This window comes from Shewanella sp. MMG014 (genome assembly GCF_018100775.1).
In the GTDB taxonomy this organism is placed as follows: domain Bacteria; phylum Pseudomonadota; class Gammaproteobacteria; order Enterobacterales; family Shewanellaceae; genus Shewanella; species Shewanella japonica.
In genome coordinates this window covers 57672-115342 of record NZ_JAGJDZ010000001.1, presented here as the reverse complement: position 1 = coordinate 115342, position 57671 = coordinate 57672, and the positions used below count along the sequence as shown (strand labels likewise).

The 57671-nt window shown below is 40.6% G+C and carries 50 protein-coding genes (2 of these 50 cut by a window edge); 31 read left to right on the top strand and 19 right to left on the bottom strand.

Annotation, left to right across the window (positions count from 1 at the left end):
- A protein-coding gene (locus J8L86_RS00460) for a LysR family transcriptional regulator (RefSeq protein WP_055023872.1) crosses the window boundary here: on the bottom strand, window positions 1-846 show its 5' portion. The gene continues 30 nt to the left of window position 1, outside the view; the window shows 846 of its 876 coding nt (coding positions 1-846); the start codon lies at window positions 844-846; its stop codon lies beyond the left edge, outside the window.
- Between the two features lie 174 nt (window positions 847-1020).
- Window positions 1021-2085, bottom strand: a complete 1065-nt coding sequence (locus J8L86_RS00455; protein WP_211028210.1) for a porin — start codon at window positions 2083-2085, stop codon at window positions 1021-1023.
- Window positions 2086-2471: 386 nt separating this feature from the next.
- Here J8L86_RS00455 and J8L86_RS00450 point away from each other — a divergent pair, with 386 nt between their 5' ends.
- Window positions 2472-4247, top strand: a complete 1776-nt coding sequence (locus tag J8L86_RS00450; RefSeq protein ID WP_211028208.1) for a flavocytochrome c — start codon at window positions 2472-2474, stop codon at window positions 4245-4247.
- A 249-nt stretch (window positions 4248-4496) separates the two neighbouring features.
- Window positions 4497-5231 carry a hypothetical protein gene (locus tag J8L86_RS00445; protein ID WP_211028205.1) on the top strand — a complete coding sequence of 245 codons (735 nt, stop codon included), beginning with the start codon at window positions 4497-4499 and terminating at the stop codon, window positions 5229-5231.
- 88 nt (window positions 5232-5319) lie between these two features.
- On the opposite strand, the gene fabV is transcribed toward J8L86_RS00445, so the two are convergent.
- The 7 genes from fabV to pspF all read right to left on the bottom strand — a co-directional run bounded on the left by fabV (window position 5320) and on the right by pspF (window position 13114).
- Complete coding sequence (gene fabV, locus J8L86_RS00440) at window positions 5320-6522, bottom strand: enoyl-ACP reductase FabV (RefSeq protein ID WP_065108371.1); 1203 nt, start codon at window positions 6520-6522, stop codon at window positions 5320-5322.
- A 105-nt stretch (window positions 6523-6627) separates the two neighbouring features.
- On the bottom strand, window positions 6628-7413 hold the full coding sequence (locus J8L86_RS00435) for an ATP-binding cassette domain-containing protein (protein ID WP_065108370.1): 786 nt from the start codon (window positions 7411-7413) through the stop codon (window positions 6628-6630).
- Window positions 7394-8401 carry an oligopeptide/dipeptide ABC transporter ATP-binding protein gene (locus tag J8L86_RS00430; RefSeq protein WP_211028203.1) on the bottom strand — a complete coding sequence of 336 codons (1008 nt, stop codon included), beginning with the start codon at window positions 8399-8401 and terminating at the stop codon, window positions 7394-7396. The genes J8L86_RS00435 and J8L86_RS00430 overlap by 20 nt, the downstream gene beginning before the upstream one ends.
- A 4-nt stretch (window positions 8402-8405) precedes the next feature.
- Window positions 8406-9296 (bottom strand): ABC transporter permease subunit, encoded by an 891-nt coding sequence (locus J8L86_RS00425; protein WP_065108369.1) that lies wholly within the window; start codon window positions 9294-9296, stop codon window positions 8406-8408.
- Entirely contained in the window at window positions 9286-10314 is a 1029-nt protein-coding gene (locus J8L86_RS00420) for an ABC transporter permease (protein ID WP_065108368.1), read from the bottom strand. Before J8L86_RS00420 ends, J8L86_RS00425 begins: the two co-directional genes overlap by 11 nt.
- Complete coding sequence (locus J8L86_RS00415) at window positions 10314-11942, bottom strand: ABC transporter substrate-binding protein (RefSeq protein WP_065108367.1); 1629 nt, start codon at window positions 11940-11942, stop codon at window positions 10314-10316. The genes J8L86_RS00420 and J8L86_RS00415 overlap by 1 nt, the downstream gene beginning before the upstream one ends.
- A 71-nt stretch (window positions 11943-12013) precedes the next feature.
- Window positions 12014-13114 carry a phage shock protein operon transcriptional activator gene (gene pspF, locus J8L86_RS00410; RefSeq protein WP_211028202.1) on the bottom strand — a complete coding sequence of 367 codons (1101 nt, stop codon included), beginning with the start codon at window positions 13112-13114 and terminating at the stop codon, window positions 12014-12016.
- Between the two features lie 178 nt (window positions 13115-13292).
- Between pspF and pspA the strand changes: the two genes are divergently transcribed.
- The 6 genes from pspA (at window position 13293) to J8L86_RS00380 (ending at window position 17850) form a co-directional block, all read left to right on the top strand.
- The gene (gene pspA, locus J8L86_RS00405) at window positions 13293-13988 is read left to right on the top strand and encodes a phage shock protein PspA (protein WP_055023861.1); all 696 of its coding nucleotides are present in this window, start codon (window positions 13293-13295) and stop codon (window positions 13986-13988) included.
- 20 nt (window positions 13989-14008) lie between these two features.
- Entirely contained in the window at window positions 14009-14248 is a 240-nt protein-coding gene (pspB, locus tag J8L86_RS00400) for an envelope stress response membrane protein PspB (protein ID WP_119968372.1), read from the top strand.
- Window positions 14235-14630, top strand: coding sequence for an envelope stress response membrane protein PspC (gene pspC, locus J8L86_RS00395; RefSeq protein ID WP_055023860.1), 396 nt, complete (start codon window positions 14235-14237; stop codon window positions 14628-14630). The genes pspB and pspC overlap by 14 nt, the downstream gene beginning before the upstream one ends.
- A gap of 211 nt (window positions 14631-14841) precedes the next feature.
- The gene (locus tag J8L86_RS00390; RefSeq protein ID WP_211028199.1) at window positions 14842-16284 is read left to right on the top strand and encodes a YcjX family protein; all 1443 of its coding nucleotides are present in this window, start codon (window positions 14842-14844) and stop codon (window positions 16282-16284) included.
- Window positions 16284-17354: a TIGR01620 family protein gene (locus tag J8L86_RS00385; RefSeq protein ID WP_065108364.1), complete on the top strand. Its 1071-nt coding sequence runs from the start codon at window positions 16284-16286 to the stop codon at window positions 17352-17354. Before J8L86_RS00390 ends, J8L86_RS00385 begins: the two co-directional genes overlap by 1 nt.
- 157 nt (window positions 17355-17511) lie before the next feature.
- Entirely contained in the window at window positions 17512-17850 is a 339-nt protein-coding gene (locus tag J8L86_RS00380) for a ComEA family DNA-binding protein (RefSeq protein WP_055023857.1), read from the top strand.
- Window positions 17851-17952: 102 nt separating this feature from the next.
- On the opposite strand, the gene J8L86_RS00375 is transcribed toward J8L86_RS00380, so the two are convergent.
- A complete protein-coding gene (locus tag J8L86_RS00375) occupies window positions 17953-18690 on the bottom strand; it encodes a YciK family oxidoreductase (protein WP_211028198.1) in 738 nt (245 codons plus the stop codon).
- A 259-nt stretch (window positions 18691-18949) separates the two neighbouring features.
- On the opposite strand from J8L86_RS00375, the gene J8L86_RS00370 reads away from it, so the two are divergent.
- The 3 genes from J8L86_RS00370 (at window position 18950) to J8L86_RS00360 (ending at window position 23610) form a co-directional block, all read left to right on the top strand.
- Entirely contained in the window at window positions 18950-21439 is a 2490-nt protein-coding gene (locus J8L86_RS00370; protein WP_211028196.1) for a VolA/Pla-1 family phospholipase, read from the top strand.
- Between the two features lie 120 nt (window positions 21440-21559).
- Window positions 21560-22573 (top strand): protease SohB, encoded by a 1014-nt coding sequence (gene sohB / locus J8L86_RS00365; RefSeq protein ID WP_211028194.1) that lies wholly within the window; start codon window positions 21560-21562, stop codon window positions 22571-22573.
- An 11-nt stretch (window positions 22574-22584) separates the two neighbouring features.
- A complete protein-coding gene (locus J8L86_RS00360) occupies window positions 22585-23610 on the top strand; it encodes an AraC family transcriptional regulator (RefSeq protein WP_211028192.1) in 1026 nt (341 codons plus the stop codon).
- A gap of 7 nt (window positions 23611-23617) precedes the next feature.
- On the opposite strand, the gene J8L86_RS00355 is transcribed toward J8L86_RS00360, so the two are convergent.
- The 4 genes from J8L86_RS00355 to J8L86_RS00340 form a co-directional block, all read right to left on the bottom strand.
- Window positions 23618-24787: an SO2930 family diheme c-type cytochrome gene (locus J8L86_RS00355; protein ID WP_247663117.1), complete on the bottom strand. Its 1170-nt coding sequence runs from the start codon at window positions 24785-24787 to the stop codon at window positions 23618-23620.
- A 195-nt stretch (window positions 24788-24982) separates the two neighbouring features.
- Window positions 24983-27631: a parallel beta-helix domain-containing protein gene (locus J8L86_RS00350; RefSeq protein ID WP_211028189.1), complete on the bottom strand. Its 2649-nt coding sequence runs from the start codon at window positions 27629-27631 to the stop codon at window positions 24983-24985.
- Between the two features lie 283 nt (window positions 27632-27914).
- Complete coding sequence (locus J8L86_RS00345) at window positions 27915-28982, bottom strand: DUF3083 family protein (protein ID WP_065108356.1); 1068 nt, start codon at window positions 28980-28982, stop codon at window positions 27915-27917.
- A gap of 185 nt (window positions 28983-29167) precedes the next feature.
- Window positions 29168-29749 carry an arylesterase gene (locus tag J8L86_RS00340; protein ID WP_065108355.1) on the bottom strand — a complete coding sequence of 194 codons (582 nt, stop codon included), beginning with the start codon at window positions 29747-29749 and terminating at the stop codon, window positions 29168-29170.
- 49 nt (window positions 29750-29798) lie between these two features.
- Between J8L86_RS00340 and J8L86_RS00335 the strand changes: the two genes are divergently transcribed.
- The 3 genes from J8L86_RS00335 to J8L86_RS00325 all read left to right on the top strand — a co-directional run bounded on the left by J8L86_RS00335 (window position 29799) and on the right by J8L86_RS00325 (window position 34041).
- Window positions 29799-30557 (top strand): ABC transporter ATP-binding protein, encoded by a 759-nt coding sequence (locus J8L86_RS00335; protein ID WP_119968364.1) that lies wholly within the window; start codon window positions 29799-29801, stop codon window positions 30555-30557.
- Window positions 30557-33040 carry an FtsX-like permease family protein gene (locus tag J8L86_RS00330; protein WP_211028185.1) on the top strand — a complete coding sequence of 828 codons (2484 nt, stop codon included), beginning with the start codon at window positions 30557-30559 and terminating at the stop codon, window positions 33038-33040. Before J8L86_RS00335 ends, J8L86_RS00330 begins: the two co-directional genes overlap by 1 nt.
- Window positions 33041-33162: 122 nt before the next feature.
- A complete protein-coding gene (locus J8L86_RS00325; protein WP_211028180.1) occupies window positions 33163-34041 on the top strand; it encodes a LysR family transcriptional regulator in 879 nt (292 codons plus the stop codon).
- Window positions 34042-34062: 21 nt separating this feature from the next.
- On the opposite strand, the gene J8L86_RS00320 is transcribed toward J8L86_RS00325, so the two are convergent.
- Window positions 34063-34968, bottom strand: a complete 906-nt coding sequence (locus tag J8L86_RS00320; RefSeq protein WP_211028178.1) for a TIGR01777 family oxidoreductase — start codon at window positions 34966-34968, stop codon at window positions 34063-34065.
- Between the two features lie 422 nt (window positions 34969-35390).
- Here J8L86_RS00320 and J8L86_RS00315 point away from each other — a divergent pair, with 422 nt between their 5' ends.
- From J8L86_RS00315 to J8L86_RS00275, 9 genes are all read left to right on the top strand, one after another.
- Window positions 35391-36494 carry an AI-2E family transporter gene (locus tag J8L86_RS00315; protein ID WP_080915452.1) on the top strand — a complete coding sequence of 368 codons (1104 nt, stop codon included), beginning with the start codon at window positions 35391-35393 and terminating at the stop codon, window positions 36492-36494.
- A 97-nt stretch (window positions 36495-36591) separates the two neighbouring features.
- On the top strand, window positions 36592-37521 hold the full coding sequence (locus J8L86_RS00310) for a class I SAM-dependent methyltransferase (protein ID WP_055023844.1): 930 nt from the start codon (window positions 36592-36594) through the stop codon (window positions 37519-37521).
- A gap of 455 nt (window positions 37522-37976) precedes the next feature.
- Window positions 37977-38135 (top strand): periplasmic nitrate reductase, NapE protein, encoded by a 159-nt coding sequence (locus tag J8L86_RS00305; protein ID WP_055023843.1) that lies wholly within the window; start codon window positions 37977-37979, stop codon window positions 38133-38135.
- A 40-nt stretch (window positions 38136-38175) separates the two neighbouring features.
- Entirely contained in the window at window positions 38176-38436 is a 261-nt protein-coding gene (locus J8L86_RS00300; protein ID WP_055023842.1) for a chaperone NapD, read from the top strand.
- Between the two features lie 2 nt (window positions 38437-38438).
- Window positions 38439-40928 carry a nitrate reductase catalytic subunit NapA gene (gene napA / locus J8L86_RS00295; protein WP_055023932.1) on the top strand — a complete coding sequence of 830 codons (2490 nt, stop codon included), beginning with the start codon at window positions 38439-38441 and terminating at the stop codon, window positions 40926-40928.
- Window positions 40929-40939: 11 nt separating this feature from the next.
- Window positions 40940-41416: a nitrate reductase cytochrome c-type subunit gene (locus J8L86_RS00290; protein ID WP_055023841.1), complete on the top strand. Its 477-nt coding sequence runs from the start codon at window positions 40940-40942 to the stop codon at window positions 41414-41416.
- Window positions 41417-41424: 8 nt separating this feature from the next.
- On the top strand, window positions 41425-42024 hold the full coding sequence (locus J8L86_RS00285) for a cytochrome c3 family protein (protein ID WP_055023840.1): 600 nt from the start codon (window positions 41425-41427) through the stop codon (window positions 42022-42024).
- A 170-nt stretch (window positions 42025-42194) separates the two neighbouring features.
- On the top strand, window positions 42195-44039 hold the full coding sequence (locus tag J8L86_RS00280) for an ABC transporter substrate-binding protein (RefSeq protein WP_211028176.1): 1845 nt from the start codon (window positions 42195-42197) through the stop codon (window positions 44037-44039).
- Window positions 44029-44754, top strand: a complete 726-nt coding sequence (locus J8L86_RS00275; protein WP_065108349.1) for a transporter substrate-binding domain-containing protein — start codon at window positions 44029-44031, stop codon at window positions 44752-44754. The genes J8L86_RS00280 and J8L86_RS00275 overlap by 11 nt, the downstream gene beginning before the upstream one ends.
- A 26-nt stretch (window positions 44755-44780) precedes the next feature.
- Here J8L86_RS00275 and J8L86_RS00270 read toward each other — a convergent pair whose 3' ends face one another.
- Window positions 44781-45182, bottom strand: a complete 402-nt coding sequence (locus J8L86_RS00270) for a hypothetical protein (protein ID WP_211028175.1) — start codon at window positions 45180-45182, stop codon at window positions 44781-44783.
- 439 nt (window positions 45183-45621) lie between these two features.
- On the opposite strand from J8L86_RS00270, the gene J8L86_RS00265 reads away from it, so the two are divergent.
- Window positions 45622-45927 (top strand): hypothetical protein, encoded by a 306-nt coding sequence (locus J8L86_RS00265; protein WP_055023836.1) that lies wholly within the window; start codon window positions 45622-45624, stop codon window positions 45925-45927.
- A gap of 12 nt (window positions 45928-45939) precedes the next feature.
- Here J8L86_RS00265 and J8L86_RS00260 read toward each other — a convergent pair whose 3' ends face one another.
- On the bottom strand, window positions 45940-46962 hold the full coding sequence (locus J8L86_RS00260; protein WP_211028174.1) for a D-alanine--D-alanine ligase: 1023 nt from the start codon (window positions 46960-46962) through the stop codon (window positions 45940-45942).
- Between the two features lie 223 nt (window positions 46963-47185).
- On the bottom strand, window positions 47186-48271 hold the full coding sequence (locus J8L86_RS00255) for an acyltransferase (protein ID WP_119968358.1): 1086 nt from the start codon (window positions 48269-48271) through the stop codon (window positions 47186-47188).
- Between the two features lie 246 nt (window positions 48272-48517).
- On the opposite strand from J8L86_RS00255, the gene J8L86_RS00250 reads away from it, so the two are divergent.
- From J8L86_RS00250 to J8L86_RS00220, 7 genes are all read left to right on the top strand, one after another.
- Window positions 48518-49195: a GntR family transcriptional regulator gene (locus tag J8L86_RS00250; protein WP_055023833.1), complete on the top strand. Its 678-nt coding sequence runs from the start codon at window positions 48518-48520 to the stop codon at window positions 49193-49195.
- Window positions 49196-49259: 64 nt separating this feature from the next.
- Window positions 49260-50138, top strand: a complete 879-nt coding sequence (gene prpB, locus J8L86_RS00245; protein WP_065108345.1) for a methylisocitrate lyase — start codon at window positions 49260-49262, stop codon at window positions 50136-50138.
- Between the two features lie 161 nt (window positions 50139-50299).
- A complete protein-coding gene (gene prpC, locus J8L86_RS00240) occupies window positions 50300-51424 on the top strand; it encodes a 2-methylcitrate synthase (RefSeq protein ID WP_055023831.1) in 1125 nt (374 codons plus the stop codon).
- Between the two features lie 111 nt (window positions 51425-51535).
- The gene (gene acnD / locus J8L86_RS00235) at window positions 51536-54148 is read left to right on the top strand and encodes a Fe/S-dependent 2-methylisocitrate dehydratase AcnD (RefSeq protein WP_211028173.1); all 2613 of its coding nucleotides are present in this window, start codon (window positions 51536-51538) and stop codon (window positions 54146-54148) included.
- A gap of 112 nt (window positions 54149-54260) precedes the next feature.
- Complete coding sequence (gene prpF / locus J8L86_RS00230) at window positions 54261-55478, top strand: 2-methylaconitate cis-trans isomerase PrpF (protein WP_211028172.1); 1218 nt, start codon at window positions 54261-54263, stop codon at window positions 55476-55478.
- A 197-nt stretch (window positions 55479-55675) separates the two neighbouring features.
- Window positions 55676-56278 (top strand): LysE family translocator, encoded by a 603-nt coding sequence (locus J8L86_RS00225; RefSeq protein WP_211028171.1) that lies wholly within the window; start codon window positions 55676-55678, stop codon window positions 56276-56278.
- A 181-nt stretch (window positions 56279-56459) separates the two neighbouring features.
- On the top strand, window positions 56460-57422 hold the full coding sequence (locus tag J8L86_RS00220; protein ID WP_348772636.1) for a DMT family transporter: 963 nt from the start codon (window positions 56460-56462) through the stop codon (window positions 57420-57422).
- A gap of 117 nt (window positions 57423-57539) precedes the next feature.
- Here the strand turns inward: J8L86_RS00220 and recD are convergent, their stop codons facing one another.
- Window positions 57540-57671, bottom strand: partial view of an exodeoxyribonuclease V subunit alpha gene (recD, locus tag J8L86_RS00215; RefSeq protein ID WP_211028170.1) — the 3' portion only. Its footprint extends 1962 nt past the window's final position; 132 of the gene's 2094 nt are visible here — the last part of the coding sequence; the start codon falls outside the window, past its right edge; its stop codon occupies window positions 57540-57542.

Below are 57671 nucleotides of genomic sequence, written 5' to 3'. Positions count from 1 at the left end.
CAATAAAGCAGTAAGGGGCTCTTCGTTGCGGTATGTTGACCAATACTTACGTTGAAAATCCCAATTCGCTAATTGTAATTCAACAATTTCACCACGCTTTATTTCTTCTTTAACAGCCAGATATGGCAAGACGCTGACGCCAATACCTGTACCTATCGCGCGTTTTATCGCTCCCATCGTATTCATTGATAATTCGTGCTGAATGTTGATTCTAGCGCTTTTTAGTAGTTGTGTATTACGTAATCTCGATACTGACATGGTTTCATCCAGAATCCATAATTGTTCTGATAGCAACTCTGCCGTGATATTTTCATTAATAATAGGATTATCACAACTTGTTACTAGGCAAATTTTATCTTTAATCCATTGCTCATACTGAAGGTTATTAAGGCCAGGTTTGGCATCTACAAATCCTAAATCTAGCTCTTTTTCTGAGACCATTTTTTCAATCGTTAAACTGTTATTAATAACCAGTTTTATATCAACCAAAGGATGTAGCTTTTTAAACTGCGGAATTTTACGAGATAAAATATAGTTACCGGCGGTTTTACTACTGCCGACTTTAATTGTGCCACCGACTGCATTACGTTCTGCAAACATTTGTTCTAACTGCGTCCCTTTAGACAGCATCTCATTGGCATAGGGCAAAATGACCTCACCATTATCATTAATAGTCAGTCCGTTACTGCTACGCTCAAATAATCGAGTCCCAAGAGAGCTTTCAAGCTCTTTTAACGCCATGCTCACCGCAGGGACAGACATATGTAGCATTTGTGCTGCTTTTGAGATCTGTCCATTACTATGAATAGCTTTAAAAATGGTTAATTGTTTGAGGGTGATTTTCATCAATTATGCACCGTCTTTAAAATAATATAAGTGATTATAACTGAGTATTTAAAAACCATCCTAAAATCAGACATTAGCATGTCTTTTTTGTAACCTCGCTCAAGTTTTCGTAAAAACTTTTAACTTAAAATGCAGCGCTAAAAAAGGGAGAGGTTCCAGCGCTGCTAAACGTCATTAAAAGTCGTATCTAATACCGACTGTGAAAATATTGTCGTCTTCTAAATCAATAACGGGACCTGTATTTTCAACCCGATATTCACCTTCATATTTAGCGTAATGAGCAAATACCATTGTCGACTTCGCGAAGCGGTAGTCAGCACCAATTACAAACGAACTAATATCGACATCAGTAGCACGGTTATATTCACTTGAAGAGGCCGCACTATTTTTAAAATACTTACCGAAACCAGCTTCATCTTTGCCAATTTCAGCTTTTAGATTAACGCCATTGAGATTATAAATGGCGCTAAGGAAGTAAGAGTTACCTTCTTTATAACTGTAAGCTTGGCTTTGAGTATTTTGGAATAATCCACCTAATTTCACGTTGCCAAATTTAACCTGCGCCACGCCTCGATAAGCGTCTACGCCGCCAATAGTGTTATATGCTGCTGCGAGGTAATAAGCCTGCTTTTTGAGTTTCTTGTCACCTGCGATAAGACTTATTGCATACTGTTGCTCGTTATAATCAGTCCGAGCACCGTTTTCATCATATTCAGCATAATTATCATCCATTAAATAAGTTGCATTAAAAGTAATTAAATCGGCGACTTTTGGTGAGTAATAAGTTATTCCATCAGCTTTACGAACTTGGCCTGCAATCATACGGTTATATGCTGCGTTGGTTAGTGCAAATGCTTCTGCAGTGCCTTTGGAGGTTTTCATGACCGTATCGTTTCGGCCAACTAACACTGTACCTAGATTTGTTTTTAAACCTAAATAGGTATTTCTTGGTTTGAATAAGTCATCATTACCTTCATTTGTTGCTGCGTTAACTTGTAACTCGACGCGATAAAGTAACTCAATATCATTAGCAATTGTTTCACTGCCATGAACGCCTAATCTAGAAAAATTATTTTCAAGCACAGTGCCAGATTTTCCATTCTGCGTTGTTGCACCGTTATCCGATTCTGTCAGTGCCATTTCTAAACGGCCATAAAATTGTGGAGAATCAGCCAGTGCTGCTGATGAGTTTGCAGATAACATTGTTAATAGTGCGAGTGATAATGTCGTTTTTTTCATGTTCAATCCCATGTTATATAAATAAATTTTATATAAGTCTTATTTTTTAAACGTTATGACTTAGTTAATTAGTGAATTAAATTTTTATTATGTGATTCTTGTTAAGTGCCTAATCTGTTTTTTTCTTTGTATAAATAATCAAAAAGATTTTCGGACTTTGGCTTGCTAAATTTGCTGATTAATATCGTAGAGATTTCAAATTTTATTTATTTGAACGTGGGTCACAGCTGTTTATTTTTTGTTGCGGTTTAAGGAGAACTGAACAGGTTTTCATAAAAACTTAACCAAATATTAAATTTGATGAAGATCGAAGTTTTGCTACCTCTTAGTGAGTAATCTTGCTGCAACAAAAAGCGAGATATAAAAAACTCATAAAGGAACGACACATGAAACTTAAATACTTAGCTTCGGCAGTAGCAGTGATGATGCTTACGTCTGGTAGTGCAATTGCAAAAAATGATTTAGCCTCTTTTCATACTGAAATGGGTGATTGTCAAACTTGCCACGTCACTGGAAAAATGAAAGACATTAAGAAATCAATGACGGATAGCCAGACTCATGAAAATGCACAATGTCAGGACTGCCATGGTAGCTATGCTGATTTAGTCAATGACAAGTTAGAGTTTGATCCTCATGCATCTCATCTTGGCGACATTAACTGTACGTCTTGTCACACTGGGCACGCTAAACCTGAACTAACTTGTAATAACTGCCATAACTTTGAAATCGAAATGCCATTTGCCGATGCTAAAGAGAAGAAAAAGTGGGATGGCGATTGGAACCAAGACAAAATCCAAAAAGCCATTGATAAAGGCCCAGTAGAAACGGTTGATGTGATTGTTGTTGGCGGCGGTTCTGCTGGATTTAACGCTGCAATTTCAGCCAAAATGGCAGGCGCGAATGTCGTATTGTTTGAAAAAGCACCTTATACAGGGGGGAACTCAATGTTAGCAGCTGGTGGTATCAATGCTGTCGGTACTCCTCAACAAAAAGCGAAAGGCATCGAAGATTCTGTTGATTGGTATGCAGAAGATGCAATGAAAGGTGGTCGCTATAAAAACGACCCTAAACTGGTACAAATCTTAGCTGAAGAGTCTGCTGGTGCCGTTGCTTGGCTTGAGTCTTTAGGTGCAAATATGGATGACTTAAAACGTTCTGGAGGCGCACGTGTTGAACGTACTCATCGTCCTTCAGGTGGTGCATCTGTTGGCCCACATATTATTGATACTTTACGCGTTGCAGCAAAAGAGCGTGATATTCCTGTACGTGTGAACTCTCGTATAGAAAAAATTGTGTTAAATGACGATAAATCAGTCGCTGGGGTTGTAGTTCATGGCCGTCATTCTGGTTATAACATGGTCGCTGCGGATTCTGTTGTGTTAGCAACGGGTGGTTACGGTATGAACAAACAAATGGTGGCTTACTATCGTCCAACCATGAAAGACATGACCAGCTCAAACAACGTGACCGCAACGGGTGACGGTGTATTACTGGCTAAAGAAATTGGCGCATCGATGACTGACATTGACTGGGTTCAGGCGCATCCTACCATTGGTAAAGATAGCCGTATTCTTATCTCAGAAACCGTGCGTGGTGTGGGCGCTATTATGGTGAATACAGATGGACAACGCTTTATCAGTGAATTAACAACTCGCGACCGTGCATCTGATGCGATTTTGAAACAAAAAGATCAGTATGCTTGGTTGGTATTTGACGAGCAGTTAGTTGAGAAAAAGAAAATGGTGCGTGGTTACGAGCATTTAGGAATGCTAAGTAAAGCAAATACCATTGAAGAACTTGCGAAAATAACAGGTATGAAAGATTTACCTAAAACAGCAGCTGATTACAACAAGTATCAAGCGAGTGGTAAAGACGAGGCTTTTGGTCGTGAAGATATGCCAATTAACTTAACTAAAGCACCGTTTTACGCTGTTAAAGTTGCACCTGGTATCCATCACACTATGGGTGGCGTTGCGGTCGATACTGATGCAAACGTGCTTAACTTGCAAAGCTGGAAAATGGATGGTTTATTTGCTGCTGGTGAGGTGACAGGTGGTTTACACGGCCATAACCGTTTAGGCGGAAACGCTATTGCTGAAACTGTGGTATTTGGACGTAAAGCTGGCGAAAATGCAGCTAAACACGCACTTGAAAAGAAATAGCAATTAACTCGATTCGTCATCCCTAAATCCCCACAAGGCCAAGTCTCATCAGCTTGGCCTTTTTATATAAGAGCGTAAACTTGAGTGTCAGCGGCTAATGACTTCTATTATTGTTTCAGAAAGTGTTTTGTAATTTGTTTGTTTTTAAGTTAACTGCGTTATACAAGTAGGTGTAAATGAGTATAATAATTTTAAGGTAATTGACTACCTTGATAAGATTATAATCGATTAAATGGAATGAAGTACGATATGGATATTAACTATTTAGCAATGCTATTGATGGCTTTGCAACCTTTCATTGTTTATTACACTGTCTATAAACCAAACGAAAAATCAAAGTCTGATAATGAGTTTCATCAATCCTTTATTACCATTCCTCCCAGTTTTTCATTCTTTTATTTTGAGCAATTTGGTTATGCGTTTGCCATATTAACTGTTGTGGCGCTGTTAGGTATCGCACTTAGTCAAATCATACGTAAAACGGCAGGTAACGCTGTAGAAGTAAAAAGTCTGCTTGTTTTTGGTACAGCTTGGTTTTGTAACTTTGGTATCGGATACACAATAATAAGTTTTTTTTCTGGTGCTTCAGATACTTCAAACTCTTCGGAAGTCGCAACGCCTTTATTGTCTCTAGATAGCGTATTTAGCGCACTAGGTGTTTCGCTATGCATGTTTATCGGGGTCATCATTTGGACCTTGAGTCGAGCGTTAGAAGTATATAAAACCAATGAAACTGAATTTTCAGATTTGTTGATCATGCCTTTTGCGGCATTAGGTGGGTTTAGTCCTGTATTCGGTGACTATTTTATTATCAGTTTACTACTCAACTTTTGTTTTATATTTGCTGTGTCTAAAGTGTCGATAGAAGCTCATAACGATCCTTCAATGGGGGGCGTTGGTTTTTTCTATATGTATTTATTTATGATGGGAGCGGGTGGGTGTGTGCTCGTTAAACTAGGGATGTTTATTAGCCAGTTATTTTAAAAAAAAATCAGCCTCATTTGAGGCTGATTTTTTAATTGTCAGCATTAGGTTAAACCCTGCTGGTATTTAACATTCTCTCGACGTTAAATTATAAGCTGATGACATCAAACGTTACGTTAGGGTTTACGTCTGCATCATAATCAATACCGTCTATACCGAAGCCGAACAGTTTCAAGAACTCTTCTTTATATTCGTTATAATCTGTTAATTCAGCTAAATTTTCAGTGGTTACATCAGCCCATAAGTCGCGGCAATGTTTTTGAATCTCTTCGCGTAATTCCCAATCATCAAGACGTAAGCGATTACTGTCATCTGTTGCTGCAGCTTGCCCGTCTTCACGGAATAAGCGTTCGCTAAACATACGATAAATTTGATCCATACAGCCTTCATGCACACCTTCTTCACGCATCTTTTTAAAGACCATGGCAATATAAAGCGGCATGACAGGAATTGCAGAACTTGCTTGAGTCACGACACTTTTAAGTACTGCAACATTAGCAGAACCGCCAGTCGCAGATAACTTTGTATTCAGTGCATGTGCAGCTCTATCTAAATCCATTTTGGCTTTACCCAATGCACCGTGCCAGTATATAGGCCATGTGATTTCAGTGCCGATATAGCTGTAAGCAACTGTTTTACAATTATCGGTTAATACACCAGCTTCGCTAAGTGCATTCATCCATAATTCCCAGTCTTCTCCACCCATTACCGTAACGGTGTCGGCAATTTCTTGCTCAGTAGCTGGCTCTACAGATGTTTCAATAATGGTGTTTTTATTGGTGTCTACAGCCGTTGCTGTATAAGTCTCACCAATTGGTTTAAGGCTTGAACGGATGACTTCGCCAGTATCAGGTAGTTTACGAACTGGTGATGCCAGTGAATAAACGACCATATCAATTTGGCCTAAGTCTTGTTTGATAAGCTCAATGACTTTTTGCTTAGCTTCGTGACTGAACGCATCACAGTTAATGCTTTTTGAATACAGGCCTTCAGCTTTAGCAAATTTATCGAAATAAGCTGAATTATACCAACCAGCTGTACCTGGTTTCGTTTCGGTGCTTGGTTTTTCAAAGAATACACCGATGGTGGCTGCGTCACTACCAAAAGCTGAGGCAATACGTGATGATAAGCCATAACCACTTGAAGAACCGACAACTAATACTTTTTTAGGGCCGTTGGCAATTTTACCTTTGGCTTTGGTTAGTTCAATTTGTTCTTTGACGTTTGCTTCACACCCTAGTGGGTGAGTTGTGGTGCAAATAAAGCCGCGTGTTTTTGGTTTAATAATCATAATTTTTCTTTTTCCTTTAACATTGGCCTTAGGATAAATAGTTAGCCATCGAAATGGCACTTATTTTTAGTAAAAAAGCCAAAATAACTCAGTGGTTGGAGCAGTTTATCGCTTTGCGGTTAACTGAGCTTGCTCAGCAATGAGTCTTCGAGTGTATTCTTCTTGCGGGTTTTCAAATAATTCTGCAGTGGTATTTTTTTCAATCAATACCCCTTTATTGAGCACCATCACCTTGTCGCTAAAGTGTCGGACGACATTGAGGTTGTGAGTCACGAAAATATAAGATAACCCCATCTCTTTTTGTAGCTTTAACAGCAGGTTTAAAATTTGCGAACGCACCGATAAATCGAGTGAGGTTAATGCTTCATCAGCAATAATAATTTTAGGATTAAGCATTAATGCCCTAGCAACTGCAACCCGCTGTTTTTGTCCTTCCGATACCATATGAGGGTAAAAACTGGCGTGCTCTGGCAATAAACCGACTTTTCGTAACGTATCGACGACCTGAGCGATTCGTTCTGCTCTTGGCATTGCCGTATTAAATCTAAGTGGTTCTTCAAGTAGCTCACCAATGGTCAACCTCGGGTTGAGTGATGTATTAGGGTCTTGAAAAATCATTCGAATCAATCTACAACGCTGTTTTAAGTTTTTAGCTTCTAGCGCTTCGCCTTCAAACTCTATGGTTCCGCCAGAACGTGATTCTGCTCCAACTAACATACGAGCCAAGGTGCTCTTACCTGAGCTGACCTCACCAACAATAGCGAGTGTTTGGCCTCGTTCTAATTCAAATGAGACAGGGGACAGCGCATGGTTGTACTGAGCTTTAAAGCGCTTGTAGCCCGTAAAATAGCGCTTACTTAGTTCGGTTACTTTAAGTAATGGCGTTGTCATCTTCTATCTCATTCTTGTATGGAAAGTGGCAGGCATAATAGCGGTCTTTTTCGTGAGTAAGACTCGGCTGTATTACACATTGGCGCTCAGCATCTGGACATCTAGGTCCGAGCCGACAACCGGCAGGTAAGTGCTGCAATGAAGGGGATGAACCTGGCATAGAAGGTAAATATGATTTGTGTTTTAACTTGCCAGTATGTTCAGGCAAGTTTTTGAATAAAGCCTTTGTATATGGATGATAAGGGGAGGTAACTAACTCAGCTACCGGCCCCGTTTCCATAATTTGACCACTATACAAAATACTGATGCGATCGCACCATTTAACTAGCGTTTCTAATTCATGGCTAACCAGTAGAATTGAAACGTTTTGCAATTGGTTAAGCTGGGACAATAAACGGAATATTTGCGCTTGAGTACTAAGCTCCATCGAGTTTGTTGGTTCGTCGGCAATTAACAAACGTGGATGATTTGCGACAGCCATTGCAATCATGACTTTTTGGCATTCACCTTCCGATAGCTCCCAAGGGTAGCTTTTCATAATACTTTTAGGGTGTTTTATCCCCACTTTATGCAGCCACTTTTGCGCCGTTAATCGCGTGTCTTTAGCACGTCGCCAAAAGGGCACCGCTTTATTGGGGGTTAACGACTCGATTAATTGACTGCCAATGGTTTTCACCGGATCTAAACTACCTGATGGGTCTTGAAATATCATCGTCATATCAGAGCCCATTAGGTTGCGGCGCTGTTTTGTCGACATTTCCATGAGGTTTTGCCCATCCCACATCATACGATCTGCAATGATGTTCCAGTTCGGACCAAGTACTCCGAGTACGGCTTTTGCTAACAAGCTTCGGCCAGAGCCAGACTCTCCAACTAAACCATGAATTTCACCAGGGTTAATGGTTAAACTGACCTTCTCAAGGACTTTGACTTTGCCCTGTGGCGTATCAAGCTCAATGGTGAGATTTCTGATATCGAGTAATGGCATAAGCTTAGTTTCTTATCGGCGCTAGTGCCGAGCGTAGTCCGTCACCCACTAAGTTGATGGATAAAACGGTAAACAAAATGGCAAGGCCTGGAATGGTGATTGTCCAAGGTGCAATGAGCAAACTGCTTAACCCTTGAAAAATCATTGAGCCCCATTCAGAGCTTGGGGCTTGTGCACCAAGATTTAAAAAGCCTAAGGCAGCAATATCAAGAATCGCCACCGATATCGCAATGGTGGTTTGTATGATCACCACTTCCCATACATTGGGCATAATGACGTACCAGAAAATTTGCAGTGAACTTGCACCATCCAATCGTGCAGCAGTGACGTATTCTTTTTGCAGTTCTTCATGAACCGCCTGGTGAATAGCTCTTACAAACTGTGGTGTTAATGCGATGCCAACAGCCCAAAAAACATTGTTTAAACCTGGGCCTGTCACTGCCACCACCAAGATTGCAAGTAGGAGTGATGGGATGGACAGTAGTGCATCAAATAGATGGCCAAGGATACTGGATTTTAATCCACGCATCATGCCTGACAAAGAGCCAATAATAAAACCCACGACTAATGCGCAGACAACAACGATAAGCGACATACCAAAAGTCAGTCGAACGCCATGTAAAATTCGACTGAATAAGTCCCTGCCTAAGTCGTCAGTGCCCAGAAAATGAGAAACATGGCCTGTTGGATCCCAAGACGGAGGTAGTAATATCGCATTTGGATTTTGCATCTCAGGCTGAAAAGGAGCCAGCAAAGGGCCAAGGACGACGAGTATCAATAAGAAAATAACAGCCCACAAACCTGCAACAGCAAAGGGGTTACTTGCGAATGAACGCCATAACTCCCTTAAGGGGGAAGTGATCTGTTCCTCTTTATAGAGGTGATTAATTGGCATACATTTCTTTCCTATTAATTGGGTTAATAGAGGTATGCACAAGTTCGATCATAATACTTAAAAAGATAATCAATAACGAAACCGATAAAATCCCAGCTTGTATCACTGTGTAATCACGCTGGTAAATACCATTGATAAGCCAAGAACCTACACCAGGCCATGAGAATATAACTTCAACAACGATACCATAGCTGGCAAATGAACCGAGCATTAACCCAAAGGCTTTCAGAACAGGAATAAGCGCATTGGGAAGGGCGTGCTTGATTAAAATACGGTAAGTATTTAACCCACGAGCCTCAGCTGCGCGGATATACGTTTGAGTCATAACAGTCATCATTGCTTGGCGAGTAATGCGAATGACGACAGTAAAGGGTAAGACTGCTAACGTCACTGCAGGTAATATGATATGTAAAAGTGCATCTTTAAAAGCAGACATACGATAGCTTTCATCTGACAATAAAATATCAATCAACATGATCCGAGTAACGGGTTCTATTTCATATAATAAATTTATCTGCCCGGAAATGGGTAACCACTCAAGCTGCACCCCAAACCATAGAGATAATGTCAAACCTAACCAGAACACAGGAATTGAATAGCCTGTAAGTGTTACGGCTAAAATACTACGTTGAATCGACTTACTTTTACTTAAAGATGCCAATACCCCTAAAGGGACGCCAAAGCAGATCGCAATGACTCCAGCAAACATAGACAGCTCAAATGAGGCGGGCAAAACGGCACTCAATTCGTCTGCGACACTTTGTTGAGAGTTGATAGATATACCGAAATTACCACTTAAGCGCTGACTTAGGTAAGCAATAAATTGACTCAGTTGGTTACCATCGAGATTATAATCTTCAGTGGCCTGAATTTGTTGCTCGGCAGTCGGGGTTTGAATACCTGTTAATGCATAACTTTTGTCTACAGGGAACATACCTGTGGCAAAAAATAGCACTGCCATCATGACTAATGAAGTGGCAAAAAATAGATTAATTCGTCGGAGTAGGTAGCGCCACATTAGCGAGTTTTCTCCTCATTAATTAACTGCACATTGGAGAAAGACATTCCCCCGTATGGGTTGACATTTTTAACCGCAACGTCGGTATTCTTAAGCAGTAGCTTTTGTGCATGAGCAAGATTTACCATAGGAACATTCTTGGTGATTAACGTTTCAGCTTGTCTATAAAGCCGTTTACGCTCTGACATCACACGTGTTTCTTTTGCTTTGGCTAATATATTATCTAGTTCTGCAGAACACCAGCGAGAACGGTTATTGTTCGATTCTAATGCGCTGCAACTTAATAGAGGGGTAAAAAAGTTATCTGGGTCAGTATTATCGGCATTCCAGCCAATCAGTACGGAATCATAATCACTGGAAATTAACTTCTGAGTAAATACACTCCAGTCATAGCTGACAATATTGACTTTAACTCCGATATTGGCAAGGTCTGCTTGAATCAACTCGGCTGTTTTTAGTGCATTAGGATTGTAAATCCGCACCACTGGCATCGCCCAAATATCAAATGTTAAGTCCGTTACTCCTGCTTCATCCAGTAAATATTTGGCTTTTTCTGGGTCAAAATCATTAGCATCTTCAATTTCTGAATAAGCCCAGGATGCTGGTGGTAAAATACCTGTCGCGGCAACAGCTGTGTCATGGTACACCACATTAAGGATATTCTGTTTATCTACAGCATGGGCTAAAGCCTGGCGAACTCTGACATCATCTAAAGGAGGCTTTTGGGTGTTAAATGCCCAAAATGCAACATTAAGCCCCGGTTTTGTACTGACCTCTAGGTGCTTATGTTTGCTTATGACTTTAAGTTCATTGGCTTTAGGCAGGGCTGAGACTTGGCAGTCTTGAGTAATAATTTTGGCTAATCTTGCTTCGCTTTTAGGAGTAATATCAAATACAAGTAAATCTATTTCTGCATTTTTTCCCCAGTAATACTGATTGCGTTTAAAGCGAATGTAATCGTTTTTGACGTATTCAGCTAAATAAAACGGCCCAGTTCCAATGGCAAAATAATCTAGATTTTCAGGTGTGCCAGCCTCGAGTTGTTGCTCAGCATATTCAGCAGATAAAATTACGGCAAAGTCCGTCGCAAGATTAGATAAAAAAGAGGCATCTTTATAGGCAAGGTGAAAGATGACTTCATGGTCATTCACTTTTTCAATGTCAGTCACTAAGGTTGTAAAGTCGATACTTTGGAAAAAAGGATAACCGGTACGACTGACGAGATGGTAGGGATGTTCAATATTGATGATTCGCTCAAAAGAGAAAATGACATCATCCGCATTCATGTTGCGAGACGGGTTAAACAGTTCATTATATTGAAACTGTACGTTTTCACGTAAAGTGAAGTGATAACGTAACCCATCTTCTGATACGCGCCAGTCAGTGGCAAGAGATGGGATGTAATCAGAAGAGTCATTGTTGTATTCAATTAGGCGGTTATATAGCTGATGTGAACTTGCATCAATCGTCGTGCCTGATGTAATTAGTTGCGGGTTAAATGTTTCTGGATTTCCTTCTGAGCAATAAACTATCCCTGACGGAACATTAAGCTCACCACAAGCTGTGACTAAAAAAGATAGTACACAGAGAAATGCTAATGGATTCCAGCGTTCTGTATTTACACGCATTTTTTCATCATTTTATTTAGACTATAAGTGTCTATTTTAGCAGTGTTAATAACTTGGGAGCAAATATCATATTAAGCCTTCTCCAACAGATTATATTTTTTTAATATCCCACGTAGTTGATGATAGCTTAAGCCTAGTAACTCAGCTGTTTTCTTTTGATTAAATTGGCTTTCAGAAAGAGCACTTTTTAATAATTCAACTTCGTAGTTTTCTGTGTGTTCCTTAAAATTAATCGGGAAGGTTACTTTATTGTCTGCAGCATTTTTGTTTGAAGTACTAGGCTCCACATTAGTATCTTGTTCAGATGATGTTGATGCATCATCAATCATATTTGGCTTAGCGACAGGTTCTTGCTGACGTTCTCGTGTTCTAACACGTTTTGTCGGGCGGTAAGGGGAAGCAAATGGATCTAAAATAATATGGTCAATTTCATCCCCTTCTGAGCCACGACGATAAACGCTTCGCTCGACCACGTTTTTAAGCTCGCGAATATTACCTGGCCATCGGTGACTCATTAGTTGTTCAATAGCCACAGGACTAAAACCACCAAAAAAGTCTAAATCTAGTTGTCTTGCCATACTGACAGCAAAATATTCCGCTAACGGCATAATATCTTCTGTACGACAGCGAAGCGGAGGTAAGGTAATGACGTCAAACGCCAGTCTATCGAGTAAATCTGCGCGAAACTCACCATTTTCTGCCAAGGTTGGTAAATCTTCATTTGCAGCACAAATTAAACGAACATTGGTTTGTACCGTTTTACTGCCACCAACACGTTCAAATTCACCATACTCAATTACACGTAATAGCTTTTCTTGAATAAGACCAGAGGTATTAGCAAGCTCATCTAAAAATAACGTACCATCATCCGCACGTTCAAATCGGCCTTCATGTTTTCCTTTAGCCCCAGTAAAAGCACCAGATTCATGGCCAAACAACTCACTCTCTAATAAAGATTCACTTAAAGAAGAACAGTTTAGTTTAATGAACTCTTGATCCCAGCGCGCAGATAGGTAATGTAATCGCTCGGCAATTAACTCTTTACCTGTACCACGTTCACCGATGATTAATACGGGTTTAGAAAGTGGGGCAACTTTAGACACGTGTTCTAAAACTTCTAACAAAGCATTAGATTGTCCGATAAGATTGTCTTGCTCAAATTGTCTAGTCACTGTAATTTTTAGTCTAATACGCTAACAAGTGGTGAAAATCATAATAGTTGGCTAACGCACTAAAATAAAGAAAAAGTTAATTTTTTGGTTATATCATTGAAATATAATGTTTTTGTAAAGTTGGCACAGGTTGTGAATAATAAACTTCGACACTAACAAAATATTTGAGGGAAACATTATGGGAATCTTCTCACGCTTTGCAGATATCATTAATTCAAACATCAGCGCTTTATTAGATAAAGCAGAAGATCCAGAAAAAATGGTACGCCTGATTATTCAGGAAATGGAAGACACGCTGGTAGAGGTTCGTTCAACGTCTGCAAAAGTATTAGCAGAAAAGAAAGAATTACTCCGCCGTATCAGCCGAGTACAAGAACAAGTTATCGACTGGCAAGCAAAAGCAGAACTTGCTTTATCTAAAGATAGAGAAGACCTTGCTAAAGCGGCACTGGTTGAGAAACAAAAAACAGTGACCATGCTAGAAACACTTGAAATGGAGCTTCAAGTAGTTGAAGAGCATATTGCCCGTCTTAAGCAAGAAGTTGAACAACTTCAAGAGAAGCTTAATGATGCAAGAGCGCGTCAAAAAACGATTATTATGCGCAAGCAAACTGCCTCTTCACGCCTAGAAGTGAAAAAGCAGCTTGATTCAAGCAAAATTGACGATGCGATGGCGAAGTTTGAAAACTACGAGCGCCGTGTAGAAGGCTTAGAGTCACAAGTAGAAGCTTATGACCTAGGTAAAAAAGGTAATCTGGCTGATGAATTCGCAGCATTAGAAGCTGAAGACTCTGTTAATGAAGAGCTTGAAGCGTTAAAAGCGAAAGTTAAAGCAAAGTCAGCGCCTAAATCAAAAACTAAATCAGACAAGTAAACTTTTTTCAGAGGTGAGTTATGGATATGGATCTTCTTATTGCCCCAATTATCATTTTTTTAGTAATTGTGGCACCTATCTGGTTGGTTCTTCATTATCGCAGTAAGCGACAAGTGAGCCAGGGGCTCACTGAGGCGGAGTTTACTCAACTAAATGATTTAATTGCCCAAGCAGATAAAATGGGCCAGCGAATCGAAACATTGGAAGCTATTTTAGATACAGAAGCACCAGAATGGAGGGGAAAAGATGAGCAAAGCTAACGGTCGTACTTTATACCGTATTCCCAAAACTGGTAAGGTTTCAGGTGTATGTGCAGGGATTGCCGATTACTTTAACTTTGAAACCTGGTTAGTGCGTGTGTTGGCCATCTCAATATTCTTATTGGGTGGCGGAGGTCCGGTAATCGTCATATACATAGCACTATGGATGATTTTGGACATTAAACCAGAAGATACAACACATGCGAAAAACCACAAGGATATTGGAGTGAAAAAGAAGGTTTGGCAGGCTGGAGAACCCGCTAAACGAGCTTTACATGAAGTGAATAGTCAGTTTTATGCTTTAGAAATAAGACTGCAACGACTAGAACGCCATGTGACTTCTGATAATTTTGATTTAAAAAGAGAAATCAATAACTTGTAGTTTGCTGTGTCAATGTTGTTTTAGTTTAATCTAGTCGTGAGGCGCGTTTAAAAATATTGGTAATTAAGTTCATCATTATTGGCCTCGACTAATCATTCCAATGGGCGGTTTACCGCCCTTGAGTTTTTCTGCTTTTACCTTAATGTTATATTAATTCTTAACCACTTCTTGCAGCTGATGAATGCTATTTCATTGAATTTTGAGAGACAATATGAGCTTTATTGATCGTTCTATCAGTAAAATTTCTAAAAAGACCCAGCAAATTGTTCACCGAAGCACAGATAGGCATGTACGTCTCGCTGTCACGGGATTATCTGGTGCAGGTAAAACAGCGTTTATTACTGGCTTAGTCAATCAGATGTTGCATGCGGGCAGTAATGTTAAAAATAACCCATTACCTTTATGGCAAGTGTCTCGAGAAAATAGGTTGATTGGTATTAAGCGAGCAATGCAGCCTGATCTTGCGATTGCTAGTTTTGATTATCAAGGAGCGATAAATGCGCTCACGCAATCACCAGCCCAGTGGCCTGCATCAACCAGAAATATCTCCGAGCTTAGGTTAGCGATTAAATATCGCTCAAGAAAAGGGTTACTTGCTAAGTTAACCGAAACCGCCACCTTATACGTGGATATTGTTGATTATCCTGGAGAGTGGCTGCTCGATTTACCTATGCTTAAGCAATCGTATTCGCAATGGGTAGAATCACAAATTCAAGTAAAGAGTCGTTTGCAACATTCTGAACATTTTGCAGATTTTGAAGTTGCGCTCAATGCTCTAGCGCTCACCGAGACAGCTGACGAGCATAAATTAAAGCAAATTTCTGATTTATATCAAAAACTATTACTTGATTTGGTTCATCAACATGGTTTTTATCTTGCGCAGCCTGGCCGTATGTTACTGCCAGGTGAGTTTGCTGATACTCCGCTGCTGGCATTTTTCCCATTGATTAATTTAAGCTCGGATCAATTAGCGACACTTGAATCTGCTCCAGAAAACAGCTATTTCCAAGTGTTAAAAAACCGATATCAAGAGTATGTATCCGTTGTTGTAAAGCCATTTTATCGTGATTATTTTGCTAGCTTCGATCGCCAATTAGTGTTGGTGGATTGTTTTAATGGCTTAAACAGTGGTAAAGCTCAATTTAAAGATATGGGCAATGCGCTAAATAGTATTGTTGAAAGCTTTCATTTTGGTCAATCAAGCCTGCTGAAGCGGTTGTTTTCCCCTAAAATTGATAAGTTATTATTTGCTGCGAGTAAAGTGGATAGAGTGACACGTGATCAACAAGGTCATGTGCTTAACTTATTGGGTGACTTATTAAAACACAGCCAACATTTTGCCAATTATGAGGGCTGCGAAGTCGAAACTATGGCGATTAGTGCAATTAAAGCCACACAACATGGCATGGTCACAACAGCAAGTGGCGAGCAAGAAGTGGTTAGGGGATTGGATCAAGACAATAAGCTGCTAACAATATTCCCAGGTGAAGTGCCGCAAACCCTACCAGATGATAATTTTTGGCACCAGCAAGGGTTTAACTTTGTGTCATTTAATCCACCTAAAACTACTCAGTCATCAATCTCAGACCCGCGTTTTGAGCATATTCGTTTAGATCACTTGCTGCAGTTTTTACTTGGGGACAAATTACAATAATGAACCAGTCAAACGAGACGCAATCGAACACACCATTAAAAAAGCAGCAGGTTTTTAGTACTGATTCTGTTGAAGGGCAAACTGATGTTAAGCCAAGTCAATCCTTTGAAGAAGTTGAGTTTATCTGTGAAAGTGCACTGACGGAATTGGCAGAAGATATTGATATCCTTGAGGCTAAGTCATCGCCCAAGCGCTGGTCGTTACTTGCAAAGCTTTCTTTAGTCGGCATGTTAGCTATGGTGATTGTTCAAACAATTTTAGGCTTGAATAATGCGCTTACACAAAGCCCATGGCTATTTGGGTTTTATATGTCTGTTACGGGCGTTATTTGTGCGTGGGCTCTGAGCATTACGCTGTCGGAATGGCGAAAACTGACAGCACTGCGAGGGGTTGCAGATGCTCAAGAAGTCGGTGAGCGTCTGGGTCAAAGTATGCAAAGAGGTGAAGCTAAGGGGTTCATCGACCCCTTGATTCAGCAATACCCTGACTCTAAAGGTAAGCAACAATACCTTGCGATAAATTCTCAGGAACATAATGACGCTGAAATGGTCATGCTGTTTGATGACTTAGTGGTGATTGAGCGTGATGAGCAAGCAAAACAAGTCGTGAGCCGTTTTGCTGCTGAATCTGCACTGTTGCTAGCTGCAAGCCCACTTGCCGTTTTGGATATGGCAATAATATTGTGGCGTAATCAACGAATGATTAATGCAATCGCAGATATTTACGGTATCGAACTTGGCTACTGGAGCAGAATAAAACTTATCAGAAGTATCATCGTCAATATTGTGTATGCGGGTACAACAGAAGTCGTAACGGATTTAGGTACACAGCTACTATCCGTTGAAATGACCGGAAAACTCTCAGCAAGACTTGCACAAGGTTTAGGGGGGGGCTTGTTAACCGCTAGATTGGGCTATCAAGCGATGAACCTATGTCGTCCTCTTAAATTTAAAGAGTCTAACCGACCTAAGCTCGGGCAGATACATCAGCAGCTTCTGGGTGAATTGAAGCGTTTTTCGACTTCGGTTCTCAGCTCTTCGAAAGACAAAGTCGAATCAGAGCCACGTTAACGGTACAAAGATAGGGTTTAGTTGAGTAAAATTTGACCTGTTGTGAATTTTGACTACAGTTTTATGACAGTTATTTAGTTGTTACTTAAGTAGCTGCAGTGTCGATCAAGGAATTAAGGAAGCAGATCGACTTAATATAGGACAAAAGGAGTTCAATATGAAACACTCATTTTTAGTGGGCGTTGTATGCGCCTGCGCACTTTCTGTGATGTACCAATCTCCCTTACATGCAAAGCAAGTGGATAGCACTGCTAAACAGGTTGCCGCTCAACATGACACTGTTAAGCAGACTAGCTCAAAAATGGCTAAGGTTAATATCAATAAAGCCAGCGCGGCTGAATTACAGCAGTTGAAAGGGATTGGCGAATCTAAGGCAAAGGCCATTGTCGATTACCGTGCTAAAAATGGTAAGTTCAGTAATCTTAATCAATTGACTCAAGTAGCGGGTATTGGTGACAAGCTGGTGGAACAAAATGCGAAACAAATCAGTTTTTAACTCGCTTTAAAAAAGCACAAAAGTAAAAGGGAGCGTTTGCTCCCTTTTTTATCGTTAATTTATAACCAATTTAATTTGTTTGTTGTCGCTGAAAGGGCTGACTTATTGAGCGTTAAGCTGCTGACCATTAACATCCTTTGCATCATCGCCCATTAAATATAAATATACTGGCATGATGTCTTGAGCTGTTTTTAAGGTTAATGGATCTTCCCCAGGATAAGCTTTTGCTCTCATTTCTGTGCGAGTTGCACCTGGGTTAATACTATTAACACGAACATTGGTGCCTTCACACTCATGTGCTAAAACTTCCATCATGCCTTCAGTAGCAAATTTTGAAAAAGCATATGGCCCCCAATAAGCTCGCCCTTTACGGCCAACACTACTAGAAGTAAACACCAATGAAGCAGAAGGGGCAGAGCGCATAATTGGCAGTAATGCTTTAGTCATAATCACTTGAGATATAACGTTAACTTTCATCACATCTTCAAGAGACGCTAAGTCAATGTGCTCAAACGGACCTAAAGCGCCCAGTAAGCTGGCATTATGTAGTACGCCATCAAGGTGACCAAATTGTTCAGCGATGGTATCAGCCATATCTTTATAGTTTTGCTCTGTGGCTCCTTTTAAGTCTAAAGGAACGATGGCAGGTTTTGGATAACCAGCTTGTTCTATTTCATCATAAACGGCTTCTAATTTTTTGACTGTTTTACCTAGTAATATGACAGTAGCACCATGTTTTGCAAAATTAATTGCTGCAACACGACCTATCCCAGCACCAGCGCCAGTAACAAGAATTGTTTTATTTTTTAGTAAATCTTTTTTAGCTTGATATTCCAACATGGTTCAATTTTTCCTTCGGCCGCAAAAGCACGTCAAATCTAGATTCGAACAAAAGATAAACGTTCGTTTTAAACAAATGACTGATAAATGTTAACGTGTAGCACTTTCGCATGTAACAAATATGTAGCTAACTCAATAATTTTACGTTAACTTGAGATGAGTTAAGGACAAAAATATGTCCTTATGGTCATGTGTTTACGCTATTGTGACCAATTTTTGGGGAAATTAAAATTATTACAACAAGATTTGGGGAAAAAAGATGAAAAGACTCATATTGGGTGTTGCTATTGCATCTGCTCTTGGGCTCAGCGGCTGTAGTGAAGATAGTACAAATGAAGCAAAAGATTCTGTCGAGCCACTCATTCCATTCTCTCAAATGGTATTTGATCCTGCAGCAGGTGAAGTGCCATTACCAAATGACCTTTTATTTAACGGTACAACAGATGGTACGTTAGCGATTCCTGGTGAAGACGGTATTGACTATGTTGACCCAACTCTTGCCTTAGGTGCATTAGATGGTTGGTCTACAACATCTCCAATTTCAATCACAGTTGATCTTGCGACTGATAATTCAGGTGAGATGTTAACAATCGATGCAGCTTCAGTTTTCCAAGCTGGCGCTGTACGCCTATTTGAAGCAACTGTTGGTGGCGCATTATCAACTGATCCAGAGTGTACAGATGCGTTAACACTTTCAGCATGTAAGATTGGCGCAGAACTTCAGTTTGGCGTTGACTTCATCGCGCAAGCTTCAGGTAACACAATTGCCATTGTGCCGCTTAAAGCCTTAAAACCTAATCAATCATATATTTATGCAACGACGGATCTTATTCAAGATTCTGCAGGTCGTTCTATTGAGCCATCGAGTACTTATACATTACTGAAACTCGATATTGACACTAAGCCGTTAGAAACTGATGAGCAACTTTTACTTCAAGGTTTAGTGAATAGCTACGAGAAAGGGTTAGCTGCTGAACACGGTGTAGATGCTGAAACTGTTTCTTATTCAGGTTTATTCACTACGCAGTCTGTTGCAGATGTTTACGAGACAACTAAATTGTTAATGGCTTCAAGCGATCCATACAAGCCTGCATTTGTTCAGCCTCCAATGCCAATGGATAACGGATTCGGTGGTGTGGTTACTGTGGCGCAAGCGGCAGGTTTAACGGTTGAAGATGGCCTTGCTTATGTCGTTTCTGACATAGCAGAAATTTATACCGCAGTAGTTCGTATGCCTATTTACGGTGATTGTTCTTCTGCTAGTTGTACAATTCCGATTGTTGATGGTGCACCTACAGCGCCAAATGGTCGTTGGCATGCTTATGGTGATAGTCCTGTTTCAGTATTATTAGCACTTGATTCTGGCTCAATGAGTGTTGCTAACTTTAGTTCTCAAGCTGTCGCTCAAGGCGTTGATCCAGCTGCTGCGCTGCAAAATCCTGCGCTTATGGCAGGTAAAATTTGGAAGTTAGACGACGGTACTGATGCCGATCCAACTAAACATTTAACCAAGTTTAACCCTATCCCAGCGATAATGGGCTATGAAGACGTTACAGTTCAGATCACCTTACCAAATGCGGCTAAATTGGCGGCATTTAGTGCACAAGCTGGATTACCTTTTGCTGCACCGACGAATGGTTGGCCAACGGTTATGGCTTTACATGGTCTTGGTGGAACTAAGCAAATGGCATTAGCGTACGCTGGTACTTATGCTGCAGCTGGTGTTGCGACGATTGCGATTGATATGCCACTTCATGGCGATCGCTCATACGATGCAACAGGTAATGGCGTTTATGACATCTCGGCAACGAGCGAGTTGTTTGGTCCTCAGTATGCCAACGGTAACCCATTAGTTTTTGTCAATGTGGCGAGTACGCTTACTGTGCGTGATAACTTCCGTCAAGCAACCCTTGATCATTTAAGTTTACGTCTACTGTTAACAGGTATGTATACAGAAATTGCTCAAGCGGGTGGCCAGCAAGTATTTGATATCAGTAAAATCAGTGCTCAAGGCTTAAGCTTAGGTGGCATTGTAGGTACGACGTTATCAACGTACGCTTCAACTGGTTTAGTTGACCCTACAACGGGTACTGAATTACCTAATGCTTATGGTATTAATGCGGCATCATTAGTGGCACCAGCAGGTGGTCTAGCAGGTTCATTTGCTGGTTCAGCTACTTTTGGACCAGTATTATTTGATACTGTGACAGGTACTGAAGCATTCATGGAGTTAGTTGAAGAAGCTAATGAAGCGGGCTATGAGCCTGGTACACCTGAGTATGAAGCACTAGTTCAAGCCGTTTACTCTGCCTTCATTCCAACATTCGCTTTCGCAGTACAAACGGCGGTTGACTCAGCAGACCCATTAAACCATGCAGCAGCACTTGCTGATACACAATTACCTGTGCACCTTATTGAAGTCGCAGGAGATGGTGCGGGTAACTTACCTGATCAAGTATTACCTAATATGGTTGAAGGTTTCCCATTATCAGGTACTGAGCCGTTAATCTCTGGTTTAGGTCTAGGTTGTGTCAGTTCAACTAATGCAGGTTCTGGTGTTGTTCGTTTCGCTAAAGGTCATCACAGCTCGCTAGTGAGCCCTGATGAAATTGATGGCGTTACCGATGGCATGGCTGCACTAGCAACAGTTGAAATGCAATCTCAAGTTGCTGCTTTTGCCAAGACTGCAGGCTTAGGGGCTGCGACGATTCTAGTTGATAATCCTGATGTGCTTGTACCTTGTAGCTAATTAATGATATTTCATCGTTAATTGATTAAAAACCCAGCACCAGCTGGGTTTTTTATTGTCTACATGGTTTAAGTTCCTGCTAAGATAGCGCTAATAACGTTTTTCTTTATGGAGTGTATTTTGGAGTTTTTATCTGAGTACGGCATGTTTCTCGCTAAAGCCGTCACTATCGTTGTCGCCATCCTTGCAGTTGTCATTGTTGTTTTAGCTAGCAGTATGAAACAAAAAGCAGACAAAGGTGAGCTAAAGTTAACGAACATGACCGATGAGCTTAAACAGCTAGAAAAAGAGTTAAAGGAAGAACTGCTCTCTAAAAAACAATACAAGGCTTACGAAAAGCAATTAAAAGCTGACGAAAAAGCGGCTGAAAAAGATGAAACAACGCCGTCAAAGGTGTTTGTTATCGACTTTAAAGGCAGCATTGATGCTGGGGAAGTTGCTTCTTTACGTGAGGAAGTCACTGCGATTTTAACCATAGCAGAAAAAGATGACCAAGTATTAGTGAATGTCGAAAGTGGCGGTGGCATGGTCCATGGCTATGGGTTGGCATCAAGTCAGCTAGATAGATTAAAACAAGCCAATATTCCACTGACAATTTGTATTGATAAAGTGGCTGCCAGTGGTGGTTACATGATGGCATGTGTTGCAGATAAAGTTTATGCCGCTCCTTTTGCTATCGTTGGTTCTATTGGCGTTGTTGCGCAATTACCAAACTTTAGTCGTTTACTTAAAAAACATGATATCGACTATGAGCAGCATACAGCAGGTGACTTTAAACGCACATTAACTGTGTTTGGTGAGAATACAGATGAGGGTCGTGAGAAGTTTCAAGAAGAGCTTGAAGAAACCCATGTTTTATTCAAAGAGTTTGTGAGCAAATATCGCCCCGAAATGGATATTGCTAAGGTCGCAACTGGTGAGCATTGGTATGGTCAGCAAGCTATTGAGCTAGGATTAATTGATGCTATTTCTACCAGTGATGACGTTATTTTGAGTTTAGTTAAAGAGCATCAAGTTATTAAAATTAAATATCAAATGAAGAAAAAGCTCGCTGATAAAATCGCACATGGAGCGTCATTATCGGTTGATGGTGTTATTAATCGTTTGATGGAACGCGAAAGCACAATTAAATAACAAGGGTATAAATGCAACAAGAGTCAGGATATAAAGCCAATATGATGGTGGGTGACCAATGTTATCCCGCTTTTGAATTGAGAAATTTACTGAACTTTATTGAAACTCACCTCGGTGAGAGTGTTGCTAATGAAATTTACCAGCAACTGGGCTTAGGGCCATCGGAACTCAGCGCTATGCAGTTTGTTTATGTATGGCAAGTTGAGTTTGCGATGGAGCAATTACGCACTTTAAGCCCAGATCATGAAATCGGCGCTAGACTAGGGGCAAGTTACCAAGTTTCAACGCTCGATGTATTACTTCCTTTCTTTGACCAGTTCACTACCTTGGGTGAATGCTTAACGTTTGTCATTAAAAATCCCGATCTTGCTGGCAGTTTTGCCGATACACTTATACGAGTAGAAGACTCAACACTTTGGGTACGCTGGCTTAACACGGGTAAAGTCTCTGCAGATAAATTTTGTTTTCAGTTTCAACATAGCGTATGTGCGTTATTGGGTGCTGCAAGGCAACTCGTTAAAGCGTCAGTAAATATTGACGAAATTCATTTTGCCTCTGCGCCGCATGCCACAGTTTTTTTGAGCCAAATTACTGGGGCCCAAATGACGTTTGATTGTGATTTTTTTGAATGGGGGATCAATCTTGATGTGTTGAAAACGCCGCTTGATTATCAATTTGATCAACTTTCTCAAATAGCGGTACCTGATGGTATTTCTTTCATTGACGAAGTGTTAACTCATATACGAGCTTGTATGCCGACTCCCCCCAAATTAGACCCCTTTGCATCAACCATGCATATGAGTGATCGAAGCCTAAGGCGAAAGCTATCCGCTGCTGGCACGACTTATCAAAAATTAGTCGATCAAGTGAGATGCCAAGCAGCAATTAACCTTATTTTAGCTGATGAACTGCCTATTGAAGATATTGCTGAAACCCTTGGTTATGGCGATGTTAGTCATTTTAGGCAGAGTTTTAAGCATTGGTTAGGTTATCCTCCTGGACATTTTTTAAGGCTTAACCAGTTACACATGGAGTAATCCCGTTTTACTCACAAAGCCCAATGGTCGGCGACATACTATCTATCCAACGTTTGATTAACTCTGTTCCCTCGGTATGAATGATTTCTCGTCCTATTGGTGGCATCCTATCTTTTGGCGCATTTAAGCGCTGGCGATAATGAACAATTGAGCGCTCTCCATTTCCGGGAACAATATCGTAAGCCAAACCATTTGGCCCACCATCCCAGCCAGGAGGTTGCTTACATACACCGTATTCGAATGAAGTATGGTCGACGCTATAATTCAGTCTTAAACCAGAAATACTGGCAAAGCCGCCCTCGTGATGACAATGAGCACAATTGATATCTAAATAACCTTTGGCACGATTTGTTAAAGAGGCGGAACTATCATGCAAAGGGTAAGACTTATCGACTGTGTCGAGTGCCGGCATACTACTGAGTAACTCTTTTTCAACCCATAAGATTAATTGATTTTGTATACCCGTTTGTGTTGCTATTTCTCGGTTGAGTAAGTGGGCTTTAAGACCGATAGGACGAATAATACTGGTGTCCATATGTGTTGTTTGATGACAAATTTTACACTCAACTTTACTGGGGATAGCGTAGTCAAAGCTAATGGACTCACCTTGATTATTGAGGGTATGTGCCACTTTAGCGCCTGCAATAATTAATTCAGCTTTATCATTGGCCTGCCATTGGTAAGCAAGGGCAGTCCAGCCTGTTTCTCGGTGGATTAATAGTCTTGTTTCGATTAACTTTTCGTTATCTTCGCCTGTTGCTTGTGTATCAAAAGGCAAAGCGAATGTTTTAACTAACACGCTGCCTATTGGCAAATCAAAAACCTGCTCTGGCATGTAAGTTAATTGCAGGTTGTCAGGTACGAATAGGAAACGGTATTTACTGGCATAATTGGAGAATAATTCCGTTGATAATTGATATGCTATTCCAGGTTTTGTCGGTGATTGAGTGGGGATACTGGGGTCGGTAAATAAGCCGTAATCACTTAATTGAGGGCAGTCTTTAGCCATTAACGCCGCCCAATTTAGCTCAGTACTGGTTCGCAAACACACATCATTAGAATCATCTGGCTGAGCGGGAGTCGTTGGTGTTGTATCTGGGAGTGATGGGGTTGTTGAGCTGGTATCTGTGTCACTTGAGTTTGAGCCGCCACATGCAATTAATGTGAAAGCGGTCATTATGATTAACAGCTTTATGAATAATTTTTTCTGAATGAATAAAGGACAATGCGGCATCGAGAGTATCCTAGTGTTAGCGGTGGCTTGAATTGGATGTTGCTGGTTCAATGTTGCTGGTTTAATGCAGTGGGTTAATAAATTGCGGATGAAAAGAAGAGGATGAAACTCGCTCATCCTCTATAGATTACTGCTAGTCTAAGAACAAGACGCAGCAGGTAGTCGCTTGATCCATTCGCTAATAAGTGCCACACCTTCATCATGGGACAAGCTACGACCAATTTCTGGCATTCTATCACCTGGGTCATTGGTCTCCATACGGAAGTGCAAGATACTCTCTTCAGGCTTACCTGGCACAACATCATAGCCTAAAATACCACCGCCATAGGCAACAGGAGACTTACACGTGCCGTGCGAGAAACCTGCGTCATCGTCATAACTTCTCCAATACTCTAATTTAAGACCTGTATTAGATGCATTACCTTCGGGGCGATGACAATGCGCACAGTTAATGTCTAAGTAACCTTTGGCTGCTGCCATGAGTTCAGTATCTGACATTGATGCAATATTTAATTCATCGCCATCTTGATATTCTGGAACTTTATCTACATCGGCTAAGTTAGGTACCCCTTGCAATATTCCTGCTGCTTGCCATTTAGATAGTTGGTTCATGACGCCATCACTGTAAGCATAATCACGATTTAAGTGACGAGCTTTTGGACCAATAGGCATGAACACCGCATTACTGTCGGCATCTGGTTTGAATTGGTGGCATTGCTTACATTGATTCATGCTTGGTACAACATAATCAAAGTTTAACATTTCTCCATTATGCGTGACTTGCTTACCTTGGATAGCACCAGCTTTTGCCAACATGGCATCAGATTTATCGGCTTTCCATACATAAGGTAGGGCGCTCCAACCTGTTTCGCGATGGATAAGCAAACGGGTTTCAATCACGTCTTCATTCGCAAAGCCGCGGTTATTGGTGTTTTGCGGTAAGGCAAACGTTTTACTGATGACTGTCCCTACAGGGAAGTCAAAAGACTCATTCTCTGTGTAATCGGCTTTGGTGCCATCAGGTAAATATACAAAGCGATATTTAGTGGCATGGTCAGTAAATAAAGGCGTGTTAAGATCGTACGGTAAACCGTTCGAGTTTGGCGACGCTGTTGGGTTGGTCATATCTGCAAATAAGTTGTAGTCCGATAACTTAGGGCAGTTAGCTTTTAGTAAAGCATCCCAGCTGACGTTATCACCAGATGCAGTACATAGGCTCAGATCCCCATCGCCTTCAAGGCCACCTTCACCTTCGCCAATAGAGCCGCCTCCACCGATTAAGTTTCCGCCATCACAGCCTTCAGTATCATCATCCACACCACAACCAAATATTTCATCGCCGAAAGTCACAGTGTGAACCGGTAGACTGATTTGGGCACAATTCATTAAGTCAGTTTGTGTTTTTTCATATAAGACGTCAGCGATATTCATGTCTGTATTACTATTGGCAAATAACCGTCCTAAACTGACATCACCATTATTTTGGGCACAGACATTATCGCTTCCATCAGGGTTGAATGGCGTTTCTTGTAGCCCTAGGTATGCAGCGGTGCCATTATTTGACAACATTTCACCCAAACCATCATATAAAATACCCGGTAATGCGCCATGGGTTAGTACATAAGCTTTGATAATGTCTTCAATTAAATAACCTTTTGGTTTTTGGCCATAATCTGTGATGACATTGTCATGGATTGAAATATTTCGAGGAGTAGGGCGCCAACCATCATCAATGGCTTGGCCCGGTTGACCGTAATTTCCGACAAAGGTACTGATATCGGGCTCGGCAATGAAAAAGCTTGAAATGGTGAGACCAACAGTGTCGTGGTTAGTGATTTCGTTATTGAAAATTTCGACATCATCGGTGGACAACACAATCACCCCTGTGCCGGGTGGTACGATATGAACACCAGCTGGATTAGAGGATGCATTAGCAAAGTTTAAGGTATTATTATCGTATACTTTGTTGTTAAAAATACGAACACTTGACCCATAGCGGTGGTTATTAATTGGTAGATCAAATACTAAAATACCGCCTGTGTTGCCCATAGCTTCATTGTCATAAACATCAGCATATTTTGAGTTTTCAATTTCAATACCGGCAACGTTTTCTTTTGCTATGTTTCGACGGACAACGATGTACTGTGATTGCCCGACATAAATACCGGCATCGGCACTACCTCGTACATAAGTGTCTTCGATTAAAATGTTTTCACACTCAACAGGGTAAAGGCCATAAGCACCATTTCCCTCATCTAACTCACCTTCCCATACTGTTGCAAGGCGACGTAAAATTATGCCGTTGGTATTTTTGAGTTTAATACCGTTATTTTTTGCTTCATTTACTGATAAGTCTTGAATAATGATGTTGACGGCATTTTGAACGAATATGCCATCACCCGAATTGGCTTCTGAAAAATCTAAAACGGTTTCGTCTTGCCCATAGCCCATGATGGTAATGTTTTTAGCAAAACTGCCATCGCCGTCGACATCACCATCAAACAATAATGTTGATTCTATTTTAAAATTACCTTTTGGAAGGACAATGACATCGTTACTCTGGGCATTAATTAAGGCTTCTTGAATACTGATGGTGAGATTATCACCTGCTTCAACCATTATTGCCCCTTCTGGGAAAGTGGGGCCTGTTTCTGCTGGAGGCTGAACTACGGGTGGGGTTTCGGTAACGGTTGGTTCATCATCATCTGAACCGCAACCACTTAGGTTTAGCGTAACGGCTGTTGCTACAAGGGTAGGTACCAGCCAAGGCATTTTCTTGTTGAACATAGCATCTCCTGCTTTTTATTATGTCTTCCTACTCCTATCTGTTCCGCCGATGGAGTGGATACGATTAGATTCGTATGACTCCAACATGCCTTGTTTGTTATTTGTTAATCAATGTGAGATCTGGCCACATTTTTATAACATATGTTTTTTGGTTCTATGAATGACTTGTTGTGAAAATGGATTATTCAACAAAAACGACAGCCAATGCTGTCGTTTTAAATAATTTACTAATTAGCTTACTTTTAAGTTAGATAGCAGCAATCAGCAATTAAGGTTGCCGATATTACGCTTTATAACTTAAATGCTGATGGAAGCGAACAATCACATCAATGTGTTCTTTATCCATATCAAATTGATTGGTGAACTGACGAATCGCATCTTGAACTTGATTCATAAAGCGGCCATAGCCTTCATCTTTTTGGTCTTCTTTAGCTGCGACAATAACAAAGCGGATAGCTTCGGCAAGCTTAGTGTCATCCCAATGGCAAATAGGGTCTGGTGCTGCATTACTTGGGTCAAAGCCAACCATTTGGAATTCTGTAGTGCTGTTTAGCTGCTCGTATTTACTGTTTCTGACGAGAGGCACTTTACCATTAGCGACCATGGCAACACGGTTTAATTTATTATCGCTGGTTGCTTTGATGAAGTGGTCAGCAACACGTTGATATTTTTCACCAAAGCTAGTCGCATTTTCTGCTGCTAATTGCTTTTTGATTCGACGTCCCATTGGTAAGCTGACCGTGACGTAGTTAAGCGCGCTAACCGACTCAGGTAGGTTACACTCACGGCGTTTATAGCGACTATCTACAGCACGTAGTTTGTAAGCATAGGATTCTTTTAAGCCTTTTGCTTTGGCAAAAAAATCATAAGAGATGTGCTGGTGGTCTCGTATTTTTGTTGGTACACCTTGAACTGGTAATAGCGGCTTGATCTCAGCTAAAAATTGCTGAACTTTAGCGTGGAACTCAGCTGAATGACTACGTAATTCGGTACCTGTTGCAAGAAAAACCACTTTTAGCTTTTTAGCTCGGTAACCAGGCAAAGTATGAAGACGATTTGCTTCATGATGTGCAGGGTTGTAGAAAAAGCGTAATTGCTCTTCTGTTGTTAAGCAATAAGCCTCACTGTGAAAACGCACCATAGGGAGTTTATCGCTTGCAACCACATGAACATTAAACAGTTCATATTTATCAGCGACTTGAAAAACCAATTTACTAAACTCTTGATAGCAATTAGTTAAATCACTATATGACGCTAATAATTCATCAGTTAGGGTAAAGCCAACAGTAATATATTGATTTTTACGGGTGGCGGTCGGTAAATACACTTTCTTTTGACGACTGACGGACATAATGTTTCCTTTTAGCCATAGGGTGTTACCAATTTAGATGACAAGCAAAGTAAGTGCTTTGCATCATTGGTATTTATAACGTTTTAAACAAATCCATTTAACATCCAGTTTAATCATTAAAGCTTAAAATAAAATTACTTTTTTAGACTTTTTAAGTGATTTTGAATGAAATATTTTAACCTTTGTTACTTTTTAAGTGCATTAATGATCCAGGGTTGCATCCATTGCGTAATTCGAGGTTGAGCTTCAACATTTGGATGAATGCCATCACGTTGCATTAAGTCAGGGTTTGGTGCTATTTCTAACATGAAAAAAGGCACTAATTCGATATCGAATTCATCAGCTAATTGATGATAGACATCATTGAACATGCTGGTATATCTTGGACCGTAATTAGGTGGCACCATAATCTCTGTTAATAAAACCTTTGCCCCGTTATCTTGAGACAACTCAATGATTTTTGTAAGATTTGATTTCAGCTTATTTGGAGGGAAACCTCGAAGGCCATCATTGCCTCCAAGCTCTACGACAACAAGGTCAAATGCGCTAGAGTCCAGTAAGCTTGGGAGTCTACGCAAACCGCCTGCGGTGGTTTCTCCGCTAACTGAGCCGTTAATAATGTCATGTTCAGGGTATTGTTTACGTAACAATTGTACCCAACCTTGATCTTCCGACATGCCATAACCTGCGCTTAGACTATCACCTAAGATTAAAATCGTGGCAGCATAGCTAGAAGTTGAAATAAACATTGTTGAAACAACAACCATTAACGCCGCAGAACGCAGGCGTTTAGCCGATAAAAATAAGAAGGATCGTATGTCGACTACTTTTGCAAATAATTCCAGTGCCATTAACGTTACTAACCTCAAAAAAACAGTGGTGACCCAAGAGGGAGAGCTTACTATCCTCAATGGCATTAATATGGATGTCAAGCAAGGTGACAGTATTGCGATTCTCGGCCCATCAGGTTCAGGGAAATCAACCTTATTAGGTTTGCTTGCAGCGCTTGATACACCTACATCTGGAGAAATACTCCTTGATGGACAGGCGTTGTCGGGATTAAACGAAGAACAAAAAGCGGCACTTAGAAAACAAAAAGTCAGCTTTATTTTCCAGTCTTTCATGTTAGTCGACACACTTACAGCGTTAGAAAATGTCATGCTACCAGCAGAACTTGCTGGCGTGGCTCAAGCTCGTGAAAAAGCCGAGCAGATGCTCGAGCGGGTCGGGCTTTCTCATCGTTTGACACATTTACCAAAACAATTATCTGGCGGTGAGCAACAACGTGTAGCGATCGCTCGTGCGTTTATTTGTGAGCCCAAAGTATTATTTGCAGATGAGCCGACAGGAAACCTGGATAGTGCTAATGGCGACAAAATCGCAGACATGTTATTTGCCTTAAACCAAGAAAGTGATACCACGCTGGTACTAGTGACTCATGATTTGGAGTTAGCCAAGCGTTGTAAGCGACAATTAGTGATGGAAAGCGGTCATTTATCAGAACCAAATGCTGAGTCAGATACCTCTGGGAGCCATGTTAATCATGCTGACGAGATTTCTGAGGAGGTTAGCTAATGGAATTACAATTAGCTTGGCGCTTATTTAAACGAGAATTGATGCAAGGGCAACTAGTACTCATTGTATTGGCGATAACCTTGGCCGTGTTATCGGTGAGCGGTTTAGCAAGAGTCAGTGAGCGTTTACAAGTCGCTATTAATGGTGAAGCGGCTAATTTTATTGCTGCAGATCGTATTATTGATTCTCCTGTGCCTCTGTCTGAGCAAGTGCTCAACATGGCTGAATCACTGAATATTCAACATGTGACAAACATGAAATTCAACTCGATGGTGTATTCGGGTGATAATTTTCAACTGGTGACAATTAAAGCGGTGGGTGACGGGTATCCATTGCGTGGAGAAATAGAATTATCATCAGGCGTTACCCAAGGACTGCCAAAGACTGGTGAAGCATGGTATGAAAATAGATTAGGTGGCTTATTGGGCTATCCGACCACACTGGAGCTGGGTAATACTGAACTTAATTTATCTGCCGAAATCAGCCGATTACCCGATGCTGGCTTTAATCCCTTTGCCTCTTCACCAGTGCTGTTAATGCGTTTAGATGATGTTGAAGCTACTGGTATTATTCAACCTGGTAGTCGTGTGAGTTATGTATACCAATTTGCTGGTGAGGCCGCAGCGTTAACCCAATTTGAAACCCAAGCTAAACCACTACTGAATAACAGTCAGCGCTGGACTGATGTGCAATCTGGGGATTCACCTATTGCATCAGCCGTTAAACGTGCTGAGCGATTTTTATTATTAGCGAGTTTATTAGGTATTGCGCTTGCCTGTGCAGCTATTGGTATTGCTGCACAGCGTTATTGCCAACGTCATTATGACGTTGTTGCGATGCTAAAAACGTTTGGAGCATCTGCAAAGCAAATTCGAATGCTGTTTGGTGCCCATCTATTGCTAGTGACTGTAGTGGGGATCGTATTAGGGTTAATTGGCGGCGTAATGTTAGATTTAGCCATCAATCAATTCTTGCCTGCTGAAATTGCTGCTTACTCTCCCCCCTATTCAAGACCCTTGTTACTTGGTGTGAGTACCGGATTGATCAGCGCATTTATGTTCTCTGCCTACCCATTAATGCGACTATTAGCCATTCCACCTTTACGGGTGCTTCAGCGTCAATTAGAAGGGTTACAGTTTGGCATGTGGCTCCACTTGCTATTGAGCCTTGGTGCGATGGCCTTACTGGGATACTTATATTCAAAAAGCATTGCGTTAACTATGACCGTAGTGCTGGCGGTATTACTTTTAGGTGTGTTACTCAGTGTGCTTGGATTTGTGATGATCCGTTTAGGCCATAGTGTTGGTATGAAAACCACCAACCCATTTCAGTTAGCACTTGCAGGTCTTAGACGTCGAGCAAGACAAAATGCGGTTCAATTAGTCGGTTTTAGTAGTGCGCTTGTTTTGTTATTAACAATTTTGGCTCTCAGACAAGATTTGTTAAATGAATGGCAAAAGCAGTTGCCTGAAAATGCACCTAATTACTTTTTGGTCAATATTGCTCCTGAAGACACTAAACCATTGGATGATTTTTTAACAACGCACAATATTAATGCAACTGATATTTATCCTGTGATCCGTGGCCGTTTAACCCATATCAACGATGAGGAACTGATTTCTCGTCAAGAAGAGAAAGACGGAGTTGAAGGACGTGTTGGGATTTCACGTGAACTGAATCTGACGTATCGTGAAACACTTCCGCCTAATAATGAAATCATTGAAGGAACGTTTAACCAAGCTGATGATGAGGTGTCAGTTGAGGCCGAAGTTGCTGAACGCTTAGGTTTATCCCTTGGTGACACTATGACTTATACGATTGATAATCAAGAGTTTAGTGTTAAGGTTGCCAGTTTTAGGCAAGTGCAATGGGAAACCTTACAGCCAAATTTCTTTATGATTTTCAGGCCTAAAGCATTAGAGCCGTTTTCTTATACTTCTATGGCAAGTTTTCATCTTAATGATGAAGATTTGCAAGCGAATGGCAGTGAATTAACGGCGAATGGAGTCGTGCTGCAATTAATCCAGCAATTCCCTACGATATCAGTGATTGATGTCGGGGCTATGGTGGGGCAGTTACGTCAAATCATTGAGCAAGTGTCGCTATCCTTATCTTTAGTGCTTGCGTTAGTATTATTGGCAAGTGCCTTGGTGCTAATCGCGCAAACAGAAGCGGGAATGGCCACTAGACAGCGTGAATTAGCGGTGTTAAGAACATTTGGTGCATCTGGATGGTTACTGCGCTCTGCAACCGGTTTGGAGTTTGCCTTATTGGGCGCAATAGCGGGTATATTGGCGGTGATTGTTGCTGAATTCACCCTTTATATGCTTAAAACACAAGTTTTTGAATTAGTTGTATACATGCACTGGCCTTGGTGGGCAATTGCACCTTTATCCGGTGCAGCTGTGGTTGCCACTTTAGGTATGTGGCGTTGTAGGCAGCTATTGAATCGCTCGTGCAGTGATTTACTAAAAGCGGGCTGATGTCCCTTTTATTCTTATGCACGTTAATTTTAAGGAGAGCTGATGCTCTCCTTTTTTAATGATTATGGTATCTTAATAGCTTAAGGCAATAGACAATGCCGGTAATGTTTAATGGAATCATCATGATAAATCAAAAATGGTTAACAACGTTTTTAAAGTTAGCCGAAACAGGTCACTTTACACAAACTGCTGACAAATTGTTTATGACTCAACCTGGTGTTAGTCAGCATATTCAGAAGTTAGAAAATCAACTTAATACGCAGTTGATCCAGCGTTTTGGTAAACGTTTCGAACTCACCGATGCCGGAATGCAATTGCAGAAATATGGTGAACAGCTATTAAAGCAACAAGAGCAATTATTAAGTGATATACAGCTTGATTCAGCATTTATCGGGGAGTGCAGGTTTGCTTGTTCAGGCTCACTAGCCATGTGGCTTTATCCAGACTTTATTGATTACCAGTTATTACATCCTCAACTACATGTTTCCATTGAAGCTGCGCCGAATAAACGCATTGTTGAACAAGTGCTAAACAATGACATAGAAATTGGCATCGTTACTCAATTTGTGTCAAATCCAGAGCTTGAAGTCACGCCAGTTGGGTTTGAGAAGTTGCTTATGGTGTTACCTAAGTCTGTTGATGCCGATGACTTATCTTTTGAGACGTTATTAACATTAGGCTTGGTTTCACATCCAGATGCCAAGCATTACTTACAGCAAGTGATGAGCTGTAATTTTGATGATTATTCAGCAGATGATATACCGTTAACCAGTTACGTTAATCAGTTAAATCAAATATTGATGCCTATAACAAAAGGGCTAGGATTTACTGTATTACCTGAATTTGCAGTAAACAGTGTTTATGAGCAAGGTAATATTACCGTGGCTAATTTGCCAAAGGTCGTAAAAGAGCCTTTATTTATGATCCGCAAAAAACACCGGCCACAACCCAAAAGGTATGACTGGTTTATTAATAGAATTAAAACCTTGGTAAAAAGCTAAAGCATAACTGTTTTACAAGGATTATGTTTTAAGGATGGAATCTAAAGCAGGGTTAATATCAGGGTACTGATAATGAAAACCACTTTCTAATGTCCTTTTGGGTATCACAAATTGGCCTTCAACAATTAAGTCTGCCATTTCACCCATGGCCAATCTTAAAGCCAAAACCGGTGTTGGGATTATTGCGGGTCTGCCTAAACTCTGGCCGATAGAGTGTGCAAATTGTTTATGGCTTATAGGGTTTGGTGCAGTGGCATTAAACACCCCTTTGGCTGATTTCGTCGACATGAAATGCCATATCAGTGCGGTTAAGTCATCGATATGGATCCAGCTTACACCATGTACTCCTTTACCAATTGGCCCCCCCAGCCCAAGTTTAAATGGCGGTAGCATTTTGGCTAAAGCCCCTCCGTTTTTGCCCAAGACGATACCTATTCTAAGGACACAAACTCGAGTTGATTCAGATTGTGCTTGTAAGGCTAAATGTTCCCATTCATTGCACACTTGGTGGCTAAACTCGTCGTGAGCTTTGCTATGCTCATCAACAGCCGTTGAACCTTGCCTGCCATAATAGCCAATCGCTGATGCACTAATGAAACATTCTGGTGGCGTATCACTTTGTTTAATGAGATGACTTAGTTTAGCGGTAATATTCCAGCGACTATTACAAATTTTTTGTTTTTGCTGGTGGCTCCAACGCTTACCGACAATGGGCTCACCTGCAAGATTAATAACACAATCAAATTCATTTAGATGTTGAAGGCTGTCTAGGTTATTGAGGTATTGGTGGTTGTTGCCTAATATGTTTTTAGCATTTTGACTGTTTCGGGTAATAATGGTGAGCTGATGGGATTCAGAACTTTGGCTCAATAGTTTCACTAATTGTTGCCCAACAAACCCTGTTGCTCCAGTCATTAATATGTTCATATACTCACCATTACTTGTCGTGTAGATTTACATTGATAGTTAACTAATCTGTTATTCAGGCTATAGTTAATTTAGCGCAAAAAAACCAGACCTCATAGATATTTACGACTTTATCAAGCTCCTAGATCAAACATATTTTCATTGAATATTTAGCTTTGGTACAGCTTGAGTTTGATAATCTATTTTTATCCATTGGATTAATTAGCTTTCATTTATTCATATCCTGATAAAGCATAATGAGTATAATGCTAAGTAATTATAATTAAGCCAGTTTACTGGTTAAACCTTATTCAATTAAGCTGTGTTATTGATTTTGAACGAGATGGAACTAAGCATTATTTTCATGTTTAGTCGTTTTTGTAGCGCAGCAAACTGATGATCCAACTTCACCATCAATACTGACAATAGAAAGGATTTACATTATGAGTGGCGGTAACTCTTCATCAATGGCATTGCGCGGCTTTGCTGTTATGGCTTGCCTCGTAGTCATTTTAGCAGGCATAAAAACAGCTAGTCCTATTGTGGTTCCGTTTGTACTGTCGGCATTTTTAGCGGTAATTTGTAATCCAGCAATCAACTTTATGACGCAATATAAAGTGCCTAAATGGCTTTCGGTCATTTTATTAATGATATTTATTGTATTAATGGGGTTGTGGTTAGCCAGCTTAGTCGGCAGTTCGATAAATGAATTCTCAAATCAAATGCCAATGTACCGTCAACAACTTATTGAGCAGTTTTCATGGGTACTTGAAAAACTTAATGCGTTAAATATCAATATTTCTAAAGATAAAGTGCTGGAGTATTTTGATCCAGGTATGGCATTAAGCATGACAACGAATATGCTGTCAGGGCTTGGTAATGTTATGGCTAACTTATTCTTAATTATTTTGACCGTTATCTTTATGTTGTTTGAAGCTCAGTCATTACCGAAGAAGTTTCATTTAGCGGTTGATGATCCTGATATGCGCTTAAAACAGATTGATAAGTTCCTGCATTCAGTTAATCAGTATATGGTCATCAAAACCTTAGTCAGTATTGGCACCGGTATTATTGTCGGTATTGGTTTAAGCATTATCGGCGTTGATTACGCGTTATTGTGGGCAGTGCTGGCTTTTCTATTAAATTACATTCCAAATATCGGCTCAATCATTGCTGCTATTCCTGCAGTGTTACTCGCCTTTATCCAAATCGGCCCAGGTGCTGCTGGGATGACAGCTTTATTATATTTGGGCACGAATACCGTTATGGGTAATGTGGTTGAGCCTCGCTTTATGGGGCGTGGTTTAGGCTTATCAACTTTAGTGGTTTTCTTGTCATTGATATTCTGGGGGTGGCTATTAGGCTCAGTCGGTATGTTGCTGTCCGTTCCACTGACCATGATTGTAAAAATCGCACTTGAGTCGAGTGAAAGTGGCAAATGGTTTGCTATTTTATTATCCGATGTTGATTCAGACGAAGATAATCAGCCGCAAATTGATATTGACTCATCAGATAAGCTTACATCCGAGCCAATTGATAAAGCATAAAGGCTTACTTTTTAGGTAGAGACCGGACTTTAAAGGCAATGCGTATGCGAATAATACGTGTTGCATCTAAATACAGTAAAAGAAATTAATAGTGATAATGAAGATAAATTCAGTAGAAGACTTTCCGCTTACTCAAGCGTTAGCACAAGCGCAACTTAGCGATGAGTTATGCCGTATTTTTCACGGTAGAGGTGGCCGTTTTGAAGGTCTAGAGCACTTATGCTTAGATTGGTTTAATCCTGTTTTATTGTTAACTAGCTTTAAAGAGTTAAATGAAACTAACCGTAATGAGCTAATTGAATGCATTACTCTGGTATGGCAGAAATACCATAGTGATCTTGCGTTTAATTTAGTATTTCAATATCGCAACGCTGGCCAAACGATAACGGAAGTTGTTGCAGGTAAAGTGCCAGAAAAACATGTTGTCACTGAAAATGGTGCTCAATTTTTAGTGCATTTATTAAGAGGCCAAAATCACGGAATCTTCCTTGATATGGCTAACGGACGACGCTGGGTAAAGACACAAAGTAAAGATAAAAAAGTATTGAATTTATTTGCATATACTTGTGCTTTTTCTGTTGTGGCTTTACAGGGGGGAGCGACTGACGTTGTTAATATGGACATGAGTAAAGGTGCTTTAAGTATTGGTAAACAGAATCATTTATTGAATGGTTTTGATTCGGGGGCACGTTACTTAGGTCATGACATTTTTAGATCGTGGGGAAAACTGACTAAATTAGGCCCTTATGATTTAATTATTGCAGATCCGCCAAGTAATCAAAAAGGCAGTTTTGTAGCAACTAAAGATTATGTAAGGCTTTTACGCCGTTTACCTGAACTGCTAGCCAAAAACGGCGAAGTATTGCTTTGTTTGAATGCGCCTGAATTAGGATGCGATTTTTTAATGGAGCAAGTATCTGAAACGGCGCCTTCATTACAATTTATCGAGCGTCTAGATAACCCGACTATTTTTGCTGATATTGATGAGCAAAAATCCCTTAAAGTTTTACGCTATAAATTAGTGTAAACGGACTTTGATTAATGACAATTGAATATTCATTCAGTTGTCATTGATTCTTTTGTATTCATTTATGCTGATTAAAGCACCTTCAAATCTTTTTACGTGATGTAAATATCATTATCTGAATGCCTTTCACCTGTCATTTTAATTACATCGAAATACTATTAACAAGTTGATAACTTTATGTGTAGCAGCTATATATACTAAAGTGCTAAACAATGTGTAAAACGTAAACTGGCATTTAACAACGCTAACATCATCTTTCCGTTTAATTATTTTGGTCAATATAAACCTATGCAGGTCAATGTTTGGTGAATTTTATGATCTAGATCAACTTAAATTCGTTTTACCAATTTGTGAGTATATAGTTTAGTCATTGATTAAAGATAAAATTCTTCCGAATCATGATCAGTAACAACTAGGTTACATATCTTTCATTTGAAACCTCTGCTGGAGGCTCCATGAGTACAGATCCACAAAGCGAAAAAAGCTTAGAGTTGAAAATCTTTATTTTCCTAACGGTTTTTTTAGCGCCTATTTTATCGGCACTTTTAGTCAGTGCACTTGGCTTTACCATTTGGTTTAGTCAAATCCTTTCAGGCCCGCCAGGTGCCGGTTAGTCTTTAATTAATAACAAAAAATAATAGAGAATGAGTGCTAATGAGCAAAAAAGAAATCCATGTAACCAGTTTGATTGTGCAAGTTCAACCAGAGCAAATGGCTGAAGTTCGCCAAAAAATTATGGCGATGGAAAATGCTGAATTGTCAGTAAACAATGAGATGAAAATTGTCGTGGTAATTGAAGGACCGACTCAGCGTTCTTTAATGGATGATATCTCGACCATTAACGCAATCCCTGGTGTGTTAAGTGCCACTATGGTTTATCACCAAAGCGAAGAGCTAGAAGAGGGTGAAGAATGAGTATGAACAGACGTGAGTTTATGAAAGCCAATGCCGCGATTGCCGCTGCTGGCGTTGCTGGAATGGCTTTACCTGCGACAGCAAGTAATTTAATAACGAGTTCTGAGCAAACAAAGTTAGAGTGGAATAAAGCGCCATGTCGTTTTTGTGGTACGGGCTGTTCAGTCATTGTTGCTACTAGAGACGGTAAGGTGGTTGCTACTCATGGTGATGCTAAAAGTGAAGTTAACCGTGGTTTAAACTGTATTAAAGGTTATTTTTTATCGAAAATTATGTATGGCCGCGATCGTCTGCAGACGCCAATGCTGCGTATGACAAATGGTCAATATGATAAGAACGGCGAGTTCACACCAGTAAGCTGGGATACCGCTTTTGATACCATGGCTGAAAAATGGAAAAAGACCATTAAAGCTAAAGGGCCTACTGCTGTTGGTATGTTCGGTTCAGGTCAGTGGACTGTTTGGGAAGGTTATGCTGCAGTTAAACTGATGAAAGCGGGCTTTGGTTCAAATAACATCGACCCTAACGCGCGCCACTGTATGGCATCTGCTGTAGGTGGTTTCATGCGTACCTTTGGTATTGATGAGCCAATGGGCTGCTACGATGATATGGAAGCGGCTGATGCATTCGTATTATGGGGCTCAAACATGGCTGAGATGCATCCTATACTCTGGACTCGTGTGACAGATAGACGTCTAAGCGCTCCCCATGTGAAAGTTGCTGTTCTATCTACCTTTGAGCATAGATCATTTGATTTAGCTGATTTGCCTATTGTGTTTACTCCGCAAACCGATTTGGCCATTCTTAACTTTGTTGCTAATTACATTATTCAAAACGGCAAAGTGAACCAAGACTTTATCAATAAACACGTTAATTTCCGTAAAGGTGAAACGGATATTGGTTATGGTCTACGTGCATCTCATCCACTGCAAAAGAAAGCTAAAAACGTCGATACTGCAGGTGATTCAACTCCAATTGATTTTGCAGAGTTTGCTAAGTTTGTTGCAGATTATGATGTTGAAAGTGTCAGTAAGCTATCCGGTGTGCCAGAGCACAAGTTGATTGAGCTTGCCGAGCTGTATGCCGACCCTAAAAAGAAGGTTACATCATTCTGGACCATGGGCTTTAACCAACATACTCGTGGTGTGTGGTGTAATAACTTAATCTACAACATTCACTTACTGGTCGGAAAAATTTCAACCCCAGGTAACAGTCCTTTCTCATTGACTGGTCAACCTTCTGCGTGTGGTACTGCACGTGAAGTGGGTACTTTCTCACATCGTTTACCTGCTGACATGGTGGTCACAAATCCTAAGCATCGTAAACTTGCTGAAGACATTTGGAATATTCCAAGCGGGATTATTCCGCCTAAACCTGGCTATCACGCAGTTGAGCAAAATCGTCGTCTTAAAGATGGTGATTTAAATTGCTACTGGGTGCAAGTGAACAACAACATGCAGGCCGCAGCCAACATGAATGAAGAAGGGCTACCAGGTTATCGTAATCCTGAAAACTTCATCGTTGTATCGGATGCTTATCCAACTGTGACAACCCAAGCAGCTGATTTGATATTACCTTCAGCGATGTGGGTTGAAAAAGAAGGTGCTTACGGTAACGCTGAACGACGTACTCAGTTTTGGCATCAAATGGTACAAGCACCAGGTGAGTCGATGTCTGACTTATGGCAGTTAATGGAGTTCTCAAAACGCTTTACGACTGATGAAGTATGGTCAAAAGACGTGCTTGCTGCTAACCCTCAATATAAGGGTAAAACATTGTTCGAAGTCTTGTTCCAAAATGGCAATGTTGAGAAGTTCCCATTAAGCGATACCGATCCTAAATACATGAACAATGAAGCAAAACATTTTGGTTTCTATGTTCAAAAAGGCTTGTTTGAAGAATACGCTGAATTTGGTCGTGGTCATGGACATGATTTAGCTGACTTTGATCGTTATCACGAAGAGCATGGTTTACGTTGGCCTGTTGTTGACGGCAAAGAAACCAAATGGCGTTATCGTGAAGGTGCGGATCCCTATGTTAAGGCAGGTAAAGGGTTCGAGTTTTATGGTAAGCCTGATGGCAAAGCTATTATCTTTGCATTACCTTATGAGCCCGCACCAGAGATGCCAGATGAAGAGTTTGATATTTGGCTATCGACCGGTCGTGTTCTAGAGCATTGGCATTCAGGCTCTATGACTCAGCGTGTCCCTGAACTTTACAAAGCCTTCCCTGATGCAGTGTGTTTTATGCATCCTGATGATGCTAAGAAGCGTGGGTTACGTCGAGGTGATGAAGTTAAAGTGATTTCTCGCCGTGGTGAAATTAAGACTCGTGTTGAAACCAGAGGTCGTAATAAGCCACCAATGGGCTTAGTGTTTGTTCCTTGGTTTGATGCTAGCCAGCTCATTAATAAAGTAACGCTTGATGCGACAGATCCATTGTCAAAGCAAACAGACTTTAAGAAATGTGCGGTTAAGATTGTCAAAGCTTAAGGAGAATGACCATGAAAACACGTAACGTTTTATCAGTAATTGTCTTGTTGGGTCTTTCTTTTAGCTCATTAGCTGAAACTGCACCAATACCAGAAGATAAAGTTGCTACTTTGCGCCTTGCCCCAATTGATGTTGAGCCAACACCTCCTGCTATGCAGAAGGTGATTAACTCTGATGTTAAGCAGGTGCGTAATTACCCAATGCAACCTCCGATCATTCCACATCGTATTGACGGTTACCAGATTGATTTGAAGGTCAACAAATGTATGCAATGTCATGCTAGAAATAGCACAGGACATTCCCAAGCACCTATGGTGAGTGTGACGCATTACATGGATAGAGAAAATAACTTCTTGGCATCTTTATCGCCTCGTCGTTACTACTGTACCCAGTGTCATGTATCGCAATTAGATGCCAAGTTATTGGTAGAAAATGATTTCATTGATGTAAAACATTTAATGAAAAACGCTGCTAAGAACGAGCACTAGGAGCAAGTATGATTGCAAAACTACTAGAAAATCTTAAAGTGATTTGGAAGGTTATTCGCCGTCCAAGTGTTCACTATAGTCTTGGTTTTCTGACTCTTGGTGGCTTCGTTGCTGGTGTTATTTTCTGGGGTGGTTTTAATACGGCGTTATCGGTATCAAATACTGAAGCTTTCTGTATTAGCTGCCATGAAATGGAAAATAACGTCTATGAAGAGTTGAAAACAACCATTCATTTCACTAACCGAAGTGGTGTACGTGCGACTTGCCCTGACTGTCACGTCCCTCATAACTGGACGGATAAAATTGCCCGTAAAATGCAGGCTTCTAAGGAAGTTTGGGGTAAAGTTTTTGGTACGATAAACACTCGGGAAAAATTTGAAGCTAAGCGCAGAGAGCTAGCTGAGCATGAATGGGACCGTTTAAAAGCTAACGATTCACTAGAGTGTCGTAACTGTCATAACTTTGATTATATGGACTTTACTCGTCAGTCTAAGCGTGCGTCAGCAATGCATTCAACGTCATTAGCCAGTGGTGAAAAAACCTGTATTGATTGTCATAAAGGGATTGCTCACCAATTGCCTGACATGGCTGGAGTTGAAGGGTTTTAATGATTATTTGATTTGAATAAATCATTAAATTCACTAATAAAGGCCAGCATATGCTGGCCTTTTTATTTGGTTGACGTATATTAAATATATTAATGATTCAGTTGTAATTGCAGTCGTAGTTGTAGTTAATCACACCTTCTATTTTTGACATCAATAACTGAAGAGGAAGCATGCAAAGAAACATTTCTCGATCCTCCTTTAAATGGTTAATTAGCCTGTTGGGTTTATTAGCTCTGATGTCAATTACCCCTTTGTATGCTGAGCCTCAAGTAAACCTATTAGCGTTAATAGAGGGGACAGAAGAAAAACCTGTTACCCCTGCTCAACTTCAGACTGACTTATCTGAGCTAACAAGCAATACTGCCAGTAGTCATGTTGCAAATGACACGCTGAACTTTAAATCTCTCACTTGGCTCGAATCTGAGTTCCAACCATCAACATTATCAATCGAACAGCAAAAACGAGAATTATTGTGGTTTAGAGATACTGCTGCGCCGTTTAAGGGCAAGACAATACGTGTCATCTCAGAACGTATTAAAACTCATCAATATGAATCTAATGTATTAGCAAAAGCGTTTTATGACATTACGGGTATTCATGTCATCCATGAGTTAACTAATGAAGATGATGTGATTAAGAAGCTATCTGCTCAGCTAATGACTGGTCAGCGTCTGTATGATGCCTATATTAGTGACAGTGATTTAATTGGTAGTCATTTCCGACAGCAAAATATTAAGTCTGTCACTGAATTAATGAACGATCACGCTGCGAAGTATACTCTGCCGACTCTTGCACTGAATGATTTCATAGGGCTGGCATTTACCACAGGCCCTGATGGTAAAATTTATCAATTACCAGATCAGCAGTTTGCCAACTTATATTGGTACCGCAGTGACTGGTTTGCAGATCCAACTTATCAAGCATTATTCGAATCCAAATACGGTTATAAATTGGGTGTTCCACAAAATTGGCAGGCCTATGAAGATATTGCTCATTTTTTTACCCATGATATTCATTCTATTGATGGAGTGAAGGTTTATGGCCACATGGATTACGGTAAATCAGATCCATCTCTAGGTTGGCGTATGTCGGATGCGTGGCTTTCTATGGCAGGGGTGGGTGATAAAGGCCTGCCTAATGGATTACCTGTGGATGAGTGGGGGATCAGAGTTGAAGATTGCCATCCAGTTGGTGCAAGTATTGAACGAGGTGGCGCCCTAAATAGCCCAGCAGCTATTTATGCGGTCGAAAAATACAAAGATTGGTTAATAGAGTATGCACCACCTGAAGCGCAGCAATTGACGTTTTCAGAATCTGGAGATTGGGCGGCAAAAGGCAATATTGCTCAACAAATATTTTGGTACACCGCATTTGTATCTGATTTCACCCAAGCAGGTTTACCTGTGATGAATCAAGATGGCACGCCCAAATGGCGAGTTGCACCATCACCGGTAGGGAAGTATTGGCAACAAGGTATGAAGTCTGGCTATCAAGATACTGGAGCTTGGACATTTTTAAATCATACACCAAAAGAGCAACAACTCGCGGCGTGGTTATATGCGCAATTTGTTGTATCTAAAACGGTATCATTAAGAAAAACAATTGTTGGGTCAACACCAATCCGTCATTCAGATATTGATTCTGATTATATGACTGATAAGGCAAAGTATTTAGGCGGGCTCGTTGAGTTTTATCGTAGTCAAGCACGCAATGTGTGGACTCCAACGGGAACCAATGTACCTGATTATCCTGGGATGGCAGGTTACTGGTGGCAAGCCGTAAGCCACATTTTGACGGGCGAAGTCAGTGTTGCCCAAGGCATGAATAACTTAGCTGAAAAAATTGATGAGCATCTTATTAAGCTCCAATCAAGCAAGATGACATGTGGTCCTAAAGTGAACCCTAAAGTTTCACCTTCTTTCTGGCTAAATCAACCAGGCTCCCCGAAACCAGTCAAGGAAACGTCAGTAAAAGGTAAAACCTTACCGTTTGAGGAGGCAATCAATGTTTGGTAGAAAAACATGGGTTTTACTTTCATTATTGTTCTGTTTTCCTAAATGGGTCGAGGCAGAAGAGATTACCATTTATACCTATCAACACTTACCTTATGCAGAGCAAACCGATACTACTCATAAAGGTATGATTATAGAAATCATTGATGAATTATTCTCTCGGGCAGATATTGACTATAAGATTATTTTTAATCCTTTGAAAAGAGGATTGACCATGACGTCACGCAGCCAAGGTGTTTGTGTGTTACCCATTGATAGAACCCAGCAAAGAGAGAGTGAGTTTCGCTGGGTAGGACCAATATTAATTTCACGTTACGGTTTGTTTAGTGCCAAGGATAAATCCTTACCATTAATTACCTTACAAGATGCAAAATCCTATTCAATTGGCACCTTTTTAGGAAGTGGGATTGGAGAATACTTAACGTCTTTTGAATATCAAGTACAACTGACCAACGATGATAATCTCAATATTAAAAAGCTACAAAGAGATAGGATTCAACTTTGGGCATCTGAAATCATTAGTGCCAAAACCATTATGGATCAATCTAAAGTGCAATTGGGTGAGCCTGAATTGATTTTTTATACTGCACTGAGAGCTATGGCGTGTAATCGAGAATTAGAAGAGTCAAAGCATGATGCATTAGTTGAGGCACTGAATTCAATGTATCAAGATGGTTTTATGGTGAGGATTAATGAAGCCTACGGTGCTTCCTTGTAGGTAGGCTAATACAATATTTTAAAGTTTTAGCGATTATATGTATAAGTAGATTTTCCAAAGTTTGTCATTAATTGCTGATGAAGGTTAACTTTTTTGGCAGGGACTAATAATAAACCCTTATTCTTCTCCATGATTGCCATAGGCAGCAAAGGTAGCTTTAGTTCACCACTTTGACTTTCTGGAGTGAAAGAAATTTTATTGCCGTTGTTTGACCAAACACCAGTTGAGTAGCTTGATATTCCTGCAAAACCGTCATGTTTAGATTCGTATCGTCCATCTTCGTATAAGATGAGGTAGGTACTGTTACCAAAACCGTCATCATTGAAATATTTTCCTGCGACATTGTTAGCATCGATTTCATTTAATTGGTTATTAGAGCTGCACCCTGCAAGAACGAATAACACAATTAAACCCAGTTGTTTAAGCATCCTACCTTCCTATTGATGTGGTTTTTATAAATACTGTTACCAGATGTCACTTTATTAATACTAAAGTGTTAATCTTATATTCATATTACAGTACGTTTAAATCAACCCTTTTAGTCATTAATTTGACAATAATGTGATAATTGACGCAGATGTATGACCAGTAATTACAAAAATCAAAATTTTTAAAGGTCTATTATTAATAAATAACAATGGGATATTGGATGAATTGGTTGAACATTTCGGCATTAACTCATTAAGCTTAGTATCACTGAACTTGTAATAATTGAGCACTAAAGTATTGCTCTTATGTCCTTTTAGTCTATAAATTGTCTGCTTTCAAAACAACATTTTCATAACAAACTATACTTTGACTATTCAGCTAGCTCTCAACGGATGAGATATCCGCTGAAATATATTTGGGCTTTGTTTGGAGGTGACTATGTCGATGGTAAGTTCTAAAGACTTTGCTAATTGGCTTAAATTACAATTTGAGCAGTTGGAAACAGGGGTGAGTTTAACCCGTGAAGATATTAATCAATTAACTGGGAGGCAAAATTTTTCTTTGGTGTTTGTTCACGATATACATTATGAGTTAATGCAGCATGGCATCGCCTTTGTGACTGATACCTATAGAGAACATTTTTACATGGTGAAAGTTCAAGAGAACCCATGGCGTGATGAATTGGAAAATGCTGGCCAACAGCAAACATTCTCCAATATTATTTCGATTAATATGTCCCGGTAACAGTTAATCAAATTAACGAATGGTATTAAGAGATGTTAACTGTGTTTCAATGTTATCAACGAGATAGTCGGTAAAATTTTCACCATGATGTTGCATCATTTTTGGAAACATTGAGATGGGTGTAGAACCAGGGAAGGTATTAATTTCATTTAATAAAATTTCACCGTCATCAGTTAAAAAGAAGTCAATTCTCGACAAATGACGTAACTTCATACCTGTAAATGCTTTTAAGGCGTATTCTCTGATCTTATCGATATTTTGTTGTGATAAATTTCCTGCAACTACATCAGTTCGAGCTTTGCTTGAAGCATTGTATTTTTCATCGAAAGTATAAAAAGTATTGTCGGCGCAAATAATTTCGCCTGGTAACGTGGCGATGACGTTACCTTGATATTCATATACTGCGACTTCTAACTCACGCGCTATGATGGTTTTTTCAACCACAACTGAAGGTGCAAAACTAAATGCATCTTTTAACACTTGTGCTATTTGCTCTTGGCTATCGACTTTGTAACACCCAACAGATGAGCCTTGGGAAGCTGCTTTTACAAACACTGAGCCCCATTTAGATAGTGCTGCTTGGGTTTGCTCAATAGCTGATTGATTATAGTCATTCAAAAAAATGTAAGGCGTGTTCGGGATGCCCAGTGCACTAAACCACATTTTGGCGGTGATTTTATTAAAACAATTACTCGATGCTTCTGACTCACAACCAAAGTAAGGTAATTGAATTAAGTTAAAATAAGATTGAATATCGCCTGTTTCACCAGGGAAACCATGAATACAAGGAATGACGTAATCCACTACCCATGGCGCTTTGACATCATTATCAAATCGTACTTCACGCCGATTAGTTAATTCACAACTATGACCTTCACTATCAAAATAATGACCCTTGCTATCTAACTCAACTCTTAACAGATTGATTTTATTAGATTGCAATAATGACGATTCAAAAAAGTTAGCCGATAACACAGATACATCATGTTCAGCGCTGCCACCACCGCAAATAAGGAGAACGTTAAAAGTCGTCATAATGCCTCGTGAAGAAAAAAGTCGTTACCAGTTTAATAGGTTCATGATAATGAACTGGCAAGGTTCAACGCAAGAAAGGTTTGTGGTAATTGCTTATCTATTCATCAATAAGCATTATTAATTTTTAATCAAACTAATACGTTAAGCAAATTTACATAAAAAAGCCTTATTACTGTGAATAAGGCTTTGTGTTTTTAAGCGATTAGTGTTGGTTTATATAGCATTACCATCCAATTAAATAACGACTTTTTTTGCTGAGCACCTTTTTAAGGGCAACAGCAATAAAATAAGAAATGAAGATAACGCCCATGGTCACAATCAAGGTTGTGAGAATGTTTCCTTGTCCATTAAAACCAAATAAGTCGGGACTTTCGTAAATCATCCACCAAGGTGTTGTGAGCCAAGGGTGAATAAAGTAAATCGCAAAACTGACTTCGGCGAGTTTTTGCAGTGGCTTAATACTGATATGTTCAAATTTATTTAAAATCGCCAAAATGACTAAGGTAAGTAGTATTTTTTGCGGCAACATTAAGTCCGGCACAGTGAACTCAAACGCGGCTTTATTTAATACCCCAGCGCCAAACCAGTAGGCTTGACCGACAGCAAGCAAGATGGCTAATACCAACATCACTAACCAGTATTTATCGATAAACGGAAATAGCTTATCTCGGTGTGCCGATCCCCAAACACCAAACAGATATACAGGTAAAAAGTAAAACAACGACTGAATTGCATTAAGGTTCGATTCGGGTCGATGAATAATCATCGCAATAATAAAGAGGGGAATCGCGACGATTAACAAATGCTGACGTTTAATCAAATGCATCACCCAAGGTGAAAGCGCAAATAGCATCATTCCCATAGGGATATACCAATAAGCAGTTAACGTTCTGCCTGTTATAACGTACCAACTTGCTGCTACGGCAGGTTTGTCTATATCGGCATATAAAACATGCAAAGCAGGATCTGTTCCTGCAGTTATGTGCCAAATAATCCAAGGTAAAGATAAAAGTAGATAAGGAACAAATACAAACTTGGTCTTGCTCTTCATGTATTTTTTATAGTCCCAGCGATGGTAAAACACGTGATGAAACAAAAAGCCTGAGATAAAGACAAAAAAGACTGTGCCATTCATCATTAAGTTGAACCATGCTTTATCCGCTAAAGTCTCTAATTGCCAACCTGCAGGGCGGTAACAATGTGCCATCACAATAAAAATAATCGCAATCCCGCGAAAATGATTAATGCTGTTTAAAAAGCCTTTTTTCTCCGCAGGGTTAACCTTAGGTGTTGCAGCATTAGTTTCCATATTAAGCCTTGATATTATTGTAATTAACTATCGCCCTCGATTGTATTCCTATTGTGCTTATATTGTTAATAAATGACAACATGCTTTCCCATTCTGTTTGAAGTTACTTTGTCTAACAACAAAATGTACTGATTAATTGACGTTTACGTTAGACCTTTGTCGACAATATGTGGGTTTTATATTGAGTTTACAATCTAATAAGACTATATTGTCGACAATTGGTCATAATTTGACAGTAGAGTAACGATGACATTTTTCAACGAACACCCCATTACCGCAGCGGACAAAACTTTTTTTGAATTAAGAAAGGATATTGTTGAAGGTGAAATTGCTGCAGGCTCAAAGCTGAGTGAAACGGAATTGTCGACAAACTATCAAGTAAGCCGAGCTGTCATTCGTGAAGCGATTAATCGCTTAGAGTCATGTCATTTGGTTGAACGAAAAGCCAATGTAGGGGCTCGAGTTGTTGCATTGTCGCCAGAAGGATTACTTGAACTGTATCAAGTACGTGAATCGCTTGAAGGAATGGCTGCAAGACTTGCCGCAAAAAACATGACTGACGCAGAAATTGCCGACTTGAATGGTTTACTAAATCATCATTTCGACGAAGTTCAATCAGGCGAGTCTTACTATCAAGAAGCGGGAGACGTGGATTTCCACTATCGCATCATTCTAGGTAGCAAAAACAAGCATCTTATTTCAGTACTGATTGATGGTATGTACCACCTTATTCGTATGTATCGAGTGCAATTAGGCATGGCTGGGCCACGGGTGACAACAGCATTTGATGAGCATAAACATATCGTTAAAGCCATTGCGAACCGTGATGAAGAATTAGCTGAAATGCTGATGCGCCGACACATTATGTATTCAAAAGCCAATATCGAAAATAAGCTCGATAACGACAAGCAAAACAATCGCTAGAAAGTATCAATATTTGTGGGCTAAGACAGCCCAAGTACAAACAATAACAATAGAGAGGGAAATCATGAGTGCAGGTAAAAAGTTCCGTCAAGCTTTAGTTGACAATAAACCATTACAAATCGTCGGTACCATTAATGCTTATGCTGCCATGATGGCAAAACAAATTGGTCATCAAGCTATTTACCTATCTGGTGGCGGGGTTGCTAATGCATCATACGGTTTACCGGATTTAGGCATGACATCATTAAATGATGTGATAGTTGACGTACAACGAATCACCTCCGCGTGTGATTTACCTTTAATGGTCGACATCGATACGGGATGGGGTGGCGCATTTAATATTGCGAAAACTATCCGTGATATGGAGAAAGCCGGCGCCGCAGCCGTGCATATGGAAGACCAAGTGGCTCAAAAGCGCTGTGGTCATCGTCCAAATAAAGAGATTGTATCAACTGAAGAAATGGTCGACCGAATCAAGGCGGCAGTCGATGCTAGAACCGACCCAGATTTTTTCATCATGGCACGCACAGACTCGTTCGCCCAAGAGGGATTAGAGGCGGCGATTGAACGCGCAAAGGCTTATGTAGCAGCAGGCGCGGACGGTATTTTTGCTGAAGCGGTTAAGACCGAAGCGCATTATCGTGCTTTTTCTGAAGCACTAGATGTGCCTATTTTGGCCAATATTACTGAGTTTGGCCAAACAGAATTGTGGAATAAAGAGCAATTAGGCGAATGGGGCGCAGACATGGTGCTTTACCCATTAAGTGCATTCAGAGCGATGAATAAAGCAGCTGAAACAGTTTATAGCACTATTTTGACTGATGGCGATCAGAAAGCGGTTGTCGACACGATGCAGACTCGTATGGATTTATACGATTACTTGGGTTATCACGATTACGAGCAAAAGTTAGATAGCTTATTTGCTGAAGGTAAAAACAAGTAATTTTACGCGTTTATCTTGACCTGTCAGAACGCAAGGTTTGCTTAAAAAATATACAAATCTTGTTTTGGAACAAAGTAAGTTTCTGGTAAATAGATAAATTAGATAAAGCGGCTTAGCCCCTACAGATAACAATTAAAAACATAAAAGAATAGGACATCATTATGGTAGACAAGAAATTAAGTGGCGCAGGACTTCGTGGCCAAAGCGCAGGTGAAACAGCATTATGCACCGTAGGTAAATCGGGTTCAGGGTTAACTTATTGCGGTTACGATGTTGCTGATTTATCTGAAAATGCCACTTTTGAGGAAGTCGCATATTTACTTTTTAACGGTGAGTTACCTACGGTAGATCAATTAGCAAGTTACAAAGCATCGTTAATGGAACAGCGTGATTTACCACAGGCATTAAAAGAAGTATTGCAGCGTATTCCAGCCGATGCACACCCAATGGATGTTATGCGTACAGGCTGTTCATTCCTTGGTAATCTTGAACCGGAAGCTGACTTTAGCCAACAAAACACTGCTGCAAATCGCTTGTTAGCAGCCTTTCCTGCAATCATGTGCTATTGGTACAAATTCAGCCATGAAGGCGTTGAGATTGACTGTGTCACTGATGAAGATTCAATTGGCGGTCACTTCTTAAAGTTATTACGTGGCGAGACACCTTCGGAGCAGCACCGTAAAGTGATGGACGTGTCGTTAATTCTTTATGCAGAGCATGAGTTTAATGCATCAACTTTCACAGCACGTGTTTGTGCGTCAACATTATCAGATATGTTCTCGTGTATCACAGGTGCAATTGGTACTTTACGTGGTCCACTGCATGGTGGAGCAAATGAAGCTGCAATGGATATGATCCAAAAGTTCACTTCGCCAGAAGATGCTAAAACACAAATGGCTGGCATGCTTGAACGTAAAGAAAAAATTATGGGCTTTGGCCATGCGATTTACCGCACGTCGGATCCACGTAATGTCATCATTAAAGCGTGGTCAGAAAAGTTAGCCCATGAATTTGGTGATACTAGCTTATATGATATTTCTGTTGCCTGTGAAGAGTTCATGTGGGACACCAAAAAGCTTTTTTGTAATGCAGATTTCTTCCACGCTTCAGCTTATCACTTCATGGGGATCCCAACGAAGTTATTCACGCCAATCTTTGTTTGTTCACGCCTAACAGGCTGGGCTGCACATGTGATGGAGCAACGTTCAAATAACCGTATTATTCGCCCAAGTGCTGATTATACTGGTTCAGAACCTCGCACTGTAACACCGATTGCACAAAGATAATGGTGGAAGGTTAACGTGTTGTCCTTTGTCAGTACTTTTGATTTATGCGACACGTTAACCTTTTTACTTTGTTCCAGCTAACGCCATAGTGCGTGGATCATGGAAGCTAACATGAATACCTTATATAGAAAAAACCTTGCAGGCACCCAACTAGATTATTTTGATACTCAAGCTGCGGTAGATGCTATTTCCCCTGGTGCTTTTGCAAAACTACCTTACTCATCACGCGTTTATGCTGAAAATTTAGTTAGACGCTGCTCTCCTGAAACCTTAACAGATTCACTTAAACAAATTATTGAACGCAAGCGCGATTTAGATTTTCCTTGGTATCCTGCGCGTGTAGTTTGTCATGATATTTTAGGTCAAACTGCATTAGTGGATTTAGCAGGACTACGCGATGCGATTGCTGAAAAGGGGGGAGACCCATCCAAAGTAAACCCTGTTGTGCCAACGCAACTTATTGTGGATCACTCTTTAGCTGTCGAGCATGCAGGCTTTGAAAAAGATGCTTTTGAGAAAAATCGTGCTATTGAAGATCGACGTAATGACGATCGATTCCACTTTATTAACTGGACCAAAACGGCCTTTGAAAATATTGATGTTATTCAGCCAGGTAACGGCATTATGCATCAAATTAACCTTGAAAAAATGTCACCAGTTGTGCAATCCCGTGAAGGCGTTGCTTTTCCGGATACACTTGTTGGGACTGATAGTCATACACCGCATGTTGATGCATTAGGTGTTATTGCTATTGGTGTCGGTGGCTTAGAAGCTGAAAGCGTGATGCTGGGTCGTCCATCTTATATGCGTCTACCTGATATTGTGGGTGTCGAGCTTATTGGCGAGCGCCAACCCGGTATTACCGCAACTGACATTGTGCTGGCAATTACTGAGTTTTTACGTGAACAAAAAGTGGTCTCTACTTACCTTGAGTTTTATGGTGAAGGCGCTGAAAATCTCACACTAGGCGATCGCGCGACTATTTCAAACATGACGCCTGAGTTTGGCGCGACAGCCGCGATGTTCTATATCGACGATAAAACGCTCGACTATCTTAGATTAACCGGTCGTGACGCAGAGCAAGTTGAACTGGTTGAAACATATGCAAAAGCCAATGGCTTATGGGCTGATTCACTTAAACATGCTGAATATGAACGGGTTCTGAAATTTGATATTTCGACAGTCGGGCGTAATATCGCTGGGCCTTCAAATCCGCACCGCCGAGTCTCAACGACAGATCTTGCAGCAAAAGGTATCAGTGGCGAAGTCGAAAATGAAGCGGGTTTAATGCCTGATGGGGCCTGTATTATTGCAGCAATTACCAGCTGTACTAATACGTCTAACCCTCGTAATGTGATTGCAGCAGGCTTACTTGCTCGCAACGCCAATGCGAAAGGGCTAACCCGTAAACCTTGGGTGAAAACATCATTAGCTCCAGGCTCGAAAGCGGTGCAACTCTACCTTGAAGATGCCAATTTGTTGCCAGAACTTGAAGCGCTGGGTTTTGGTATTGTGGGTTTTGCTTGTACAACTTGTAACGGCATGAGTGGCGCACTTGACCCTGTTATCCAGCAAGAAGTGATTGACCGGGACCTATACGCAACAGCCGTATTATCTGGTAACCGCAACTTTGATGGCCGTATTCACCCTTATGCAAAACAAGCGTTTTTGGCATCGCCGCCGCTCGTTGTCGCTTATGCTATCGCTGGGACAATCCGGTTTGATATTGAGAAAGATGTGCTAGGAAAAGACTGCGAAGGTAATGATATTCGCTTGAAAGATTTATGGCCTTCAGATGCTGAAATTGATGCGGTTATCGCTAAAAGTGTTAAACCTGAACAGTTCCGTCAAGTCTATGAGCCAATGTTTGATGTCAAAGTCGAATATGGCACAGACTCAGCAAAAATTGATCCGCAATATGATTGGCGCCCACAAAGTACTTATATTCGTCGTCCTCCCTATTGGGAAGGGGCATTAGCAGGTGAGCGCACCATGAAAGGAATGCGACCATTAGCTGTACTTGGCGATAATATCACAACTGACCATTTATCCCCTTCAAATGCCATTATGCTCGACAGTGCTGCAGGTGCATACCTTGCTAAAATGGGTTTACCTGAAGTTGACTTTAACTCTTATGCAACGCATCGAGGAGATCACCTTACTGCACAGCGTGCCACCTTTGCTAACCCTAAACTATTTAACGAAATGGTGACGACAATTGGCAAAGATGGCAAGCCAGTAGTTAAGCAGGGCTCATTGGCTCGTATTGAACCTGAAGGACAAGAGTCTCGCATGTGGGAAGCAATTGAAACCTATATGGATCGTAAGCAGCCGTTGATTATTATTGCAGGCGCTGATTACGGCCAAGGGTCGAGTCGTGACTGGGCGGCAAAAGGTGTGCGCCTTGCTGGAGTTGAAGTTATTGTTGCTGAAGGGTTTGAGCGTATTCATCGCACTAACTTAGTGGGCATGGGTGTATTACCACTTGAATTCACCCAAGGTGACAATCGTCATACTTATCACATTGATGGCACTGAAACCTATGATGTCGTTGGTGAGCGAACTCCTGGTGCGGTGCTTGAACTCATCATCACACGTGCCAATGGTGAGCAAGTGACTATTGCTGTGAAGTGTCGTTTAGATACGGCTGAAGAAGTGTCTATTTACGAGGCGGGCGGGATATTACAACGCTTTGCTAAGGACTTCTTAGAGGCAACTCATTAACACTAACATGTCACGACCTCTTAGTGTTGACATATAGCTTTAACATTAGCTGATTAAAGCATTAACTGATTAACGTTTGCTTTATTTCAGCTAATTCATCTTAGGATAAAAGATGTCTACTATTGCACAAATTAAAATTCCGGCTACTTATATGCGCGGGGGGACCAGTAAAGGTGTTTTCTTTAACCTCACTGATTTACCCCAAGTGGCTCAAGTTGCAGGTCAAGCTCGCGATAACTTATTACTGCGAGTCATCGGCAGTCCAGACCCTTACGGCAAGCAAACTGATGGTATGGGCGGCGCAACGTCCAGTACCAGTAAAACGGTTATCTTGTCTAAGAGTGAGCAAGCTGATCATGATGTTGATTACTTATTTGGCCAAGTTGCCATTGATAAACCCTTTGTTGATTGGAGCGGTAACTGCGGAAACTTAACCGCAGCCGTTGGATCATTCGCCATTTCTAATGGTTTGGTTGATAAGAGTCGTATACCTCAAAACGGTATTGCCGTGGTGAGAATATGGCAGGCTAATATCAGCAAAACCATCATCGCCCATGTACCTATGGTTAACGGTGAAGTACAAGAGACTGGCGACTTTGAGCTTGACGGTGTGACGTTTCCGGCCGCTGAAGTCTTGGTGGACTTTCTTGCCCCAGCTGATGCAGATGCAGCAATGTTTCCAACTGGGAATGTCGTTGATGAATTAGTTTTGCCACATTCAATTGCTGAGTTTAGCGCTAAAGGAATCTCATCTGCTAATTCATCCATTAAGGCAACGATGATCAATGCTGGTATTCCTACTATTTTTGTTAATGCTGCTGATATCGGTTATGTCGGTAATGAGCTACAAGATGCGATAAACAATGATGAAGGGGCGCTCGCTTTTTTCGAGATGCTTCGTGCCCATGGCGCAGTAAAAATGGGCTTGATTGACCATATAGATGAGGCTCAAGCAAGACAACATACGCCTAAAATAGCCTTTGTATCTCCACCTAGCGATTACACGTCGTCTAGCGGAAAAGCGATCAGTGCCGCGGGTATTGATCTGCAGGTAAGGGCATTATCTATGGGGAAGTTGCACCATGCGATGATGGGCACCGCTGCTGTTGCAATCGGTACCGCGGCGGCAGTGGAAGGTACATTGGTTAATTTAGCGGCTGGCGGGAAACCGCGAACGTCAGTGGTCTTCGGTCACCCATCAGGCACACTAAAAGTTGGTGCGCAGGCCAGTGTAGATAATGGGAACTGGCAAGTTGATAAAGCCAGTATGAGCCGAAGTGCACGGGTGTTAATGGAAGGTTGGGTACGCATACCAGGTGATAGTTTTTAGCGCCACGCTTTTTGGCTCTATGGTGGACTTCATACTCAATAAAAGGCTTATAACGGTATCTGTTGTAAGCCTTTTTAATGTCCATCTGTTATCAGCAGTACTTTTACTTATGTAGGCTAATTAGCATCAACCATTTGGGAAAATAAGCTGCAGTAACCAGCTTGTTAAGTTAAGTATCTAAAAATAATAAGGAAATTATGTCATTGGAGTCATTGTTAACGCTTCTTATCGTCACAGGCTTATTGTTAGGTTCGCCAGGTCCTGTGCCTATCGCACTTGCTGCCACAGGTGCTACCTATGGACTTAAGCAAGGTTTACCATTTTTACTGGGTATATTAGTTGGACTCACTTTTGCGATAACTGGGTCGATATTGGGTTTATCTGTACTGTTAATTCATTACCCAACTATCGGAATTGTTTGTCAGATCATTGCCGCAGGCTATATGTGCTATATCGCCTTTAAGATTGCTACAGCGCCAATTCAGTCCGATGACACTTTACATAAGGCACCCAATTTTCGAGATGGTTTTGTATTAAATCTACTTAACCCTAAAGCTTATGCTGCATTTCTTGCGATATTTTCTCAGTTTTTGCTACCTCATTCTTTTATTGAATTAAGCTACCTGATAACAGGTATCGTTTGTCTGGTCGTGGCCATTGTAGTTGATAGCCTGTGGCTAATGTGCGGAAGTTTATTGAAACCTGTATTTACTCATCCAAAGCATGCTCGAATCATTCGTGTTTTATTTGGCTCATTACTTGTCGTGACTGTCATAGCCTCTTTGAGCATGAGTACTTGAGCATCAAAGTTTAAATGGACAGTATTGATTCTGCTGTAATGTTATCTAAATAATGCTTTTTAGTGCTTTTACCATAAAGGAAAAATAGCGAATACTAATGCTGATAATCTTAACGATATAATTTTAAAGATAGAATCGTGTCTATATAACTAATATCGAACAAAATAACTTACGATTTAAGGTGTTTGCTATTTCTCAGTCAACTTTACGCTCATCGACGTCTAAAGCTGCCGATTCTCTTTTAAAGACTTGTTTGTTAACCGTGCTAGCAATCATTGCCTTTGCAGCTAACTCTGTTTTAAGTCGACTGGCCCTAGCTGAAGAGGCGATAGATGCAGCAAGCTTTACCGCGGTAAGATTGATTACTGGGGCTTTAGTGCTGTTAATTATTGTTAGTGTTAAATCACTCAGTCATGGGCAATCAATTAATCTGTCAAAGGTCGTTAAACCTGTTTCGGGCAGTTGGTTTGCCAGTATTATGTTATTCATTTATGCAGTGACCTTTTCGTATGCGTACATCTCTGTGGATACTGGCACTGGCGCCCTAATACTTTTTGGTTCAGTGCAATTAACGATGATAGCCATATCGCTTTTATTTGGTACACGTTTATATCTTGCCGAGTGGGTTGGTATTTTGATGGCGTTTTCAGGGTTAATTTATCTTGTGTTACCTGACGTCAGTTCACCGTCATTTAATGGCTTTATTTTGATGACTCTGTCAGGTGTTGCATGGGGAGTTTACACCCTTAAAGGGCGACGTTCTCAAGCGCCAATTATGGATACAGCTTATAACTTTGCTTGTACATTACCTTTGGTTTTAGTGCTAATCATCGTGGCCTTTGATAGCTTCCATTTTACTTATCAGGGGATAATATTGGCTGCCATAGCTGGTGGGTTAACTTCAGCGGTAGGTTACAGTATTTGGTATATTGCGCTAAAGGGGTTAAGTGCTACCCAAGCTGCAGTGATCCAATTATCTGTGCCGATAATTGCTGCAATAGGCGGGGTGATATTTGTGGCAGAGCCGATAACTTATCGTCTAATGATTTCATCTTTAGTGGTGTTAGGTGGCATTTTGACAGTGGTAATAGGTCGATACTATTCAATAAATGCAGCAACTAAAACCACAAACGAGACAGGGTAACCACAATCTAATTAATAAGCAGCCTGTGATGCGATATAGGCTGCTAAATGGGTTTAAATGAAGCTATTCGTGATTAACTATCTCGATATTAACTATTTCGATATTAACGACTCAGTATTAATGAGTGCCCCATAATCTTATTGCTAAACCTGATGCCCTTGAAGTGACTTGTTGACATGCTTTTTCAAAAACATAAGGCGAGCCTAAACAAATAAAGTGTTCTTTAGCACGAGTGATTGCGGTGTAAAC

Coding starts and splice junctions, on each gene's coding strand:
- J8L86_RS00455 (WP_211028210.1), bottom strand. CDS start 2,085: ATGAAAAAAACGACATTATCACTCGCACTATTAACAATGTTATCTGCA.
- J8L86_RS00450 (WP_211028208.1), top strand. CDS start 2,472: ATGAAACTTAAATACTTAGCTTCGGCAGTAGCAGTGATGATGCTTACG.
- J8L86_RS00445 (WP_211028205.1), top strand. CDS start 4,497: ATGGATATTAACTATTTAGCAATGCTATTGATGGCTTTGCAACCTTTC.
- fabV (WP_065108371.1), bottom strand. CDS start 6,522: ATGATTATTAAACCAAAAACACGCGGCTTTATTTGCACCACAACTCAC.
- J8L86_RS00435 (WP_065108370.1), bottom strand. CDS start 7,413: ATGACAACGCCATTACTTAAAGTAACCGAACTAAGTAAGCGCTATTTT.
- J8L86_RS00430 (WP_211028203.1), bottom strand. CDS start 8,401: ATGCCATTACTCGATATCAGAAATCTCACCATTGAGCTTGATACGCCA.
- J8L86_RS00425 (WP_065108369.1), bottom strand. CDS start 9,296: ATGCCAATTAATCACCTCTATAAAGAGGAACAGATCACTTCCCCCTTA.
- J8L86_RS00420 (WP_065108368.1), bottom strand. CDS start 10,314: ATGTGGCGCTACCTACTCCGACGAATTAATCTATTTTTTGCCACTTCA.
- J8L86_RS00415 (WP_065108367.1), bottom strand. CDS start 11,942: ATGCGTGTAAATACAGAACGCTGGAATCCATTAGCATTTCTCTGTGTA.
- pspA (WP_055023861.1), top strand. CDS start 13,293: ATGGGAATCTTCTCACGCTTTGCAGATATCATTAATTCAAACATCAGC.
- pspB (WP_119968372.1), top strand. CDS start 14,009: ATGGATATGGATCTTCTTATTGCCCCAATTATCATTTTTTTAGTAATT.
- pspC (WP_055023860.1), top strand. CDS start 14,235: ATGAGCAAAGCTAACGGTCGTACTTTATACCGTATTCCCAAAACTGGT.
- J8L86_RS00390 (WP_211028199.1), top strand. CDS start 14,842: ATGAGCTTTATTGATCGTTCTATCAGTAAAATTTCTAAAAAGACCCAG.
- J8L86_RS00385 (WP_065108364.1), top strand. CDS start 16,284: ATGAACCAGTCAAACGAGACGCAATCGAACACACCATTAAAAAAGCAG.
- J8L86_RS00380 (WP_055023857.1), top strand. CDS start 17,512: ATGAAACACTCATTTTTAGTGGGCGTTGTATGCGCCTGCGCACTTTCT.
- J8L86_RS00375 (WP_211028198.1), bottom strand. CDS start 18,690: ATGTTGGAATATCAAGCTAAAAAAGATTTACTAAAAAATAAAACAATT.
- J8L86_RS00370 (WP_211028196.1), top strand. CDS start 18,950: ATGAAAAGACTCATATTGGGTGTTGCTATTGCATCTGCTCTTGGGCTC.
- J8L86_RS00360 (WP_211028192.1), top strand. CDS start 22,585: ATGCAACAAGAGTCAGGATATAAAGCCAATATGATGGTGGGTGACCAA.
- J8L86_RS00355 (WP_247663117.1), bottom strand. CDS start 24,787: ATGACCGCTTTCACATTAATTGCATGTGGCGGCTCAAACTCAAGTGAC.
- J8L86_RS00350 (WP_211028189.1), bottom strand. CDS start 27,631: ATGTTCAACAAGAAAATGCCTTGGCTGGTACCTACCCTTGTAGCAACA.
- J8L86_RS00345 (WP_065108356.1), bottom strand. CDS start 28,982: ATGTCCGTCAGTCGTCAAAAGAAAGTGTATTTACCGACCGCCACCCGT.
- J8L86_RS00340 (WP_065108355.1), bottom strand. CDS start 29,749: ATGGTTGTTGTTTCAACAATGTTTATTTCAACTTCTAGCTATGCTGCC.
- J8L86_RS00335 (WP_119968364.1), top strand. CDS start 29,799: ATGTCGACTACTTTTGCAAATAATTCCAGTGCCATTAACGTTACTAAC.
- J8L86_RS00330 (WP_211028185.1), top strand. CDS start 30,557: ATGGAATTACAATTAGCTTGGCGCTTATTTAAACGAGAATTGATGCAA.
- J8L86_RS00325 (WP_211028180.1), top strand. CDS start 33,163: ATGATAAATCAAAAATGGTTAACAACGTTTTTAAAGTTAGCCGAAACA.
- J8L86_RS00320 (WP_211028178.1), bottom strand. CDS start 34,968: ATGAACATATTAATGACTGGAGCAACAGGGTTTGTTGGGCAACAATTA.
- J8L86_RS00315 (WP_080915452.1), top strand. CDS start 35,391: ATGAGTGGCGGTAACTCTTCATCAATGGCATTGCGCGGCTTTGCTGTT.
- J8L86_RS00310 (WP_055023844.1), top strand. CDS start 36,592: ATGAAGATAAATTCAGTAGAAGACTTTCCGCTTACTCAAGCGTTAGCA.
- J8L86_RS00305 (WP_055023843.1), top strand. CDS start 37,977: ATGAGTACAGATCCACAAAGCGAAAAAAGCTTAGAGTTGAAAATCTTT.
- J8L86_RS00300 (WP_055023842.1), top strand. CDS start 38,176: ATGAGCAAAAAAGAAATCCATGTAACCAGTTTGATTGTGCAAGTTCAA.
- napA (WP_055023932.1), top strand. CDS start 38,439: ATGAACAGACGTGAGTTTATGAAAGCCAATGCCGCGATTGCCGCTGCT.
- J8L86_RS00290 (WP_055023841.1), top strand. CDS start 40,940: ATGAAAACACGTAACGTTTTATCAGTAATTGTCTTGTTGGGTCTTTCT.
- J8L86_RS00285 (WP_055023840.1), top strand. CDS start 41,425: ATGATTGCAAAACTACTAGAAAATCTTAAAGTGATTTGGAAGGTTATT.
- J8L86_RS00280 (WP_211028176.1), top strand. CDS start 42,195: ATGCAAAGAAACATTTCTCGATCCTCCTTTAAATGGTTAATTAGCCTG.
- J8L86_RS00275 (WP_065108349.1), top strand. CDS start 44,029: ATGTTTGGTAGAAAAACATGGGTTTTACTTTCATTATTGTTCTGTTTT.
- J8L86_RS00270 (WP_211028175.1), bottom strand. CDS start 45,182: ATGCTTAAACAACTGGGTTTAATTGTGTTATTCGTTCTTGCAGGGTGC.
- J8L86_RS00265 (WP_055023836.1), top strand. CDS start 45,622: ATGTCGATGGTAAGTTCTAAAGACTTTGCTAATTGGCTTAAATTACAA.
- J8L86_RS00260 (WP_211028174.1), bottom strand. CDS start 46,962: ATGACGACTTTTAACGTTCTCCTTATTTGCGGTGGTGGCAGCGCTGAA.
- J8L86_RS00255 (WP_119968358.1), bottom strand. CDS start 48,271: ATGGAAACTAATGCTGCAACACCTAAGGTTAACCCTGCGGAGAAAAAA.
- J8L86_RS00250 (WP_055023833.1), top strand. CDS start 48,518: ATGACATTTTTCAACGAACACCCCATTACCGCAGCGGACAAAACTTTT.
- prpB (WP_065108345.1), top strand. CDS start 49,260: ATGAGTGCAGGTAAAAAGTTCCGTCAAGCTTTAGTTGACAATAAACCA.
- prpC (WP_055023831.1), top strand. CDS start 50,300: ATGGTAGACAAGAAATTAAGTGGCGCAGGACTTCGTGGCCAAAGCGCA.
- acnD (WP_211028173.1), top strand. CDS start 51,536: ATGAATACCTTATATAGAAAAAACCTTGCAGGCACCCAACTAGATTAT.
- prpF (WP_211028172.1), top strand. CDS start 54,261: ATGTCTACTATTGCACAAATTAAAATTCCGGCTACTTATATGCGCGGG.
- J8L86_RS00225 (WP_211028171.1), top strand. CDS start 55,676: ATGTCATTGGAGTCATTGTTAACGCTTCTTATCGTCACAGGCTTATTG.